A 56,398-nucleotide genomic window follows, 5' to 3' on the forward strand; every position below is an offset into this window, starting at 1 on the left:
ATCCTCAAGCGGCACGTGGTGCTGCGCGATCTGGTCTCGCAAGTGCTCACTTTCGACTACCTGGGCGCGCTGGCCGTGTCCATCGCCTTCCCGCTGCTGCTGGTGCCGCACTTGGGGCTGGTGCGCACCGGGCTGCTGTTTGGCGTGCTCAACGCCGCCGTGGCCGTGTGGGCGCTGTGGCTGTTTCGCGCCCAGCTGCGCCGCTGGCACGCCCACGCGCTGGCCTGCGCGGGCTGCATCGCCGTGTTGCTGGCGGGCATGGCCGGGGCAGACCGCATCACCACCTGGGCCGAGGACAAGCTCTACCAAGACCACGTGCTCTACGCCCAAACCACGCCCTACCAGCGTATCGTGGTGACCAACGCGCCCGGTGAGGGGCGGCTGGGCCTGCGCCTGTTCCTCAACGGCAACTTGCAGTTCGCCCAGCGGGACGAATACCGCTACCACGAGGCGCTGGTGCACCCCATCCTGTCAGCCCTGCCCGGTGCGTGGGGCGCGCCCACACTGCGCGTGGCTGTGCTGGGCGGGGGCGATGGCATGGCCGTGCGCGAGATCCTGCGCTACCCCGGCGTGGCCAGTGTCACGCTGGTGGAGCTGGACCCGGCCATGACGCAGCTCTTTAGCACCGCCCCCGAGCTGGTGGCGCTCAACCACGGCGCGCTGCGCTCACCCAAGGTGCGCGTGGTCAATACCGACGCCTTTGGCTGGCTGCAAGCCAGCAGCGAGGTGTTTGACGCCATCGTGGTGGACTTTCCCGACCCGACCAACTTTGCCATCGGCAAGCTCTACACCAGCGCGTTTTATGCCCTGCTGGACCAGCACCTGAGCGCCAGCGGCTTTGCCGTCATCCAGACCACCAGCCCGCTGGTGGCGCGCAAGAGCTACTGGACCGTGGCGCACACCCTGCAAGCCGTGGGCCTGCGCACCGTGCCCTACCACGCCCACGTGCCCAGCTTTGGCGAGTGGGGCTACCTCATCGCCAGCCGCCGCCCGTGGCCTGCTGCGCAGCGCTTGCCCGAGGGGCTGCGATACCTCACCCCCAGCACCCTGCAAGCCATGCTGGACTTCCCGCCCGACATGGCCGAGCTACCCACCGAAACCAACCGCCTGTCCAACCAAGTGCTGGTGCAAACCTACGAGGAAGAGTGGGGGAGGGTGGCGAAGTGAGGGGGTGGTGTGCGCACGTTAGCCTTTGGGCGCAACGGAGATGTGCTCAACGGTAACGCCTTTGAGCCGAGGGTCTGACTTGACTATGCGAGCCAAAGGGTTGTGCTCGACGCGTAACTGCTTTTCGGATAGCCAGATAACGCGAACGACCGGGTGCGGTGCTTTTCCGTGATTGCTATCTGCGACGAAGATGTTTCCGCCTTCATTGGGAAGAGTGTCGTCTATGGAGAGAATGGAGATTTGTGTTGAAAAATCAGTCGTTGCGCCGCAGTCGCGCTCGAATAGCACGGCCTTAATTCGCCCCCCGGGCGCGGGATACTGCGCAAGAACTGAGTTTGCACAAAGGTCTTGCGTGAAAAAGTCCAGCGCCCAGACGCCTAACACGACGATACCGACGCAGGTTGCAGCAACTACGCCGAGCATCTTGAACAGGCGGGAGATAAGCGCAACCATGAAGAAGGCTAACGAATGAAAGGGACTTCCCCGTCCCAAGCGAGCCGCGTCTCCTGAGGGGTGCGCTGTGCACGGCGTGGATGAATCAGGCAAATCAGTGCTGGTGTGCACCACTGGTAAAGGCAATTTGCAGCATTGGGCCATACTTTTGCCCCTCAAGAGGATCGAACAACAAACAGGGATAGCTTTGTGATGCCTGTTTGAGTGCCAGCATCCCAATAGCCGTTATCAAGAAGAAGCAACTACTCCATCCACGCTTGTGACGAGATTGATCGACCACAGGCCCGTCGGGTTCCCCCCAAACCGATAGACGCCGATAACTCTTGCGGCTCAACAAACTTCGGTTCAGCAGCCGTTTGTAACGATTGGCGCATCAGTGACGCAGATTCCATGTCGGCACGGGACATTCACGATCCCACTTTAGATGCCGGATATACGACTGCAGGCGCTTTACCCAACGGCCCCCACTCGATCAGTTTCTTGCGCTTGTGGGGGAGTCCATATACGTTTTGTTAGACTTTAATTGCTTGTTAAGCCTAATTCAAGCCAAATTAATACAAAATCGCTGGTTAAAATAATCTTATCTTCTAAGGTATTTCGAATTCAAAAAAAGTTCATACAAAAGCTTGCCAAGACCAATATAAAAGTAACAAATTAAAATGGTGATAAATATAACGCCATAAACATTCCCAAAGTTGTAACCAAAATACTCTTCATATAAATTGAAATGTTTTAACAGTTTTATTCCAAAATAAAAGATAAACGCAAAAATGAAAGGGCTGAAAATATACAATTTTACGATGTTTCGCGTAGATTGCATTCTTGCAGTTAATGCAATTATGGTAACGCAAAACGGAAGATAAAAAATCCATCCGTCATATATTAGAAGACCGAGGATAAACGGAACAAATGAAAATAGTGGCGCTACTCCAAGCGGAAGTGAAACAACAGGAGTTATTACTGGTAAGAGTAACAACAGCTGTAAAAAACGCTTCTCAGTAATTGTGACCATTTTGGATTCCGTAAATTCTAACGTTGGCGTTGTCCGGCGGGCAGCAAACGCCGCGCAGCGGCCCTCTGCTGCTGCACGTCCGCGACGAACAACCTGTTGGACGGCATTACTGACTGCATAGCGCGGCAAGTTGAGTGAAGAAATCTATTGCTACATGGATGTCATCTTGAGTCTCTCCATCCCACTCTTCAACTGCTTCCAACTCGGCACGAAGCTTTGCAATGCGAATATGTATTTCAGCCACCTCGGTTGGGCCGCATTTCGCCGCAATTGCGGGCGATCGTGTCTGCGGAATGGACTGGCCTATAGCGAGACCTTCTTTTGCAGTAAGAAGCAGACTTTGTAAGTTGCTCATTTTGACGTTCAACTTTGTTGTAGACGCCGAATCACGGGATATGCCTGTCCGTCCGGCGGATAACATGGTTTGCGATGATTAATTATGACCAGCCATCCTAACGTTTAACCACCTCCCACACCAAGGTGGGCAAATCCCACGCGCCGCCTGCCATGCCACGGCACATGCCGGTGGTGCTGGCGAGGGTTTGTACAAATTGTTTGCCATCCCATGACCATGCGCTGCGGGAAAAGCAGTCGCCTATGCCGCGGCCCTTTTGGTAACCCATGATTTCGCCGTTTTGGTCGTCGCTTCCCTCATCGGTAACGAATGTGGCGGCGTAGGGTGGTTTGTCTTCCATGACCCAGTAGCCGTTGCCCGCGTTGTAGGCGGCTAGCCAGCATTCGGTGCTTACCAGCAGGCGGTGGCTGTCTAAGCGGGTAATGCTCAGTTCGGGCGGACCGTCTTGGGGGCTGCGCTCGTTGAGTTGATCACTGAGGCGGTCGCAGTTGGTGTCGGGGTTGGCTTTGAGCCATGCGCGCAGCACGGGCAGCAGGCGGGGGGCCAGTTTGCTGTCGCTGGCGCGGGCGGGTGCCAGGGGCGGCACCACCAAGCGCGGCGTGGGTTTGGCGGCAGGCACTTCGGTCTCTGGCCGCTGGCCTTTGCGCACCAGCGCGCCGGGCGTGCCCACGCGGCCTTGCACATCGTCCATCTTGAGCAGCACAGCGGCGCTGCCGTTGTCGGACACGCGCCAGACGGTTTTGCCAGACACAAACTCTATGCGTGCCTTGCGGGCCAAGGCTGCCAGCAAAGCGGTGGTTTGGCGTGGCAGCAGGGCAGCGCTTTCGGCCTTGGCATCAAAGGGCACGGCCCCCAAGTCTTTGCCGTTGAGCCGCATGCGTACGTCCTTGCCGAGCAGCCCGTCATCGGGCAGTTCCAGCCGCACCCGCGCCTCCACGGCGGTGCCTGGGCCTGCAGCGCGGGTTAGCAGCAGCGAGGCGGGCGGGCTCTCGTTGTTGTCGTCTTCGGGGTACTCGGTTTGGTAGCCCGCTGCGCGGCAGGTGCCGGTGTTGTCGCAGGCCAGTTCCCAGTCGTCTTTGTCAAAGCCGGGGCCGGGCTGGGGTTCTGCGGCACAGTTGCTTGGCAGGTTCCACAGGACGCACAGGAGCAATGCTATGCGCAGTTGTATAAGCACTTTTATGCTCCGTAAATGCTGCGAGGATGGATTCATAACAGGGAGAGTTTTTACAGACTGTTCCATTGCACCACTTCGCGTACGGTGTGCAAAGCTTTTTCTAGATCGGGGTACGACACTGAACCTAATGCCAAGCGCAGCGCCTGCGGTTCCTGTTGCGTGGTGGCAAATGGAGCTGCGGTGGATACTGCGATGCCCTGTGCAAGCAATTCTGTGGCGATGCGATCGGCCCTAGCCTCACCAGTGAGTGGTAACCAAACGAAGTAAGACTGGGTATGGCTGTCGGTGCTCAGTCCTTGCAGAGCCTGCTTGGCAATTTGCTGCCGCGCCGTGGCATCTTGGCGTTTGCGATTTTGCAGATGCAGCGCTGTTCCGTCATTGAGCCATTGGCACACCAATCCTGTCATGAGACTGGGCACGTTCCACGCTGTCGCATGGATGGCTTTTTCAATAGATCCCAGCCATGGGCGGGGCGCGACCACGTAGCCCACACGCAGTCCGGTGGCTATGTTTTTGGAGAACCCCGCGACATGCACCGTACGTTCTGGTGCGAGCATCACGATCGGGGTAGGGGCTGGGTCGGCTAGGAATGCATAGGCCGCATCCTCAATGAGCAGGAGATCGTGGCGCCGTGCCAACTCCACCAATCGTTCGCGCTGGGTGAGGGACATGACCCGGCCTGTGGGGTTGTGGATGCTTGGCATGCAGTACACCGCACGTATCTTGCGCTGGGTGCAATACCCTGCTAGCGCCTCTATGGTGTCGGACTGGTCGGTGCTTTTGCCCATAGGCAGGGGCAACAGTTCTAGCTGTAAGCTGAGTGCCAGTGTTTTGAAGCCTGAGTAGGTCAAGGCATCCACGGCGACCACATCACCGGGGCGTAGCAAACCAATGGCTGTGCACGCCAAACCGTGCTGAGCACCATTGACCACCAGTACTTGCTCTTTAGGCACCTGCACTTGCTGGCTTTGCAGGTAGCGTGCAATGGCTTCGCGCTCATGCAGTCGTCCAGCGTGGGGCTGGTAACGCAGCACAGCTTGCAGGTCGCCACTGTGCGCCATGCGTCCTAAGGCCTGGCGCAGCAGCTGGGTTTCCTCTCCTAGCAGCGGGTAGTTGAAGCTCAGATCCAGCGCATCGGTCGACAGTGTTTTTTGCCAACTGCCATGTCCTTCGGGTAAGTCAAGGTCGCGTACAAACGTGCCGCGCCCCGTTTCCCCGCTGACCAGCCCCATGGCTTGCAGTTCTGCATACACCCGCGTAGCGGTCACCAAAGCAATGCCTTCGCGCTTGGCCAATGTGCGCAGTGGCGGCAATCGTTTCCCAGCAGGTAGCGTGCCTTGGCGAATTTGCAGTGCGAATTGATCGACCAGTTGTTTGTAGCGTTGGGTGGGCATGGCCAATGTATCCATGACAATTTTTTGATTGTATTGAATAAGATGCTTAGCATGCACTTGTCAAACAACAAAAGGCCCAAACCATGCACATCACCATCCTCACCTTCGACGGCTTTAACGAGCTGGACTCCTTCGTCGCCCTGGGCGTGCTGCGGCGTGCGCGCCACGCCAACTGGCCGGGCGCTGCCGATTGGCGCGTGAGCATTTGCTGCCCGCAGCAGCAGGTGACGTCCATGAACGGCGTCACCGTCCACGCCCAAAGCCTGCTGGAAGAGGCCCGCCACGCCGACGCTGTGCTGGTGGGCAGCGGCCTGCAAACGCGCCAGATCGCGCAAGACGATGCCCTGCTGGCGCGCCTGCAGCTAGACCCCAGCCGCCAGCTGGTGGCCAGCCAGTGCTCGGGCGCTTTGCTGCTGGCCAAGCTGGGCCTGCTGCAGCACGTGCCCGCCTGCACCGACCTGACCACCAAGCCCTGGGTGCAAGAGGCCGGGGTAGAGGTGCTGGCGCAGCCCTTTTTTGCCCGGGGCAATGTGGCTACGGCTGGGGGCTGCTTGTCCGCGCCCTATGTGGCGGCGTGGCTCATCGCCCGCCTGCTGGGCGAGCAGGGCCCCGCAGTGGCCCGCGAGGCCCTGCACTACGTGGCCCCGGTAGGCGAGAAAGACGCTTACGTGGCGCAGGCCATGGCCAACATCGAGCCCTACCTGTAAGGGCGGGTTCAACCGTATATTCAGGGCCATGACCTACATCCCCCCGCACTTTGCCCAAAACGATGCCAGCGCCATGCAGGCTTTGTTGCGCGACTTCCCGCTGGGCACATGGGTGCTGTCCACGGCGGATGGTTTGCAGGCGCACCACATACCGTGGGTGCTGGACACCACGCGTGGCGCGCACGGCACGCTGCTGGGGCATGTGGCGCGGGCCAACACGGTGTGGCAAGAGCTGGGTTTTGAGACGCTGGTGGTGTTCCAAGGCCCATCGGCCTACATATCGCCCAACTGGTACCCCAGCAAGCGCGAGCATGGCCGCGCCGTGCCCACCTACAACTACGACGTGGTGCACATCCACGGCGTAGCACAGGTGGTGGAGGACAAGGCGCAGACGCTGGCCATCATGGAGCGGCTGACCAACACTTTTGAAGCCGCCCAACCCAAGCCGTGGCGCGTAGCCGATGCGCCGTCCGATTACCTAGAGCAGATGCTGGCCGCCATCGTCGCTATCGAAATCCCCATAGACCGCTGGGTAGGCAAGCGCAAAGCCAGCCAAAACCGCAGTCCTGCCGACCGCGCTGGCGTGGTGCAGGGCTTGCGGGAGCAGCCTCATGCCCAGAGCAGTACTGCAGTGACTGCCATGGCCGATCTAGTCCAACACGACGCCCACCAGCCGTGAGCGACGCGGCACCTTCATCGCGGCGGCGGTTTTTGCAGTCATCGCTCACTGTGGGAGCAGCTAGCGCGGCAGGTGTTGGTTTGGCTGGCTGTGACGCCAGCGGTTTGCGTGGCTCGGTGAGCGACTGGTGGCGCGGCCAGTCACAGAGCGTGGAGCACATCGGCGGCGGCTTTGTGGACGACAACTGGCAGCGCGGCCATTGGCTGCGCGACCGCACGCAGGCCGTGCCAGAACCCACTGTGCAGCGGCGTGTGCAGGTGCTCATAGCAGGCGGTGGGGTGGCGGGGCTGGCTGCAGCGCGGGCGCTGCGCCTGCGCGGGGTAGACGACTTTGCCCTGCTGGAGCTGGAAGACAGCGCTGGCGGCAACGCCCGCAGCACCCGCCTGCAGGGGCTGGCCTGCCCCATGGGTGCGCACTACCTGCCAGTGCCCGGCGACAGCGCGCACGAGGTGCAAGACCTGCTGGAAGACCTGGGCCTGCGCCGCCGCGTGGCTGGGCGCTGGGTGCTGGACGAGCGCACCCTGTGCCACAGCCCGCAAGAGCGCCTGTGGATAGGCGGCCAGTGGCAAGACGGCCTGCTGCCCCTGCTGGGCGTGGGCGAGCGCACGCTGGCCCAGTACCGCCAGCTAGCCCTCACCATCGCCCAACTGCGGCGCAGCGTGCGCTGGAGCATGCCTGCAGTAAAAACGCCGCTACAGCCCGTGCAGCAAGCTCTGGCAGCTATTAATTTTGTAGCATGGCTGGATGCCCAAGGGCTGGACGACCCGCACCTGCGCTGGTACCTGAATTACTGCTGCCAAGACGACTACGGCGCGGGTGCGGCCACCGTGTCGGCCTGGGCCGGGCTGCACTACTTTGCCGCCCGCCACGGCTTTGCTGCACCCGGCGTGGAGCGCAGCGCAGAGGACGCCAGCGAAGGCCTCTTCACCTGGCCCGAGGGCAATGCCTGGCTCACGCGCCAACTGGCTGCGCCGCTGGGCGAGCGGCTGCACACCGCGCAGGTGGTGCTGCGCATTGCCCCGCAGCGCCACGGGGTGCAGGTGGATGCGTGGGACTTTGCCCGCCAGCAGGCCGTGCGCTGGACGGCCCAGCAGGTGGTGGTGGCCCTGCCTGCCCACGTGGCCGCGCGCGTGGTGCAGCCCAGCCTGCCGTGGCTGGAGCAGGCGCGTGCACTGGTGCACGCCCCGTGGCTGGTGGCCAACCTGCACCTGCGCAGCGCCCTGCACGACAAACCCGGCGCTGCCCCCAGTTGGGACAACGTGCTCTACGGCCAGCCCAATCTGGGCTATGTGGACGCCCAGCACCAAAGCCTGCACCCGGTGCCCGGCGCTACGGTGCTGACGTACTACCGTGCGCTGATGGATACGCCATGGAACGAAACCGTCCCCGCTGCGGGCACTCTGCCCCCCGCCCAAGCCGCACTGCAGGCCCGCCGCCACCTGCTGCAAACGCCGTGGGCCGACTGGCGCAGCCGCATCGTGGCCGAACTGGCCGCCGCCCACCACGACTTGCCCGCCAAAGCGACCGAGCTGCGCATCACCCGCCACGGCCACGCCATGGCCGTGCCGTTGCCGCAAAAAAGTGGGCAAATCGGCCTCTACAGCACATACAGCAAGCTGGGGGTGCTATCAAAAAGAGAGCAAACAACCGCTCTGCACACGCCCCGCGTGCGCGCCCAGTACGCGCTGGCTACCGACCGCCTGCTGTTTGCGCACAGCGATTGGGCGGGCTACAGCGTGTTTGAAGAGGCCTTTACCTTGGGGCACTGGGCAGGCTCGCTGGCCTGATGGCGCACTGGCTGCGCAGCGCCGCCAGTGCAACAATGCTTGCAGGCCCAGTTGTTGGCTTGTCACACAGGAGGATTGCCCCATGCCATGCTTTATTGACCGTGCAGCGGCCCGTGGGGTGGCGCTGCGGCTGGCCACCGTTGCCATGATGGCCGTCACCGCGTCTGTGGCCATGGCCAGCCCAGTGCAAGAGTCCACGCTGGATGCGTTTTTCCGCGTCACCCGCCAGCAAGAAGACTTGCAGGCCATAGCCGCCCAAGTGGGCAACATGACCGACTTGGCCCTGCGCCAAAGCCTGCAAGGCCAAACCCTCAACGAAGCGCAGTTGCAAGCGCTGGCCAAAATGCGCCAGCGCACCATGGCGGTGCTGGGCGAGCAGCTCGCGTGGGAGCGTTTGCGGCCCGAGGTATCGGTTTTCTACAAAAATACCTTCAGCGACGAAGAGCTGCGCGCCATCACCGCCTTTTACGAAACGCCCGCTGGGCAAGCCCTGTTGCTGAAAATGCCGCAAGTGCTGCAGCAAAGCCGCCAAGCCGGGCAGCGCGCGGCGGTGATGATCAAGCCCCAGCTCGACAAAATCCGCCAAGAAGCGGCCGAAGAGCTCAAGGCAGCGCAGCGTAACGGTTTGTAGCGCAGCCGCTGCGTGGCCTGTTTTCTGCTTGCCGTACGCAGCCGTGTTGGACGGTGGTTTTCTCTCTTACACAACGAAAGGATATGACATGAACACAGTGTGGATGCGTGTATGCGCCATGGGCTTGGTGCTCGGCACAATCATGGGCGGTGCCCATGCCCAAAGTGCGGCTCCAGCAGCCGATGCCAAGGCATCGCGTTTGGATGCCGTTATCAAAGCAGGCCGCATTCGCGTCTGCTCGCCCGGCGACTACAAGCCCTTTAGCCTGCAGCGCCCCGATGGCGGTTTTGAAGGACTGGACCTAGACCTGATCGGCGCTGCCGCCAAAGCGCTGGGCGTAGAGGTGGAGATGGTCAAAACCACCTGGAGCACGCTGCTCAAAGACACAGCCGAGAAGTGCGATGTGGGCATTGGCGGTATCTCCGTCTCGCTGGAGCGGCAAAAGCAGGCTTACTTCACCAGCGCCTACATGGTCAACGGCAAAGCGCCCATTACCCGCTGTGAAAACGTCAAGCGCTTCCAAACCGTGGCCGACATCGACAAACCCGGCGTCACCGTCATCGAGAACCCCGGTGGCAGCAACGAGCGCTTTGCCCGCGCCAACTTCAAGCAGGCCAAGATCGTCATCTTCAACGACAACGTGACCATCTTTGACGAAATCCTCAAAGGCAATGCCGATGTGATGATTTCCGAATCCGTCGAAACCGTGGTGCAACAGTCTCTGCGCCCCGGCCTGTGCGCGGTCAACCCCGACAAACCGCTGCAGTACGGCGAGATGGCATGGCTGCTGCCCCGTGGCGACGAGGTGTTCAAGGCCTGGATGGACCAGTGGCTGCACTTGGCCAAAGCCACTGGCGAGTACGACCGCATAGTGGGTCGCTGGATTAAGTAAAAAAGGCCATACTCACGCCTCTGTACCTAGGAGACGTTGCCATGCCTGCTTACCGTTTTCCCACCCCACCTGCTAGCGACATTACCCCGCGTGAGGCTTGGCAAAACCGCCGCCAGTGGCTGCAAAGCGCCGCCACAGCCGCTGCAGCGGGTACGGCCTTGGCAGGTGGCTTGGGCCAAGGGCTGGCGCAGGCCCAAAGCTTCACACCTACCGCTGGGCCGGGTCGTTTGGCCAAGCTGCCCGGCCAGCGCAGCAGCGTGGCAGGGGCCTATGTGGTGGACAAGCCCACCAGCTACAAAGACGTCACCAACTACAACAACTTCTACGAGTTCTCCACCGACAAGGCTTCGCCCGCCGGCATGGCTGGCAGCCTCAAAACCCGCCCGTGGACGGTGGTGGTGGATGGTGCCGTGCGCAAGCCGCGCACCTTGGGCATAGAGGAGTTGCTCAAGCTCAGCCCCATGGAAGAGCGCATTTACCGCCTGCGCTGCGTGGAGGGGTGGTCCATGGTCATCCCGTGGGTGGGCTACTCGCTGGCCGACTTGCTCAAGCAGGTGGAGCCGCTGGGCAATGCCAAGTACGTGGAATTCACCACCCTGGCCGATAAGGCGCAAATGCCCGGTGTGGCCCATGACGTGCTGAACTGGCCCTACACCGAAGGCCTGCGCTTGGACGAGGCCATGCACCCGCTCACGCTGCTGGCTTTTGGTTTGTATGGCGAAGTCATGCCCAACCAAAACGGCGCTCCGCTGCGCCTGGTGGTGCCGTGGAAATACGGGTTCAAGAGCGCCAAGTCACTGGTGCGCATCCGCCTGACCGAGAAGCAACCCATCAACAGTTGGCAAGCTGCCAACCCGGTCGAGTACGGCTTTTATTCCAACGTGAACCCCGGCGTAGACCACCCCCGCTGGAGCCAAGCGACCGAACGCCGCATAGGCGACGATGGCGGCCTGTTCGCCAAACGCCGCCCCACCCAACTGTTCAACGGCTACGAAGCGCAGGTGGGGCAGTTGTATGCGGGGATGGATTTGCGGAAGTTTTATTGAGGCGTGCTGCGAGGCAGAACACACGTCTGCATTGACCTTACGATGCAGCCCAATTGCTATTGGGAGGTAAGACCGTGAGAGTCACATCGCTGCGCATGCAAAACTTTCGTTCGTTTGAAGATTCGGGTGAGGTTCCGCTCAAGCAAATCAACGTGCTGATTGGGGCCAACAACGCGGGGAAGTCCTCGGTGATCAGGGCTCTTCATATTGTGCAAGATGGTGCCGGGGGTTATGGGGCTGATGTGCGTAGTGATGCATCGCAAGCCGATGTGGTTTTGCAATTCGATAGTACCGGTGGAGTGCCCTCGGGGTGGCCCACGCCTGATCCACGTCTTACTGCAGAAATATTCAAATCTGGTCAAGAAAATGTAAACATTTTCGGTTCGCAGCATGTGTTCATGGCTCGAAAAATTCCCAGTGCTGAACCAGATCACTTTATCGTTCCGTACCTTTCAAAACGTAAGGTGTACGCTTACACAGAACAGATCAATGAAGCCCAGCTAAAGCAAATTGATACGAATATGACGACGCTGACGGCGAAGTTGGATCGGATATCAAATAAAAACTTCCCTGCTCATGACTTTTATGCAAAGGCATGTCATGAAATATTGGGATTTGAAGTAACTTGTGGAGCATCGCCTAATGGGAAGAAACCAGGCGTATATCTTCCAGACTATTCATTTCTGCCATTGGAGCAAATGGGGGAGGGTGTCGCGAATTTAGTATTTTTCCTTTGCACGCTGGTGGTTTCCAAAAACAAACTTTTCTTGATTGAAGAGTTGGAAAACGACCTCCATCCAGCCGCGCTAAAAGCCCTGCTGGATTTGATTTTGGAGAGTTCAAAAGACAACCAGTTCGTGATTTCCACACACTCCAACATCGTCGTCACGCATTTGTGCTCACACCCAGATAGCCAGTTGCTCAAGGTGACTGCGGAGCGGGGCAAGTTGCCCACAACCTCAAGCATTGCTGTCATACCCGATGAGCGCGCAGCCCGCATGGAGGTGTTGCGCGAATTGGGCTATGCCTTCTCGGACTTTGATTTGTGGGAGGGGTGGTTGCTGCTGGAGGAGTCATCTGCAGAAACCATCATCAAAGACTACTTGATTCCATGGTTTGCCCCAGCGCTAAAGCGTGTGCGTACGGTATCTGCAGCAGGTGTGGGCAACGTAGAACCTATCTACAAAGACTTGCATCGTTTGGTGCTCTTTACGCATTTGGAATCGACGCGAAAAACCTTAACGTGGGTGCGTGTCGATGGCGATGATGCGGGCCAACAAGCGCTGGAGAAATTGGGCAAAACGTTCAGCTTGAGTGGCGACCAAATTAAGGCATTCGATCAGCCTCAGTTCGAGAATTACTACCCACACCTTTTCGCTGCACGGGCACAGCAAGTGCTTGCAATCACCGATGGAAAAGCCAAGAAAGATGAGAAAGAGGATTTACTGAAGCAGGTATGTGGCTGGTTGGATAAAGATGCAGAACGCGGTAAATCCGCTTTGGAAGAGTCTGCCCGAACGGTGATCGAAGATTTGAAAGCAATCGTGCGCCAATTCAAAGAATCAGCCATTTGCAGAAAAACTTATGGTGATTGACGGTGCAATATGGCTAGATGCTCATTCAACCTGACGCTGTAGTCCATCAGATGTGACGTATTTATGGTTCTGGCCATGGTTATACACAGTTCGGCGTTATACGGTGAAGACATGTACTGCTCATGAACGATGCTTGGTACTGCTTCAGCAAGTTCCTTTCCTTCTTGCGGGCGAGAGGCAAAGTGGTTTGTAAATATTGTATTTACGAAAGTAATTTGCTCTTGATTGCGCTCTTCCCACGATGCAAATTCTTTTGACAATGCCTGCGCTTTTTCTGGGGCGATGCTGGTGCAGTGTTGAAATGTCTCTTTGACCAAGAAATAGTGCATGTATGACTCCAAAAGAACCGACTCTCGATTTGTTGGGTCAAGAGGGGGTTGTGCCCAAGCCACCAAAGGGGTCAAGCAGAGCAGGAGATGTGTAAAGCGCATTTCATTCAATAAGGGACGAACGTTCACAAGAGCCAGCCGTAATTTAGGTGAACCATTAACTCGCATGCAGTGAAAAGAACGCCACCGCTTGCTTCAGTTCTGCGGCTTGCTGCTCCAGTGATTTAGACGCGGCGGCGGCTTGCTCTACGAGGGCGGCATTTTGCTGGGTGACTCCGTCCATCTGTGTTACGGCATGGTTCACTTGCGCAATGCCATCTGCCTGCTCGCGGCTGGCGGTGCTGATGTCGCTGACCAGCGACTGGGCGCCGTGCACGCTTTGCACCACTTTTTGCATGGTGCTGCCTGCTTGGTTGACCAATTGGCTGCCAGCTTCTACCTTGGCCACGGAGTCGTCGATGAGCTGCTTGATTTCCTTGGCAGCCGATGCCGAACGTTGGGCCAGTGTGCGCACTTCGGCAGCCACCACGGCAAAGCCGCGGCCTTGTTCACCAGCGCGGGCTGCTTCCACGGCGGCGTTCAGGGCCAAGATGTTGGTTTGGAAGGCTATGCCGTCGATCACATCAATGATGTCTACGATCTTGTGTGAGGACTGGTTGATATTGGCCATGTTCGTGATGAGTTGCTCCATCAATTGCCCTCCTTGTTGGGCAATTGATGCAGTGGATTTCACCAAGTCGTTGGCTTGGACAGCATTGTCAGAGTTGGCTCGCACGCCAGCCGTCAGTTGGCCAACTGAGGCGGCCATCTCGCCCAAAGCGCTGGCTTGGTTCTCGGTGCGGGCGGACAGGTCTTGGTTGCCGGCAGCAATCTCGCCGGAGGCTATAGCTACGCCGTCAGCGCCATGGCGCACGGTAGAGACTACGCCGTGCAAGCGCTCGGTCATGGTTTGCAGCGAGGCGAGCAACTGGCCCAATTCATCGCGCCCCATGGGCTCAATGCGGGTGGTAAGGTCACCTGAAGACACACGTTGAGAAATAGCCAGCGCGGTGTTGACGGGGCGGGTGATGCTGCGGGTCAGAACGATTGCGAATGCAACGCCGCAAAGCAAAATCAGCACTTCCAGAAAAAATATCTGCTTCTGGCTTGACACGGTATCCATCTGGATTTGGGCCGATATTTCGTCGATGCGGTTTTTCTCAAAATCCAGCAAAGCGCGCATCGCGTCTTGGGTGCTTTGGGCAACCCCCGCGTAGTGCTGCTGATAAAGCGCTTCGACTTTGGCTTTGTCGCCCAACTTTTTGGCGGCGTAAATCTCATCGCGTACGGCCAAGTACTGCTTGCGCGCACTGTTGATGTTGCTCAGCAGTTTTTTCTCTTCATCGCTGGTCAGCAGTTTTTCCACATCAGCGCTGATATTGGCGGATTGTTTGCTTGAAGCGGCTGCTTCTTGGGCCAAAAAGGCTTCGAGTTCGGGGTCATTGCTTTTGACGACGGAAGTGGTCCGCTGCAAGGCCATGAGCAGCAGGGTATTCCACTGTGACACTACACGCTCCGCTTTGAGCGGGAGATCCATCATTTGCTGCGTGTGCCGTCTTGCCGTGTCCAAACGCCAAATACCCACTGCGGCCACGACAATCGAAAACACCAGCACGATCGCAAAACCCATACCCAAGCGCGACCCAATGCGCACATCATTCATCATTCCAGCAACCCTTCTTTTCCTGTGCTGACCCAAGATGCCAGCGGGACAATCTTCCAACCTATATCGGTTTACGGAGCGAGAAACTTCATCAAGTTTTGTAAAACAGGGGGCGTTTGGACACATGTCCAACGCTTGCTAGCGATAACTTGATCCACCTCTTAAGCAAGCCCCAGCGTTCGGCCTGACCTACCGCTTCAAGAAATAAGCAACCTAGCGTAGCCATTTCGTTTTTGGCGGGGTTGGTGAAACGCAGGTGTCTGTGCCCCCACTGCAGTACCAGCTAGCGCTGCTACATTGCTTCTTGCCAACCATCGCGCAGCCCACCATGTCTACTTTCATCAAAACCCACCTCTACCCCTTGGCCCTGCGCTGGTGGTTCAAGCCCCTGCTGGCGCTGCTCTTGTGCTGGCCTGCGGCGGCCTTGGTGTGTGGGGCGGTGCTGGACACACTGGGGGCCAATCCGGCCGAGGCGCTGATACGCGGCTTGGGGGACTGGGCTTTGCGTTGGCTGTGGCTGGCCCTGGCCATTACGCCACTGCGCCAGGCTTTGCAATGGCCTGCGCTGGCGCGTTTGCGCCGCATGACGGGTTTGTTTGCAGCGGGTTACGCCACGCTGCATGTGCTGGCCTATGTGTGGCTGGATCAGGGCTGGGATTGGCTGGCCGTGTGGGCCGATGTGGGCAAGCGCCCCTTCATTTTGGTGGGGGCGCTGGCTTTGGTCTTGCTGCTGCCGCTGGTGGCTACCAGCTTTGATGCTGCCATTCGCGCACTGGGTGGGCAGCGCTGGCGCTTGCTGCACCGCACGGTGTACGCGGTGGGGCTGCTGGTGCTGCTGCACTTTTGGTGGATGCGCTCGGGCAAGAACCGCTACACCGAAGTGCTGGTGTATGCGGGCATACTGGCGGGTCTGTACGGCTGGCGTTTGCTGCACCGCGTGCGGCGCGGCAGCTAGTTGCTGATGGATTGATAACCACTACTGAAACGGAGACTTTTCATGCTTTTGCTCTCGCTCATCGCTACCGCGGCTATCGGTGTTTTGCACCTGTACATCATGGTGCTGGAGATGTTTTTCTGGACCAAGCCTTTGGGCATGAAGAGCTTTGGCCTCAAGCCGGACTTTGCCCAAGCATCGCGGGCACTGGCGGCCAACCAAGGGCTGTACAACGGCTTTTTGGCCGCTGGCTTGCTCTGGGGTGTGGCCCAAGGCATGACGGGCTTTGCCGTGCAGGTGTTTTTCTTGGGCTGCGTAGTGGTTGCTGGCGTGTTTGGTGCCCTGACTGCCAGCCGCAAAATTTTGTTTGTGCAAGCCGTGCCCGGTGCCATTGCGCTGGGGCTGGTGTTCATGGCGCGCATGGGCGCTGGCTACGCCTAAGCCAGCCGCTTGGCGTGGCGGTCTAAAATCCGGGGTTGTTTTTCGCATCGCAACCCTATCTCTTCTCACGAAAGCCACCTGTCTATGGCCACCACATCCCCCATCCCCACACCCCAAGCTACCCAAATGGCCAACGCTATCCGCGCATTGGCCATGGACGCTGTGCAGCAAGCCAACTCTGGCCACCCCGGTGCGCCCATGGGCATGGCGGACATGGCAGTAGCCTTGTGGGGCGAGCACCTGCGCCACAACCCCAGCAACCCCCAGTGGGCCAACCGTGACCGCTTCGTGCTGTCCAACGGCCACGCCTCCATGCTGATTTACGCGCTCTTGCACCTGACTGGTTACAAGCTGCCCATCAGCGAACTGAAGAACTTCCGCCAACTGCACAGCAAGACGGCTGGCCACCCCGAAGTGGGCATCACCCCCGGCGTGGAAACCACCACTGGCCCGTTGGGCCAAGGCATTACCAATGCCGTGGGCATGGCGCTGGCCGAGAAGCTGCTGGCTTCTGAGTTCAACCGCGAAGGCCACACCATCGTCGACCACAACACCTACGTGTTCTTGGGCGATGGTTGCTTGATGGAAGGCATCAGCCACGAAGCCGCCTCGCTGGCTGGCGCATGGAAGCTGAACAAGCTGGTTGCCCTGTACGACGACAACGGCATCTCCATCGACGGCCAAGTGGCTCCCTGGTTCCCTGACAACACCGCCCAGCGCTTTGCCGCTTATGGCTGGAACGTGGTCGGCCCCGTAGACGGCCACGACGCCGCTGCTGTGAGCGCCGCCATTGCCCAAGCCAAGGCCAGCACCGACAAGCCCACGCTGGTGATCTGCAAGACCGCTATCGGCAAAGGCAGCCCCAACCGCGCCAACACCGCCAAGGCCCACGGCGAGCCACTGGGCGCGGAAGAAATCAAGCTGACCCGCGAATCCATCGGCTGGTCGCACGAACCGTTTGTCATTCCCAAGGACGTGTACGCCGCGTGGGACGCCAAGGAGCAAGGCAAGGCCACCGAGGCCGAGTGGAACACCCGCTTTGCTGCTTACAAGGCTGTCTTCCCTGAGCTGGCCAAAGAATTCGTGCGCCGCATGAAGGGCGATTTGCCCAAAAACTTTGTGCAAACCGCGGTAGACGCTGTGCTGTCCGCCCACGAGAAAGCCGAGACCGTGGCCAGCCGCAAGGCCAGCCAGATCGCGCTGGAACACTTCACCGCCAAGTTGCCCGAGTTGCTGGGTGGCTCTGCCGACTTGACCGGCTCCAACCTGACCAACACCAAGAGCACGCCCAACCTGCGTTTTGACGCAAGCGGCGCTGTGGTCAAGACCGAAGCTGCGAACGGTGACAAAATTGGTGGCCGCCACATCAACTACGGCGTGCGCGAGTTCGGTATGGCCGCCATCATGAACGGCGTGGCCTTGCACGGTGGTTACATCCCCTACGCTGGTACTTTCCTTACTTTCAGCGACTACAGCCGCAACGCTATCCGCATGGCCGCGCTGATGAAGCAGCGTGTTATTCACGTGTTCACGCACGACTCCATTGGTCTGGGCGAAGATGGCCCCACCCACCAGTCGGTCGAGCACGCAGCGTCCTTGCGCCTCATCCCCAACCTGGACGTATGGCGCCCCGGTGACACCGCAGAAACCGCCGTGGCCTGGGCCGTGGCCCTGCAAAACCAAAACAAGCCCACCGCCCTGCTGCTGAGTCGCCAAAACCTGCCTTACGCCCCCAAGGGCGACTCCGCTGTCGCACCCGATGCCAGCGGTATCGACTGCATCAGCAAAGGCGCGTACGTGCTGGCTGAGCCAGCGGACGTGGGCATCAAGAAGAAAGCCCAAGCGGTGCTGATCGCTACCGGCTCTGAAGTGCAACTGGCCTTGGCCGCCCAAAAAGTGCTGGCCGAGCGTGGCTTGGCTGTGCGCGTGGTGTCTATGCCCAGCACCACCACCTTTGACCTGCAAAGCGTGGAGTACAAGAGCACCGTGCTGCCCGCAGGTACCCCCCGCGTGGCCGTGGAAATGGGCTCTACCGGCCTGTGGTGGAAGTACGGCGTGGCCGCTGTGGTGGGCTTGGACACCTACGGTGAATCCGCCCCCGCCCCGGTGCTGTTCAAGCACTTTGGCTTCACCCCCGAGAACGTGGCCGACACCGTGCAAGTGGTGGTGGGCAAATAAGGTTTGCAACTGTTTAACAGAAGAGGAAACAAGCAATGGCAATCAAAGTAGGTATCAACGGTTTTGGCCGCATTGGCCGCATGGTGTTCCGCGCTGCAGTGCAGAACTTTGCCAACGACATCGAAATCGTCGGCATCAACGACCTGCTCGAGCCTGACTACTTGGCTTACATGCTCAAGTACGACAGCGTGCACGGCCAGTTCAAGGGCGAGGTGAGCGTGGACGGCAATACCTTGGTCGTGAACGGCAAGAAAATCCGCCTGACTGCTGTGAAGAACCCTGCCGAACTGAAGTGGGACGAAGTCGGCGCTGAAGTGGTGATCGAATCCACTGGCCTGTTCTTGACCAAAGAAACCGCCGAGGCCCACCTCAAGGCCGGTGCCAAGAAGGTCATCCTGTCTGCTCCTTCCAAGGACGACACCCCCATGTTCGTCTACGGCGTGAACCACAAGAGCTACGCTGGCCAAACCATCGTCTCCAACGCGTCTTGCACCACCAACTGCTTGGCCCCCTTGGCCAAGGTCATCAACGACAAGTTTGGTATCAAGCGCGGCTTGATGACCACGGTGCACGCTGCCACCGCCACCCAAAAGACCGTGGACGGTCCTTCCAACAAAGACTGGCGCGGTGGCCGCGGCATTCTGGAAAACATCATTCCCAGCAGCACTGGCGCAGCCAAGGCCGTGGGCGTGGTCATTCCAGAGCTGAACAAGAAGCTGACCGGCATGTCTTTCCGCGTGCCCACCAGCGATGTGTCCGTGGTGGATCTGACCGTAGAACTGGACAAGGCCACCACTTACGCAGAAATCTGCGCCGCAGTAAAGGCCGCTTCTGAAGGCGAACTCAAGGGCGTGCTGGGCTACACCGAAGACAAGGTGGTCTCCACCGACTTCCGTGGCGAACCCCGCACTTCCGTGTTCGACGCCGAAGCCGGCATCATGCTGGACTCCACCTTCGTCAAGCTCGTGTCTTGGTACGACAACGAGTGGGGCTACTCCAACAAGTGCTTGGAAATGGCCCGCGTGGTAGCAAGCAAGTAAGTCTGTAAGCGTTGCGCGCTATGATGGCGCGCATCTGTCTTAAAAAGCCCACGTGTCACCGTGGGCTTTTCCATTGCTCACTGCCATGCCTCAGCTTGATCACGTATTGCCTGACGTTGCAGCCCCGGATATTGCGCTGCGCGTTCGGGCCGATCAGTTGCGTTTGTTGTTCAGGCAATCGTTTCCGGCCGTCTATACCAGCGTGGTGATTGCGTTGATCACCTGTTTCATGCTCTGGTCTGAGGTGCAGCATGAACGGCTGCTGTTGTGGCTAGGCGTGGTGGCTTTAAACGCCTCCATGCGTTACGCCTTGTTCAGCCGTTATTGGAAAAAAAAGCCCCAAGGTGCGCAAATTTTGGCTTGGGAGCTGCCTTATGCCATCACTTTGTTTGTCACATCGTCTTTGTGGGGCTTGGGCATGCTGTGGTTTGTGACGGAAAGTTCGCTCACCTACCGATTGGTGGAATTCATCTTCTTGCTGGGCATGGCTGCAGGGGCGTTTTCACACTATACGGCGCGCCGCTACATGGTGCTGGGAGCCATGGCTGGGGTGCTCTTGCCAGCCACAGCTTGGTTTTTGTTCATGGGTGACCGCATTGAAGTCAGCCTAGGGCTGGCCGCATTGATGTTCATGGCCATCTTGACCAAAACCGCTTCGTCCATGTCCATGGCACAAACCGAGAACTTCATGCTCACCTATGGCTTGGAAGCGGCTCGTCGCAAGGCCGAGCAGTTGGCTCACACCGACGAGCTGACAGGTTTGAGAAACCGCCGCGCTTTTATGGAGCAAGCCCAAGCACAGGTCGCGCTGTGTCAGCGCCAAGGCATGCCGCTGTGTGTGCTGATGATCGACGCAGACCACTTCAAGCAAATCAACGACCGCCACGGTCACGCCGTGGGCGATGCGGTGTTGCGCCACTTGGCCACCCTATTCCAGTCCCAACGCCGTCAGTCAGACCTGTGTGGCCGTTTGGGCGGAGAAGAATTTGCCATGTTGCTACCCAACACCGCGCACGAACAAGCCTTGGCTTTGGCCCAGCGTCTGTGCCAAACCTGTGTAGCCCAACCCTTGCTGGTGCATGGGGAGCAGGTGCACTGCTCCATCAGCATTGGTTTGTCCAGCCAAGGCTATGCGCTGGATCAACTGCTCAGCAGTGCTGACCAAGCGCTGTACGAGGCCAAGGCATCAGGTCGCAACCGGGTGGTCAGCGCGTCCATTCAGTCGTCTTAGCCCCAAAAAAACTCTATGTCCAGCGGTGTTCTTTACGGCCTGTCGGCCTATGTCATGTGGGGCTTGTTCCCTTTGTTTTTCAAGCAACTCCAGGCCGCCAGTGCCCTAGAGGTGGTGCTGCACCGCATGGTGTGGTCGCTGGTGTTTGTGGTGCTGGTGCTCGGTGTTATGCGCCGCTGGAGCTGGCTGGCCGATGTGCGCCGCAGCCCCGCGCTGCTGGGCAAATTCGCCGTCTCTGCCGCGCTGCTGGCGGCCAACTGGCTCATCTACATCTGGGCCGTGAACAACGACCACGTGCTGGACGCCAGTTTGGGCTACTTCATCTTGCCGCTGGTCAATGTGGCGCTGGGCTACGGCTTCCTGCACGAACGCCCGCGCAAAGCCCAGTGGGCGGCCTTTGCCGTAGCTGCTTGTGGCGTGCTGTGGCTGGCTTTGCAGTCGGGCCACATGCCGTGGATTGCCTTGCTGCTGGCCTTGTCGTTTGGCTTTTATGGCCTCATGCGCAAGGTGGCCGTGCTGGGCGCGCTCGAAGGCATGTCGCTAGAAACCATGCTGCTGGCACCCATTGCGCTGGTGGTGTTGCTGTGGGGCACATCCAGCGGAACCATGCCCGCGCACGACGCGCACACGTGGCTCTTCTTCGTGCTCAGTGGCCCCGTTACAGCCATCCCGCTGCTGCTGTTCGCCGCCGGGGCGCGCCGCACCCAACTGTCCACCATGGGTATCTTGCAATACGCCTCGCCCACCATCTTGGCCTTGCTGGGCGTGTTCGTGTACGGCGAACCCTTCGCCGGCCCCCGCGCCGTGGGCTTTTCGCTCATCTGGCTGGCGCTGCTGCTCTACAGCGCAGAGGGGCTCTGGTTCTCGCGCAAGGCCGCTGCCAACGCTGCCGCTGCATGAACCGCCACATGCGCTGGCGTGTCGGTTAGCGCAGGGCGCTGGTTTTTGGCTTGCAGGTAGTGGTGGCTGTACACGTCCAAGTAGGCTCCCAGCATGCTGGCGGCCAGGGCATCGCCGCCTTGCTCTAGGCACATGGCGGCTACCTCGGCGGTGCAAAAGTGGTCGTCGCGGCGCGAGCGGCGCAGCCGATAGCGCGACACCTGCTCTGGCTCCAAGCTCAGTATGGGCAGCTTGTCCAAGTAGGGGCTTTTGCGGAACATCTTGCGCGCCTCGGCCCAGGTGGCGTCCAGCAGCACAAACAGCAGGCGTTTGCCGCTGGCCACACCACCACTACTGCCATCCGCATCATCACCATCGGCCACTGGCTGCGGCGCATGGGTCATGACGCGCTCTGCCGGGGCAAATTCGCCCGGAAACACCAGCACCGGCAGCCACTGCGGGTCGGCCAGCAGGGCCAGCAGGGCAGGGTCTACCTCGGTGCGCGCCCAGCCAAAGGCAAAGGTGTCTGGCACCACATCGGCTATCAGCCAGCCCGTGTTGCTGGGCTTGAGCGCCTCTATGTCGGCCATCAGCAGGCACACCCCTGCGCGCGTGGGCACGCGGGGTTCTAGGTGGCACATGCAGTGGCTCAGTATCAGCCTGCAGCCCGCGCAGTGCGGCTGCTGCGAGCCGCCCCGGGCGCGAAACGGCTTCACGCTGCGCGCTATGCGCGCCGTGCGCAGCCGGGCTACGGCGTGGGGTGGCTTCATGCCTTGGGCGGGCGGTGCAGGGCGCAGATTTTGTTGCCCGATGGGTCGCGCAGATAGGCTATGTACAGCTTGCCAGAGGGGCCTTCGCGCCAGCCGGGTGGGTCTTCGCATGTCACGCCGCCGTTGGCTATGCCTGCTGCGTGGAATGCGTCTGCCTGCTCGGGCGACGCTGCGGCAAAGCCAATGGTGCTGCCGTTGCCATGCGTGGCGGGCTCACCGTTGATGGGGGCGGTGATGCCAAACAAACCAGCAGGGCTGCGGTAGAAGTAGCGCTTGATGCTGAAGACGACGTTTTCCACACCGGGGGCAATGCCCAGCGCGCCCAAAGTAGCGTCGTAAAACTGGCGGGACTGGGCTAAGTCATTAGCACCCAAGATAACGTGGCTGAACATGCTCGCTCCTGTGGAGGGGGAAGGGAATAAACGGGGGGCAATGGTAGCTGAAAAATAGCACTTTTGTGCTACATTGATTGGCCCATGACTGGAGAGCTGCCATGTCCACCACCACCACCATCCGCATAGAAGATGCGCTCAAAACCCGCCTCGCTGCTGCTGCTCAGCACACGGGCAAGTCGGCCCACGCCTTCATTGTGGAGGCGCTGGCAGAGCGTGTGCAGCAGGTCGAGCTGGACGCCAGCTTTCACGCACTGGCGCAGGAGCGCTGGGCCCGCATCCGCTCCACCGGTCAAACCGTGGCTTGGGACGATGCCAAGGCCTATCTGACAGATCGCGCCAACGGCAAACAGCACCGCAAACCCACAGCACGATAGCCAGCCCGATAGCCACGCCATGACGCGCATTGAGCTAGCGCCAGAAGTCTTGGACGATTTCGACCGTTTCTTTGATTACATCGAGCAGCACGATCCCAGCTCAGCCCCACAGCGCATAGGTGCCATCGTGGACGCCATACAAATACTGAGCCATAGCCCCCATATAGGCCGCCCTGTAGCGGGTGGCATGCGCGAACTGGTGATCGGCCAAGGTGCACACGGCTATGTCGCGCTGTACCACTACGTGGCAGCGCTGGATACCGTCTTTGTACTGGCGGTGCGCAGCCAGCGGGAAGATGGGTTCAAACGGGAGGGGTGAACGCCAGCGTGGTCAGGCCAAAGGCGGCCTCGTAGAACTGGAGCGTAGCGGGTACGTCTGCGGCGTAGAGGATGGTGTAGCCGAGTTGGACGGCATGGAAGGCAAGCACACCAACACCGCGCTGCGCGACATCAACGACCTGCTGGTGCGCGGCGTGCTGGTCTGGCTGGAGGGGGCAGGTCAGTAGTAACGAGACCAGCGGCTGACAAAATCCAATCCCATGTCAATAGATGTTCGAATAAGTCATATTGCACCACTCAGTGGATCCTATCGGGTAGGTTAGAAATAATATTGCTCATACGTTGCGTTGCATTTTTTTCCTCAACCAACTTACGTGCATCTACACGCCAAGAATCTGACACCACATAGCCTTGTTCTGATCCATTGTGACTCAGTTCCAAACTTAAAACTCCCTCCTTAGTCAAAAGCTCTAAGTAGGAGGCCAAAGAAAATTTCCCAATAACAGTGACATTTTTATATACATCCTTGCTTTTCCACAAAAAGCGATTTGATCTAAATCCTACTTTCAATATCTTGTAAAGATTATCTCGGATGACTTCATACCCAGATTCATCCGCCATTTCCTTTGCATTGAACGCGATAGAAAGATTAGGACTGAATATGCAACCCTCTCCGAAAAGGGACCTTTCAAGTTTCTCAGGCTGCGACTTCTCATCAAAAATTACAGTAGATGAAGTAAATACCGCCCGTTCAGGGGCATAGTCACAACTCTGTAAACTCGAAAAATTCTCAATGTAACCATTTTCAACAGTGATGTCTATGAAGCTGAGAGGATAGAAGCGACCGTATATTGAAAAATAGGTCCATAGCCTTCCTTCAAAATAGGTATTTAAGCTGGCTGTGCGGTCAGCCTTGTCAACGTCAGGATTTAGTGCCCAGTACAAGAATGCACTCATCGCCTTACGCCAAGGCAATTTAGACTCAGGTTCTTTGCGGCCGTACCGAATAAGCTCTTGGAACCACCTAACAGTCGCGGGAGAGGCCCGGTGATCAGCTGAGGGCAATACAGACTCAACTTCGTCGTAAAGTGGCCCCTCTCCAGAGTGAAATTCGGCCATAAATTCAATGGTGGGAGATTGAGAGAACTGCCCCTCTTTAATTTTCCGAGCCAAAAGGCGGGATTTAAAAAAATAAGTCAGAGAATCGTACTTAAAAGAAATTGCCTTCCCCTCCCATCGCAGAAATGGATTTCGCAGAAAATTCGCTGAGTTGATATTCTGCGCATCACTATCGCATGCATTGATGTATCCAATGAGGGCCGCTTCTGTGACTGTGTGCTGAGGTGCCCGAATAATTTCAATTAGAATATCAAAAAAATCGTCCGGGCCAATCTTTCCAAGAGACTGCTTGGCAATCTCTCTATCTACAATTTTCTTAACCAACGCATCTAGCGGTTTTGCGCTCGCAAAGAACTTTGCAGTATCCTGAGCGTGCACAGACGACATTGCAGACGAGGATTGCGCTTCCAACAAGTAGTCGCATATTAGTGATGCGTAGAGCGGTATTGTTGTGTGTTTTTCGGGTTCACCCGCCACATTGAATGAACGCAAAAGCGTATTTGCCTCGCTAATGCTTTCTTTAGGAAGACGCTCAAGCAAATAGCGGTCTGTGTCTTGACTAGAGAATCCTCGAAGCCGGCAAATAGAGGTTTGTTTAATGCGTCTAAACCTCTCAACGTCGTAATCTCTTACCGTCAAAATTACTAGGACTTTTCTGAAGCAGTCCTCAAGCTCCGACAGGGAGTGCATGAACTTATCAAAGCTTAGTGACGTGCCCAAATGTGATTCAAGCTCATCGAAACCGTCAATTAGCAGGATGAAGTTGCCACATGCTAAATTGATCTCAAAGTTATGACTTTCGAGGGAATAAGCTTCATCCATTAGTCCATTTGCCACCGCTAGTTGATATAGATCACTCACTGAGTCGATGACTGTCGAATTTGAAGTTTCCCGAAAATCAGTGGCAGACAGAAGGATGACGCGCTTTCTTTCATGATCATTTATGTAGGCAGCAATATCATCGCAAAACGTCGTTTTGCCTATACCTGCCGGACCAATAACTACGTGAACAGGACTATGCTCATGGGGCTTGTTTAGGACTGTTTTGACGTATTCCTCTGCACTCAAGGGAGCACCAAGTGGCGCGTCAATCTCACCGATTAGATCCAGAGACTGTTTGATGAAATAAGAAGTTTTCTCTATTGGGGAAATATCATCCCTGAATGCTTGAGGAAGACAAGACTCCCATACAAAATCGTCAAAATACTTTACATGAACCTTCCTTCCCTTAGAGTCGAATGATGTATTTTTAACCAAATCAATTACCGACTTTTTCCGATCTATTTCTCCTCCATCAGGTCGGTATGCTCTCGGCGTAATGATTTCCAAGGAGTCTGGAAAACCAGATCCAATTGAAGTATTGAATTCGTTCAAGGTTTTTTCAATAGCTGTTCTGGACCGAATAAACATCATGCCTTTGAAAAATCCACCACCAAGATCGACAGTTACATAGTCATATACAAGACGATTTGCGTGATCTGTTCGCTTGATCTTTGTTTCGACTTTGTGCTTTGGAAAGCAAAGTCGAACTACTTCCTCAGCTCGCGGGTTCTCAAACTTGGCTCGACCTAGCGTCCGTGCTGGGATTCGTTCCTCCATTGACTTTGGCAATGGAGGTGCATCAAGATCACTCTCGCCAAAAAAGGCAATTCTTAGTACTTTTACGAGTGCATCAAAGGCTGCCGCTTGGCCCTCAGCTTCAGATATCTTGCTACCGGACCCATCGTGTGAATACGTGTTACCTACATTTTGCAAGTACTTAATTTCAGTTTTGAACATGCCGGCATCGCGGCTGTTTTCATCGCCTTCAACAAGCTTTGATGCATCAGCTATTAGCTTATCGAGAAGTCCTGTTGGCTGCATTCCATGCCCCACGATGATCGCTTTACAAACTGCCTCAGCAGTGAGTCGGTATTTGTTGGCAACAGCAGTCAAAGGGCTGCGAATATTCGCGTCGATTTCCGATAGATGCTGTCCCAACCGCGAAACGATATCTTGATAATTTTCCATTTTTTTTAAGTCCCCGATTTGCAAATGTTGAGTGTTAATTTCTATTGGTTTAAGAAGAATCTGAAGAGTTATTTGACCTGCCCCTGTCCAAACTTCCCCTCGTCTTGAACGCCCATCATCAATCTCTGCGTAGCCCTAGTCCCCGCCACATAAAACACCCGCGCCGCTTCCTTCTCGTCCTGCCCGGGTGCAGGCATATGCCCCACGCCGGGTAGCGCCACCACGGGGAACTCCAGCCCCTTGCTCACCTTCATGGTCATCACCTGTATGGCGTTGGCACCGGGTTGGTAGTCGCCGCTTTGTTTGCGCACGCGGTGCGGCAGGTGGCGGTGGGCCAATGCTTCGGCGCATACATCCATGGTCTTCCAGTCCGCGCACAGCACGGCCATGTCGCCCCAGGCAAATCCTTCCTTGTGCGCGCTGGCAAGGTGGTCGGCTATGGCATATGCCTCATCGCGCAGGGTGGGCAGTTTGATGACTATGGGCTCTTGCCCTTCGCGCCCGCAGCTCATGGGCTGCAGCAGGGGCACGCCGTCGTCGTCTTTGTCGTCGGGGGTCAGCAGGTCAGCCGCCACCAGGCTGGCGGTGTTCAATATCTGTTTGGTGTTGCGGTAGTTGATCTTCAGTATGGTGGTGCGCCCCTGCGCCTGTATGCCCACGCTCTTGAAGCTGAACTGTTTAGAGCGCGCGCGTTCGTAAATGCTTTGCGCATCGTCATACAGCACCAGCAGGCTATTGGTGCTGGGGTCCACCATCTGCGTGATGAGTTTGAGCCATTCGGGCGCGAAATCGTGCCCCTCGTCTATGAGGATGGCTTGGTACTGCCCGCGTGGGATGAAATCCATGTCCACCCCGCGAATGACGCGCTCCACCATCTCGGCCATCAGCGCGTCGGTGCGCTGGTTGTTGGCGGGCAGGTCTTGCCCGTAGGCCAAGCTGCGAGCCAGTTGCTCCTGCTGCAAGTCCATCACGCGCATGATGTCGGGCAGCTTGCCTTGGTGGGGGCCGCTCTCTTGCACCAGTTGCGGGTCGCGCTCCAGCGCGTTGACCACCTGTATGGCGCAGTGGCGGGCTTGGGCCAGTGGGTTGATGACGACCTTGGGCTGGCCGTAGCCGTCCAAAATGGTCCAGTACTGGCGGGTGGCGTCTGTGATGGCGTCGAGCTTTTGCTCTAGCCGTTCGGCCAAACGGTGTTCGCCAGTTGAGTCGAACGCTGCGCTACCTATGGCTGGTATGAGAGTCGCCATCCCCCGAACACTTCCTCTGCAAAATATACGAATTGCCGTACATCATGCAGCAAAAAAGTGTGTCCACGAACGTCTATTGCTTCTTTTTTAACGTTAAGGTAAATGTCAGCAAACTCAGCCCCCAGCTGGCAGCGCCGCCCAAAGCCAGCAGCAGGGTGCTGCCCCACAGCAGTGGGGCTATTGCGCCTGCGGCCACGGCCATGGTAATGGTTTGGATGCTGCCTTGGCAACTGGCGGCCAGTCCGCGCCGGTCGGGGAACATGTCCAGCGCGCGCAGGCTCAGTGTGGGCATGGCCAAGCTCAGTGCCAGGGTGAACAGGGTGAGCTGCGGGATGCGGGTGGCCACGCTGTCGGGCAGCCACAGATTGCAGGCTAGGTTGACCAGTACGGCCACTGCCCCCAAGCCGTAGGCGATGCTCAGGGTGGTTTGGGGGCTGATGCGCCCAGCTAGGCGGCCCGAGATGAAAGCCCCCAAGATCATGCCGCCCACCAGTGGAATGAATAGCCAACCAAACTCAGTGGCCTGCAGGTGCAGGTGCTGCATGAGGAAGACGGGCGCAGACATGATGTACAAAAAGAAGCCGCCAAAAAACAGCGATATGGACAGCGACAGCAGCACAAAACGGGCGTTGCCCAGCACCTGCAAGTAGGCGTGCCACAGGCTCACGGGATGCAGGGACTGGCGTTTTTCGGGTGGCAGGGTTTCAGGTAGGTAGCGCCACACCATGTAGATAAGTGCCGCAGCCAGCACGGCCAAGAACACAAAAATGGAGCGCCAGCCCCAGTGCGCAGCCAGTGCACCGCCCAAAATGGGCGCTACACCCGGAGCCACAGCAAACACCATGGTCACGTGGGACATGAGGCGTTGGGCGGCAGGGCCGCTGAGCAAGTCGCGCAAAATGGCGCGGCCCACAATCACCCCGGCCCCAGCCGACAGGCCTTGCAGCGCACGGCCTATCCATAGCAGTTCGATGCGGTGGCTCAAGGTGCACAGCAGCGAAGCGAGCAAGTACAGCCCCAAGCCCACCAAGATAACGCGCTTGCGGCCCAGCGCGTCCGATAGTGCGCCGTGCCAGAGCATCATGAACGAGAAGGGCACCATGTAGGCCGTGAGGGATTGCTGCACATCCAGCACAGAGGCGTGCAAATCCCCCTCGATGAGTGGAAAGGCAGGCAGGTAGGTGTCTATAGAAAACGGACCGACAGCATTGAGCGCAGCCAGCATAAAAGCCAGCAAGGCGTAGGGAATAGGCATAACGCGATTATTAGCTGGCATTGTGCGCAGGGGCGGCAGGTGTCTATCATGCGCAGCATGAATTTGCCCAATCACCAACTTTCTATGACTGTGCTCATGTCACCTGACATGGCCAACTTCTCTGGCAATGTGCACGGCGGCGCCATCCTGAAACTGCTGGACCAAGTGGCCTATGCCTGCGCCAGCCGCTATGCCTCGCGCTACGTGGTCACGCTCAGTGTGGATCGGGTGCTGTTTTTGCAGGCCATCCATGTGGGCGAGTTGGTCACCTTCTTGGCCAGTGTGAACTACACCGGCAAGTCGTCCATGGAGGTGGGTATCAAGGTGATTGCCGAGAACATCCGCACGCAAGAGGTACGGCATGTGAATAGCTGCTTTTTCACCATGGTGGCGGTGGATGAAAATGGCAAGCCTGCCGCAGTGCCGCCGCTGGAGCCGTCTACGCCTGATGAAGTGCGCCGCTTTGCTGCTGCGCAGATGCGTAAACAATTGCGCCAGGAGTTGGAGCAAAAATTTGCACAAACGACACGTGGCAAACAGGTCAACTAGCTCCCATTGTCATACACGCTCTGCATAATTTCGCCTATGTCTTCCAAACCTCCAATCCATTCTGCCCCGGATGCAAGCCGCAAGCCACTGCGTCCATTGCCTAATTTGATTTTTGCCAGCCGTTGGCTGCAGTTGCCTCTGTATTTGGGGCTGATTGCTGCGCAAGGTGTGTACGTATTCCACTTTTGGGTGGAGCTGGTGCATTTGCTGGAGGCGGCTTTTGGCAGCCAAACTGCGCTGCAGGCCCTCATCAGCAGCATTGGTTACAAGTCCGATGTGGCCATTACCTCGCTCAACGAGACCATCATCATGCTGGTGGTGTTGGCGCTCATTGACGTGGTGATGATCTCCAACCTGCTCATCATGGTCATTGTGGGTGGCTATGAAACCTTTGTGAGCCGCATGGACCTGGATGGCCACCCCGACCAGCCCGAGTGGCTGAGCCACGTGAATGCCTCGGTGCTGAAGGTGAAGTTGGCCACGGCCATTATTGGCATCAGCTCCATCCACTTGCTCAAAACCTTTATCAATGCCGCCAACTACGACGTGAAGGTGCTGATGTGGCAAACGGTGATTCACATCACCTTTTTGCTGAGCGCACTGGCCATTGCGTACACCGACAAGTTGTTGCAGGCGTCTCACCACGAGCACTGATTGCAAAATTTAGATTACCCCACCCTTCGCATCATGGCGGCGCTGCTCACAGCGCTGACGACTGCCCTGCTGCTGGTAGGGGCGGTGGCCCAGCGTTCGGTGCGTGAACTGCGCTTGTGGGCATTGGGCAATGTGCTGGTTTTCATAGGCTACGCCATTACCAGCGCCACCATGTTGCCGCTGTGGGCGCAAGGTGTACTGGGCTATGGTGTGTACATGCTGGGCCTGTTGCAGGTGTGGCGCGGTACTTCGCTTTTTGTGCGCCGTGCGTGGCGCTGGCAATCAGGCGCACTGGTGCTGGGTACTTTGCTGGCTGGATGCCTGTACTTTGCCTATGCCAATCCGTGGCTGGAGGGGCGGCAAATGTGCTCTTTACTGCTCAGTGCCGGGGTGCTGGGCCAGTGTGCATGGCTGTTGCTCAAGCAAGAGCAGAAAAGCCCCGGACAAATGCTGTGGATTGCCGGGGGCGGCTATGCCGTTATGTCGGTGGTGCTGTTGGCAGAGGTCATCATCCGCCTGGAGTTTGCTTGGGGAGAGGGTTGGGCGGTGGGCTACTGGTTTGATATTTCGCCCGGCTTGCTCACAGCCCTTGTGATGCCGGTGACGCAGGTGGTGGTGGCTTATGGCATGCTGCTCATGCTGCTCAATCGCCAGCTTGTCCGCTTGTCCAACCAAGTACACATCGACATGCTCACTGGCATGCCTAACCGGGCTGGTTTGTTGGCTTTTGCCGATCGTTTGCTGCCCCGTGCGGTGTTGGAGCAGTTGCCTGTGGCTGTGCTGGTTATCGATGTAGACCACTTCAAGAAAGTGAACGACACCTATGGTCATTTGGCGGGCGATGATGTGCTGGAGGCGGTGGGTGCACGCTTGCGCCAAACCTTGCGCCCGGGTGATTGTCTGTGCCGCTTTGGTGGCGAGGAGTTCGTGGCCATGCTGCCCGGCATGACACCGTATGCCGCGCTGGAAGTGGCCCAGCGCCTGTGTAGCAATATGGCGTCTTTGCCTGTCACGGTAGAGGGCAAGCCCTTGCGCATCACCGTCAGCGTGGGTTGCGCCAACAGCCAGCACTATGGCTACGACCTCGATGCCCTTATCGCCGCAGCAGACAGCGCCATGTACGAGGCCAAAAACAGCGGTCGCAATCGGGCGCTGTCAGCCAGTCTGCAGTAGGGGGCTAAATTGAGGCCGGGGTGGGCGTTAAGAAGCGGGGCTTGATGACCAAGCCCATCAGCAAACTCACCACCAAGCCTGCGGGCAGGGACTTGACCACAGCCTGCGCCCAAATAGCAGCGAAACCTGCACCCGCGCCGTGGGTGCTCATTGTCACAGCGGCGGACACAATGGACTCCATGATGCAAGCGGCAATCACTGCCGTGAGCAGTTGGCGTGGCAGCAAGCGCATGGCGGGCATCAGTTTGATGATCAGCTTGTCCAGCAAGCCCAAAATACCCAGTGCCACGAACATCACGGGGATAGTGGTGATGAAGCCTTTGAGCCAACGCAGAGCGAAATCACCCTCTAAGCCCGTATTGATGAAGGTGATGAGACCGCTCAGTAGCAAAGCGATGGTGGGTAGTATGCAGACCATGGCCAGCAGCGGGTGCACAGGCTTGCGGGCAGGGATGGTGGCTTGTGTCACAGGATTCCTTTTTGAATACAAACGACCCTGTATTTTTGCATAAAATAGTTGCTAATGTCAACCAAAAAAACCAATCCACAGCTGCAAACGATGCGTGCATTGTTCACGCTGTTTGAGGTGCTGCGCCAGCACATGAGCACTCTTATGCAAGGCAGCGGCATCGCTCTGACCCCTGTGCACATGCGTGCTTTGGAGCTGTGTTTGGAGACCGAGAACTGCCACCAGCAGTTGCTGGTTCAGCATATGCGGCGCGACAAGGGGCAAATGGCGCGCATCGTTCAAGAGTTGGAACGACAGGGCTTTGTGCGGCGCTTACCGCATCCGGCCGATGCGCGCAAATACACCATCGAAGTCACGCAAAGTGGGCAGCAAGCGTGCACAGAGTTTCGGACTTTGGCTGCGCAAATGGCAGCACGCTTGTTCGCAGGGCAAAGTCCGCAAGAGACGCAGCAGTTGCTGCAAACCGTGCAGGAGCTTTACGCGCAAATGCACAGCGCCGAGGGCGGTAGCCAGACTGCGGGCGAGTAAAGCGCTGCCAGTGTCAGGAGTGCAGGGTGTTGCTGGGCACGTGATCCAAGTCGGGCCGTTTGGCAGGATCCACGTGTGTCATGAGGTTGAGCACGCGGTGGCGCTGCAGCACGGCAGCACGGGCGGCTACGGCGATGTTGTGGCCTTCTTCCACCGTCAGGCGGGCATCCACTTCGATATGGGCATCGGCCACGATGAGATCACCCATCTTGCGCGTGTGCACATCGTGCACGCCCAGCACGCCGGGGGTGGCAAGCAGGGTGGAGCGAATGGCTTGCACCTCTTGCTCGTCCACGGCGCGATCCATGAGGTCGTGCAGGGCATCCCAGCCAAAGCGCCAGCCCATCTTGGCCACCATCAGGCCGACGATGAGCGCGGCAATAGGGTCTAGCAAGCCAAAGCCCAGCAGGTTGCCGCACAAACCCAGTGAGACAACCAGCGAAGACGCGGCATCGGAGCGGGCATGCCATGCATTGGCCACCAACATGCTGGATTTGACGCGTGTGGCCACGGCCAGCATGTAGCGGAACAGCAATTCCTTGGCGACCAATGCGCCCAAAGCCACCCACAGGGCTGCGGCATGGGCTGGGGGAATGCCGTCAGGTGCCTCAAGTTTGAGCACCGCTGACCACACCATGCCTACCCCAACGGATAACAACAGCACCCCCAGCGCCAGCGAGGCGGCATTCTCAAAGCGGTGGTGGCCATAGGGGTGGTCTTCATCCGCATCTTTTTGGCTGAAGTGGTTGGCCACCAGCACCACGAAGTCCGACACCAAGTCCGACAGGGAGTGGATGCCATCGGCCACCAGCGCTTGCGAATGCGACAGCACGCCCACCACGATTTGCACTACGGTCAGCACGGTGTTCACGGCCACGCTCACCCATGTGCTGCGACTGGCCGCTTTGGCCCGCTCTTGCGGACTGTGGGCCGCGTGTTCGGATTCGTCGTCTAGGGGGGTGATGGTCATACTGAATGTACAAAAAGCACTCCACCCACTATAGCCGCTGTGCGATGAAAACTATGGGACTGGCTCTAGCATAGTCGCGCCAACTCGGACAAGGTGGATTTTGCGATTTTCCCTGTGGGTGTCATTGGGAATTCGTCCATTACGCTGATTTGTAGAAAGCCGATGTCACGCGAAAGCAAAGTTTGCAGCCGTAGCTTTGTTTGTTCCAAGTCAAAGGTTTCTTTGGAAAACCCGGGCTTTAGGGTGATGTAGGCCATCGGCATGCAGCGCTCAGAGGCGGTGGTCGCGGCGTTAACCAGTGCTGCTTGTCTAACGCCATCTTGCAAACACAGCCCTTCTTCTATATCTCGTGAAAACCATGTTTGTTCATTCACCACGAATTGTTCAGACTCTCGCCCTCGCATGGTGATGAATCCCTCCTCATCCATCAGGCCAAGATCGCCTGTGTGCAGGGAGCCTGAATGGAGTGCTTTGGCCGTGGCTTCTTCTTTTCCCCAGTAGCCCCACATGAATCCACCAGTGAGCGTAATTTGCCCAACTTGGTTTGGGGCAAGGGGGGTTCCCTGAGGCGATGTGATTCGGACTTCTTTGTCCGGTAACGGTGGGCCAACGCGCTGAAGTTTGCTGTCGTTGGGCTCCAGCTCGGGATAACCCAAGGCCATGAATCCGCCCAATTCACTCTGACCGAAACTCTCTACCAGCGGTAGTTTGAGTGTGTCGCGCCACGCCCGTTTCAAGGCCACGGGTACGGGGCCGCCACCGGATAAGCCTAAGCGCAGATTTCTGGGTGGGCATCCGCGGATGGCGCTTGCTTCGAGAATATCTTGCAGTATGGTCGGGTTGCCAACGAGATGGCTTGCATTGGCCAAGTCCAATGCCTCCCAACCACTTTCTGCAGTCCAAAAGCGCATGACATGCACACTGGCCCCTACGCTGAGTGGTGGAAGTAGGTTGGCTACCAACTGGTAAGAGCTTGACAGCGCCGTAGGCCCAAATGAAACGTCCGATGAACGCAAACGCAGTCGCTCACCAATGCAACGACTGGCGCGCACCGTTGGTTCATGCATCAGGCAAGCCCCTTTGGGTTTGCCAGTAGTGCCCGAGGTGTAAGAAAGATGCGCAATCGCTTGTTCATCGGCGGGATCGGGGGGGGCGGGGAGTTGTGCTTGCAGCAACTCTGGCAGGGATAGGGCGTTGGCACCTGGGCCATCCATGCAGATCAAGTGGGAAATGCAGGACGCCTGTGCCGCTGCTGTGTGCACTTCATGGGCCAGGTCATGGGTGTAAATCACGACTTTGGGGGTGTGGTCGGAGAAATAGTAGTCAAGTTGCTCGGCGAACTTCACATTCACCAGCGCACTGATCGCGCCAATGCGCCAAGCACCCAGCATGGCAATGAGGTAATCCATGCCGTTGTGAGCAACGATGGTGACACGATCGCCTTTGCGCACACCCAGAGAGTGCAAGGCACCTGCCATGTGTTCCATGGCCTGTGCTGCTTGCCCGTAATTGAGAGTTTTCTTGCGATCTACCCAAGTGAATGCAGCATGCTCGGGTTGTCGTTCGGCGGCATTGAGTAAGAGACTGTGCATCAACATAATGATTGCCCTTTGTGTTTCTGCTTATTGCGGTACTTTGCCCACAACGCCTGCAACGTAAAACTTCATGTTGTTGATATCAGCCTCCGACATGGTTTTGCCTTTGGCAACGATGACTTTGCCCTCGTTGTCCATCACTGGGCCGTCAAACGGGGCGAACTTGCCAGCCTTCAATGCCGTTTCGAGTTTGCGTATCTCGGATTGAATGGTGGCTGGAACGACTGCATTCATGGGGGCAATGCTGATGTAGTTCTGCGCATAAGAACCCATGGTGTTGGAGCTTTTCCATTTGCCTGCAAGCACGTCACCTACCACTTGTGTGTAGTACGGCCCCCAGTTGTGTACAACGGCAGAGAGCTGGCCTTTGGGGGCAAGTTTGTGCATGTCCGATTGGTAGCCAAACGAGTATTTGCCACGGGCTTCAGCCTCCAAAACCACGGCAGGTGAATTGGTGTGGTTTGACAAGACATCGGCATTGAGGTTGATCAAGCTGGCCGCGGCCTGTTTTTCTGCACTTGGATCAAACCAAGAGTTGGTCCACACAACACGCACTTGTGCATTGGGATTGACGCTGCGCATGCCCAGGGTGAATGCATTGATTCCCTGTAACACCTCGGGGATAGGGAATGCCGCAACGTAACCCGCAATGCCAGTTTTGGACATGCGACCAGCCAGTACGCCGAGTAAATACCGGGCTTCGTAAAACTTCGCGCTGTAACTCGATACATTGGCTGCTTGTTTGTAGCCAGTGCCGTTGGCAAATACGACATTGGGGAATTCAGATGCAACCCGCAGCGTAGGCTCCATGTAGCCAAAACTGGGGGTGAAAATGACTTGATTCCCGTTCTGTGCCAACCCACGAATGACGCGCTCTGCATCGGGGCCCTCGGCCACGTTCTCTACAAACTCCACTTGAACTTTTCCGGGAAATGCTTTTTCCATTTCCTTGATGCCGAGGTGGTGCTGGTAGTTCCAGCCGACATCTGAGATGGGGGTGTTGTAGAGGATGCCGACGCGCAGCGGTGTTTGCGCATGAGCCCACGTGGAGCCTAGGGCGAGTGTGCTGGCTGCTAGCACGCACAGGAGGGAGCGACGTTCCCAATTGGGGTGGTGTGAGGGGGTCATCTGGAGGCCTTTCTATGCATCGGTGGGGTGATGCTTCATTAGAAAGGTTGAGCCCTGCGGTGCCAATGGCACGCCTATCTATAGTGCATATAGGCAGCTACTAATAGTCCACCTAGACTTGCTGCATGTATATCTCGGCAAAGATGCGTTTGATGATGGAGCGCAGCCATTGTCCGTACGCAGATTTGTGCATCCGCTCTTGCCAGAGCATATAGAAGGTCATGCTTCCCAACTCGGGCGGGGCTTGCAGTAAATGAAAGCCGTGCTGCTGCGCCATGTCGTTTGCAAACGCCGCAGCGGTTGTGAACATCAGGTCACTACGACTCAGGATGTGGGGCACGAGCGAAAACTCGGTGATGGAAATGGCGATGTGCCGCCGCACCCCAATCTCTGCAAGCCGGGCGCTGATGGGGCTGATGGAGATGCTTGAAGAGGGGGTGGGCGACAGATGATTTTGCTGAAGATACTCTTGAAGCGTGATACCAGTGCGTTGCGCAAGCGGGTGTTCGGGGCGCACCAGGCAGACGATTGGGGATTGAAAAAGTCGTGCGTAATGCATATTGGCCGGGGGCGTTGGCCAATTGCCAAGAGCTACATCCACATTGCCTGTGTTGAGGTCTTCGAGAAGGCGACTCTCTGACACCATGGGGTGTAAGTCCAACGCCATCCGAGGGGCTTCTTTCTGCAAAAGCTCTACCAAGCGTGGCACAAAGTAAGGCCCCAATGCGTTGGCAGCAAAAATGGAAATTTTGCGCCTCGAATGCAGTGCATCAAATTCTTGCTGGGGGCGAATGATGTCATGCAGCTCACCCAGAATGAGGGTCACCTTGTTGAGTATTTCGGTGCCACGGTCAGTGCGCATCATGCGTGAGCCACTGCGTACCAACAAAGGATCACCCACTAAGTCACGCCAGCGTTTGAGAGACTGACTGGCCGTTGGTTGTGAGATGTCCAGCAGCTTGGCGGCGCGCGAAACATTGCATTCGGTGAGTAGCACGCACAGTATGCGCAGCATGCGGGCGTCCACGTCATGCAATGGCAGATCGTGGACGTTGGTTGGCATACGCGGGATCTTTCTTATGCCAGCAATCAACCCAAATGCTTGCCCGCAATGCCTGCCAGCTCAAACATGCTGATCTGTGCTTTGCCGAACAGTGGCAGCAGCTTGGCGTCGGCGTTGATGGCGCGTTTGTCCTTGGCGTCTTGCAGGCCGTTGGCCTTGATGTAGTCCCACAGCTTTTTCATTACCTCGGTGCGGGCTACTGGGGCGTCGCCAATCACCGCAGCCAGCGCTGCGCTGGGCTGCTTGCCACTGGCGGCGGTGGTTTTGCGCGGGGCCTTGGGGGTGGCTGCTTTTTGGGTGGTCTTTTTGGCTGTAGAGCCCGTGGATGTTGCTGTAGCAGCTATCTTTTTTGTAGCAGTTTTGCCAGCCGATTTGGCGGCAGTAGGGCTGGCCGCGCGGCGGTTGGGGAATTTGCTGGGTGCGAACTCGAAGTTCACCTTGCCCGCAGCGCCGTCCCACACCAGCATGGCCTTGAAGGCGCGGCGCGTGCGGCTGGAGACAAAACCTTCCAGCATGTCGGTCTTGCCCTCTGCCAGCAGCTTGGTCATTTGTTCGCGGCTCACGGGTTGCTGCAAGATGACTTGCCCGCTCTTGAAGGTGCAACTGGGTGTGGCCTGCTCCTGTGTGGGCACCGAGTGGGCGCAGACATAGTTTTTGCCATGCTCGTACACGCCTGCGCCGCACACCGGGCAAGCGCCCAGCGACTCTTGGGCGCTGAAGTCGATCAACTCGCCGGTTTCCTCGTCTTGCGCTGCGTCGCCAAAGTCGAACTCCAGCTTGAAGTTGCCGTTCTCGCTATCGGGTTTGAGCACCAACTCGGCCACAAAGGGCCAACCCGCCTTGGAGCGGAAGCCGTCCAGCGGGCCGATGCGTTTGTCGCGCAAGAAGGTTTCCACCTCAGCCAGCTCAAAGGTGCGGCCACCGGGGATTTTGGTGAACGAGAAGCCGCAGCCATCGCTCTGTCCGTCAGCGCCGGTGCAGCCAAAGCGGCGGTAGTTTTCTTTCACCACACCGCCGCAGTGCGGGCAGGGCGCTTGCAGGGTGGCGTAGTCGCCGGGCACGGTGTCGCGGTCGTATTCCTTGGCTTTTTTCACCAAGCGCTCGGTCATGTCGGCGATCTCGGCCATAAAGGCTTGGCGCGAGAGCTGGCCTTTTTCCATTTGTGCCAGTTTGTATTCCCACTCGCCCGTCAGCTCGGCCTTGGAGAGTTCTTCCACGCCCAGGCCGCGCAGCAGCGTCATGAGTTGGAAGGCCTTGGCCGTGGGGATGAGGTCGCGCCCTTCGCGCAGCAGGTATTTCTCGGCCAGCAGGCCTTCGATGATCGCCGCACGCGTGGCTGGAGTGCCCAAGCCCTTCTCTTGCATGGCTTCGCGCAGCTCGTCGTCTTCGACCGACTTGCCCGCACCTTCCATGGCCGAGAGCAGTGTGGCTTCGTTGTAGCGGGCTGGCGGCTTGGTTTTGAGCGCTTTGGGCTCTATGGGGTTGCCACGCACCTGCTCGCCTGCGGCCACGGCCACCAGGTTTTGGCCCTTCTCGCCGTCTTTGGCGTCTTCCACTTCCGAGGCGGCTTCCTTGCCGTAGATGGCCAGCCAGCCCGGTTTGACCAGCACCTTGCCTTCGGTCTTGAAGTGCAGCGTGCCGATTTGCGGCACGGCCACTTCGGTGATGCGGGTGGTCACCATGTATTCCGCGCTGGGGAAGAACACGGCCATAAAGCGGCGCGTCACCAGGTCGTAAATCTTTTGCTCGGCATCTGACAGGCCGGACGGCGCTTGCAGCGTGGGGATGATGGCAAAGTGATCACTGACCTTGCTGTTGTCGAACACGCGGCGTGTGGCCTTGATGTAGTTGGCTTCGATGGCCGTGCGGGCGTGTGGGGCCAGGTGGTGCATGCCGCTGCCCGCGAGCATGGCAAAGGTCTTGTGGGCCACGCCCACGTAGTCTTCGGGCAGGAAGCGCGAGTCGGTACGCGGGTAGGTCAGCGCCTTGTGGCGTTCGTACAGGCTTTGCGCCAAGGCCAGCGTGGTCTTGGCGCTGAAGCCAAACTTGCCGTTGGCCTCGCGCTGCAGGCTGGTCAGGTCAAACAGCAGGGGGCTGGCTTGGGTGGTGGGTTTGCTCTCTTCGCGCACGCTGGCGGGCTTGTCCACGCAGGCGCTGGCAATGGCTTGCGCGCGCTGCGCATCCCACACGCGGTCGGCTTTTTTCTCGGCGTCGTCGGGGTCTTTTTTCCACTGCGGGTCAAACCACTTGGCAGGGTAGCTGCCGGCAGCGGCGTGGAAGGTGGCGTGCACTTCCCAAAACGGGCGGCTGATGAATTTGCGGATCAGTTCCTCGCGCTCCACCACCACCGACAGTGTGGGCGTTTGCACCCGACCCACGGTGGTGAGGAAGAAGCCGCCGTCGCGTGAGTTGAAGGCGGTCATGGCGCGCGTGCCGTTGATGCCCACCAACCAGTCGGCTTCGGAGCGGCAGCGTGCGGCGTCGGCCAGCGGGCGCATGTCGGCGTCGCTGCGCAGGTTGTCAAAACCATCGCGAATGGCTTGCGGCGTCATGCTCTGCAGCCACAGGCGCTGCACGGGTTTGCCCAAAGGCTTGGCACCACCGGCGTATTGCTCGATGAGGCGGAAGATCAGCTCCCCTTCGCGGCCCGCGTCACAGGCGTTGATGAGGGCACCCACGTCCTTGCGCTTGGACAGCTTCACCACCGCCGACAAGCGCGACTTGGTCTTGTCCACGGGCTTGAGCTCGAACTCAGGGGGGATGACGGGCAGGTGCGCAAAGCTCCACTTGCCGCGTTTCACGTCATAGGCCTCGGGTGCTTGGATCTCGACCAAGTGGCCTACGGCGCTGGTGACGACGTAGCGTTCGCCCTCGAAGTAATCGTCGTGCTTGTCGAACTTGCCCTCAGAGGGCGTCAAGGCGCGCACGATGTCCTGCGCGACCGATGGCTTTTCGGCAATGACCAAAGTTTTGGCGGCTATAGCACTGGCTGCGTTTGTCATCTGACTACAATTTCCTCTCTCGTGCGCGTATGCGCGCACCTACGCGGACGCACACGCGCCCGCACTGTCTTCACCTTACCAAATTTTTCGCCGTGGCCAAGACTCCTGCTAAGACGCCTGCTGATACGACAGCCAAGGCCCCCGTGTTGTCCAACCCCATGCCACGCGGTCGCCGCGTGCAAGTGCGCCGCTCTGGCGTGCATGGCAAGGGTGTTTTTGCCCTGCAAGACATTGCCGAGGGCGAAGTCATCATGGAGTACACGGGCGAGATCATCAGCTGGGAGGAGGCCCAAGCGCGCCACCCACACAACCCCGACGATCCCAACCACACGTTTTACTTCCACATCGATGACAGCCGCGTGATCGATGGTCGCCTGCACGGCAACTCGGCCAAGTGGATCAACCACTCGTGCGATGGCAACTGCGAGGCCGAGGAGGATGGCGGTCGGGTCTTCATCCGTGCGCTGCGCCACATCGCTGCAGGCGAAGAGTTGAATTACGACTACGGTCTCATCATCGATTTGCCCTACACCCAAAAGCTCAAGGCCGAGTTTCCCTGCTGGTGTGGCTCGGCCAACTGCCGCGGCACTTTGCTGGCACCCAAGCCGCGAAAGCCAAGAAATCCAAGCCCATCGCGCAAAAAAACGGCGGGCCGCTAGCCATGTCGGCCGCTGCCAACGCCATGCAATTGGTGTGGCCCGCTGATGCCATTTGGCAGGCCATGCAACCCTACCAAGACTACTGGCCTAGTGGCGTGGGGGTGGAGGTGTGGCCGCAGATCGATTCGACCAACACCGAACTGATGCGCCGCGCCCGCGCAGGCCAGACCGATGCGGTACTCATCGCAGCCGAGCAGCAAACGGCAGGGCGCGGTCGCCTAGGCCGTCAGTGGCACACTGCCACACAGGCTGCAGGGTCTAGCCTTACCTTTAGCCTGGGCGTGACTTTGCCGCTGGCCGATTGGTCGGGCTTGTCTTTGGTGACGGGCTTGCTGGTGGCCCAAGCGCTAGACCCCGATGGGGCGCAGCAAGTGCAGATCAAGTGGCCCAACGATTTGTGGCGCCAAGGCCGCAAGCTGGTGGGCATACTCATTGAAGCGGCAGGCAGCACCACGCAGGGCAGCGCACCGCGCTATGCCGTGATCGGTATTGGCATCAACGTCGTGCCCGTGCAAGCGGCCGATTTGCGCACCCCGCCAACAGCCGTGCAAGACTGGAATCCGCACGCCACGGCCCCCCAGTTGCTGCTGCAAGTGGCACCTAGGCTGGTGCAGGGCTTGCAGCGCTTTGTGCGCGAGGGTTGGCCTGCCTTTGCGGCAGACTATGCGCAGCGCTGTTGCCTCACCGGGCGGCAGGTACAGTGCAGCGATGGTTTGCAGGGGATGGCGCTGGGGGTGGATGCACAGGGCCGTCTGCGTGTGCAAACCGCCCAAGGCGAGGTGCAGGTGCACAGTGGTGAAATCAGCGTGCGGCCTGTGCAGTAAGCAGGGCGCATCTCAAACAGAAAGGGGAGGGCATGGCGCGCGTTTTGGTGGTGGTGCTGTTGCTGGCCAATGGCCTGTATGGCGTATGGGCCAGTGGTTGGCTGTTGCCGTGGGGCTGGGGCCCGGCGCAGCAGACAGAGCCTGAGCGCTTGGTGCAGCAAATCAAACCCGAAGCTGTGCGTCTGTTGCCCAAGAAGGAATTGGCCACCGAAAAAGAGCTGGCCACCGAAGAGGCCAATGCCACCCATTGTTGGATGGCGGGGCCTTTTAGCGGTGATGAATTGGCCGCCTTGCGCGGTGCTTTGTCGGTGGCTTTGCCTGCCAAGCTGTGGAAGCTCGATGTGCGCAACGACCCGGTGCGCTGGGCTGTGTATATGGGCAAGTACGACAGTGACGAGCAGCAAGACCGTAAGCTGGCGGAGTTGAAAAAAATGGACATCACGGCCACAGCCGCTACCGATGCCGACTGGCAACCCGGCCTGTATTTGGGTGTGTTTGGCAATGAGGGCGATGCCAACAAGGCCTTGCAAAAATTCATCCCCAAAGGCGTGCGCACGGCCAAGGTCGTGCAGCTCAGCGAGGGGGGGGAAAATGCCCGCTTGGTGCTCAGTGCGGTGACCAATGAGCAAAAGGCCAAGGTCGATGCGCAGGCTCAGGTGCTGGCGGGCAAGGCGCTAGAGCGCTGCCCTTAAGCCGTGGTCGGTCGCTGAACCCCGCTGGTGGGGCTGGCGCTTCAGGCTTGCCCCATAAAACGCACGGTAAAGCAAGCGCCGTGGCGGGTGGCGTTGTTGCTGGCATCCATCAGCGTGATGGTGGCTTGGTGCTGGCGCGCTATCTCTTGCACGATGGACAAGCCCAGTCCAGAGCCATCCACCTCATTGCCCAGCGCTCGGTAGAAGGGTTGGAACACCAGTTCGCGCTCTGCAGGAGCAATGCCGGGGCCGTTGTCTTCCACTTGCACGGCAAGGGCTTGGCTAAAGGGATCCACCAGTACACGGGCGGTAATGATGCCCGGTTGCTCGGCGCTGCTGGGGGTGTAGTTGACGGCGTTGTCCACCAAGTTGCGCACCATTTCCTTGAGCAGCACCGGATTGCCTTGAATGCACACATGCGGCGATTGGGGTTGGGCCCCTTCGTAACCGAGGTCTATGCCTTTGTCCATGGCACGTGGCAGGCAGTCGCGCACCACATCCATGACCAGTGCTGCCATGTCGCAGCTTTGGTGCTTGGTTTGGCTGCTGCTCTCGGCCCGCGCCAATGCCAATAGTTGGTTCACCGTGTGCGTGGCACGCATGCTGGAGCGGCGGATTTGCCGCAGCGACTGTTTCAGGTCTTCGGCGCTGGCGTCTTGGCGCTGCGCCAAGTCGGCCTGCATGCGCAACCCAGCCAGCGGGGTTTTGAGCTGGTGCGCGGCATCGGCCAAGAAGCGTTTTTGCGTGACAATGGAGTCTTGCAAGCGTTTGAGCAAGTCGTTCACTGACGCCACCAGTGGGTGCAGTTCGGTGGGCACCGCTTGCACATCCAGTGGACTGAGGTCGTCGGGGTTGCGGGCGCGGATGCGCTCTTCCAGTCGGTGCAGGGGTTTGATGGCCTGTACCAGCGCCAGCCACACCAGTAGCACGGCCAGTGGCAAGGTGACGAGCTGGGGCAGCATCACACCCTTGACGATTTCCACGGCCAGCAAGTCGCGTTGGTTGAGGGTTTCGGCCACTTGCACCAAGGCCACATCGCTACCGGGCAGGGGAACCCACATAGCGGCCACACGGTAGGTGTCACCTTGGAAGTCCTCATCGCGCAACTGCAGCACGCCAGTGGCCAACTTGTCGGGGTCGGCAGGCAGGGGAAATAGAGCCTCTCCAGCCAAGGTTTGGTGGCGACTGCTATAAATTTGATAGCGCAACAAGCCCTCACTGTCTGCTTGCAGCAGATCTTTTGCCAGTTGGGGCATAGGGGCGGTGGGGTGCTGTTGCTGCCAGTCTTGTTGCTGTGTCCAATGCGCCAGCACTTGCACGCCATGGCGCAGGGTGCGGTCTTGTGGCTTGCTGGCTATGCCATGTGCCACCAGCCAGATGAGCGCTAAGCTGATAGGCCAAATAAGCAGCAGGGGGGTGAGCATCCAGTCCAGGATTTCACCGAACAGGCTGCGTTGGCCTCGTTGGAAGAATTTCACGCTGGGCCTCCTGCTGGGGTGGTGATAGCGCGTTTATTCGCTGATTTTTTCGAGGCAATAACCCAGCCCGCGCACGGTGGCTATGCGGATGGGGCCTTTCTCGATCTTTTTGCGCAGGCGATGGATGTAGACCTCGATGGCGTTGTTGCTCACTTCCTCGCCCCACTCGCACAGGCGCTCGACCAACTGGTCTTTGCTGACCAAGCGCCCGGCGCGTTGCAGCAGCACTTCCAGCAGGCCCAGTTCGCGGGCCGATAGTTCGACCATCTTGCCGTCAATGGTGGCCACGCGCCCTGCTTGGTCGTAGTGCAAGGGGCCGTGGCGGATGGTGGAGGTGGTGGCACCCATGCCGCGGCGTACCAAAGCCCGCACACGCGCCTCCAACTCTTGCAGGCTAAAGGGTTTGGCCATGTAGTCGTCGGCCCCGTAGTCCAAGCCTTTGACGCGCTCTTCCACGCTGTCGGCGGCGGTCAGTATCAGCACCGGCAGGCTGGAGCCACGGGCGCGCAGGCGTTTGAGCACTTCCAGCCCATGCAGCTTGGGCAGGCCCAGGTCCAGGATGAGCAAGTCGAATTCAGAGTTGGTCATGAGCGCAGCATCGGCTTCGCTACCGCTGGCCACGTGGTCAACAGCCGCACCCGCATTGCGCAGGGCACGCAAAAGGCCGTCGGCCAGTACCTGATCGTCTTCAGCAATGAGTATGCGCATGCGTGTGTCTCCGGCTACGGGGGCTGTTTCGAGCATTCTAGGAGCAGCAGTAAGCCTCCAATCCCAGTGATAGCACGGTAGCCACCTGTTCCCCCACCGATTGGGTCAATTCTGCTTCGGTTTGTTGCACCGCATCTTGGTAGGCCTGCAGCCAGGACAGCCCTAGCGGCGTGAAGGCGATGCGCTTGGCGCGCGCGTCCAGCGGGTCGTCTTGGCGCTGCACCATGCCCCACGCCTCGCACTGGCGCACCAAGCCCAGCATGGCTTGTTTGGTCATGCCCGCTTGGCGGGCCAACTCGGTCAGGCGCATACCGCTGGGGGCCAAATGGCGGGTGATATGGACGTGCGCGGCTCCGAGCTGCTGGCGCAGTACCAGGTTGGACAGCGCCAAGGGTGTGCCTGGGTGGTGGGCCAGCAGTTCCAGCACCCGTGCATCAAAGCGCTGGTGGGCCAAGCGCAGCCAGTGGCCGATGTGGGCGTGGCGCCAGTCAGGCACGTTGGAGGGGCTGGGTGTGGTGGCCATGGTGCAAATGGTAATGCAAACTGACTAAAAATATGCTTTTGCAGTTTTTACTACCGCGCTAAGATACTGTTCAAGCATCCAGCTGTTGTTTTAAACAGTCTGCGATTCAAACCCTGCATTTACCGGAGAAACGTCATGGATACACCCGTCAAAGGTCTGGCTGCCAACAGTGAAAAAGCCAAAGCCCTGCAAGCTGCGTTGTCGCAAATCGAGAAGCAATTTGGCAAAGGCACCATCATGCGTTTGGGAGAGGGCGAGCAGATCGAAGACATCCAAGTGGTGTCCACTGGCTCGCTGGGCTTGGACATTGCGCTGGGCGTAGGCGGTTTGCCCCGTGGCCGTGTGGTTGAAATCTACGGCCCTGAATCCTCCGGTAAAACGACGCTAACCTTGCAAGTGATTGCCCAGATGCAAAAGCAAGGTGGCCAATGCGCGTTTGTGGATGCCGAACACGCGCTGGACGTGCAATACGCCCAAAAGCTGGGTGTGAACTTGCAAGAGCTGCTCATCAGCCAGCCCGATACCGGTGAGCAAGCACTGGAGATCGTGGACAGCTTGGTGCGCTCTGGTGCGGTAGACCTCATCATCGTGGACTCGGTGGCAGCGCTCACCCCCAAGGCCGAACTGGAAGGCGAAATGGGCGACAGCCTGCCTGGTTTGCAAGCCCGTCTCATGAGCCAAGCGCTGCGCAAGCTCACCGCCCATATCAAGAAGACCAACTGCATGGTCATCTTCATCAACCAGATCCGCATGAAGATCGGCGTCATGTTTGGCAGTCCAGAGACCACCACCGGCGGTAACGCGCTCAAGTTCTACGCCTCGGTGCGTTTGGATATTCGCCGCACTGGCACCATCAAAAAAGGCGAGGAAGCCATCGGCAACGAAACCAAGGTCAAGGTGGTCAAGAATAAGGTGTCACCCCCGTTCAAAACGGCGGACTTTGACATCCTCTACGGTGAGGGCATCTCGCGCGAAGGCGAGATCATCGATATGGGTGTGAACGCTGGCATTTTGGAAAAGTCTGGGGCTTGGTACGCCTACAACGGCGAGAAGATAGGCCAAGGCCGGGACAACGCCCGCGAGTTCCTGCGTGAGAACGCTGACTTGTCGATTGAGATCGAAAACAAGGTGCGTGCGTCGCTGGGGATTCCATTGTTGCCCGTGAACGCATCCGCTGGCAGCGCTCCGGCTGCAGCACCTGCTAAGGCCAAGGGCAAGAAGGGCGATGCAGCAGCCGAATAAGCCACAGCCCGAGCCGCGCAAGCCGGGCTTATCTCTGACAGGGCGGGCGCTGGCTTTGCTCAGCCGCCGCGAGCATTCGCGCCCCGAGCTGGAGCGCAAACTGGCCAGCTATGCCGAAAGCCCAGAGCAATTGGCGAGCGTGCTCGATGCCTTGCAGGCCAAGGGCTTTATCAGCGAGGCGCGGGTGGTGGAGTCCCTGCTCAACCGCCGCGCCAGCCGCTTGGGGGCAGCGCGCATACGCCAAGAGCTGCAAGCCAAAGGTGTGGGCAGCCAAGCCGTGCAAGAGGCGATGGAGCAGTTGGCCGACTCTGAACTGGAACGTGCCCGTGCCGTGTGGCGCAAAAAGTTTGCAGAGCCCGCTACAACACCACATGACAAGGCCAAACAAATGCGCTTTTTGCTAGGGCGTGGATTTGCGCCAACAGTCGTTCGGCAAATTTTGAATCCTGCGGATTAGTGCTTGACAGGTAAGACACCATGCTGATGATGGGCTCCTTTGACGAAGGAGTGCCTGATGGTTTTACCTTTTTCGCTGGCGTCACGCAGTGCCACCGCTTGTACGCGCCGTTCTTGTTTGACTGGCTTAGCCGGTGCGGCTCTTTCATCGATGGGTCTACCCGCCAGCGCCGCGTCAACGACGGCTGCTCCTGTCAATAAACTGGCAAACAAACTGCATATCGTCATCCCCGCCAATCCAGGCGGAGGATGGGATCAGTTTGGCCATCGTCTTGGCGAGGCTCTGCGTGCAGCCGACTATGTATCGAATTTGGAATACGAGAATATTCCGGGCAAAGGCGGCGTCATTGGTTTGGCGCATTACGCGCAGCATTACAGTGCAGATCCGGACGTGTTGCTGATAGGCGGCAGCGTGATGGAGGGTGCAATAGCCTTGCATAAGCCTGCGGTGAATCTCAAAAGTGTGCAGCCTCTTGCGCGCCTTGCTAGCGATTACATGGTCGTATTGGTCAAACCCGACTCGCCCATGCAAAGTCCCGAAGATGCTATAGCTACTCTACGGCGTGATGGGGCCAAGGTCGTCATCGCTGGTGGTTCAGCAGGTGGTATTGATCATATTTACGCAGGCTTTTTGCTGCGTACTGCAGGATTGGATGCTTCACAAATGAGCTATCTACCGTTTGCAGGTGGAAAAGAGATCGTAGATGCCGTGCTATCGGGCAAAGCCACGCTGGCAGTCTCGGGTTTCAGTGAGAGCAAAGACCTTATCAGTTCAGGCAAGTTGCGTGCATTGGGCATCTCGTCACCCAAGCCTTTCTGGGGATTGCTACCCATGAAAAAGGCCGGCGTTGCCATTGACATCGCAAATTGGCGAGGGGTGTTTACGGGATCTCAAGTCTCCGCGCAGCGCAAGCTGCAAATGGTGGAGGCACTCAAAGCCACTACTGCCATGCCAGTATGGCAAAACATGGTTCAACAAAATGGCTGGCAATCGTCATGGTCCAGTGGCGCGGACTTTGAGGCTATATTGGACATTGAGGCGGGTTTATACGATTTGATGGTATCGGTGATGCGCCTCAAACCTTGAGCATCAAGCGCAGGTTTTGCACCGCCGCGCCGCTCGCACCTTTGCCCAAATTGTCCAAACGAGCGATCAGCACTGCATGGGCAAACCCGTCGGCTGCAGCATCGTTGGCAAACACGCGCAACTCCAGTTGGTTGGTGTTGGCCAGTGCCACTGCATCCAATTTATTGTCCGCAGTAGCAGGCAAAACCTTGACCCATTCGCTGCCCGCATAGTGCGCTGCCAGTGCAGCGTGCAGTTGCTGGGCTGTCGGTTTGCCGGGCAGACTGTCCAAGTCCAGAGGCAATTGCACCAGCATGCCCTGAGCAAAGTTGCCCACAGCGGGAATGAACAAGGGGCGGCGGTTCAGCCCGGTGTAGTGCATGATTTCTGGAATGTGTTTGTGCTTCAAGCCCAAAGCGTAGGCTTCATAGGGGGCGGCAGTGCCCGCTTCGTAAGCCTCAATCATCGGACGCCCGCCACCGCTGTAGCCGCTGACTGATGGCAAATAGACTGTGAAGTCGGCAGGTATCAGATGCGCATCGATCAAGGGGCGCAACAGGGCGATAGCACCCGTGGCGTAGCAGCCGGGGTTGGCCACACGGCGGGCTTGGCGTACTCGTTCAGCTTGGTCTGCACACAGTTCGGGAAAACCATAGACCCAGCCATCGCTCACGCGGTGGGCGGTGGAGGCATCGATGATGCGTGGGCCAGGTTTGCCGCTTTCTTGCTCCAAAGCATCGATCATGGCGACCGATTCGCGGGCGGCATCGTCGTGCAGGCACAGGATGACCAAGTCGGCTTGGGCCATGATGGCTTTTTTGGCCGCAGGGTCTTTGCGCTTATCGGGGGCTATGCTCAGCAGTTCGATAGCTGTTAGCTGTTGCAGGCGTTCACGGATTTGCAGGCCAGTGGTGCCTGCTTCGCCGTCAATGAAAACGGTTGGCATGGTCAAAAAAAGGAGCGTTGGGTCGAGGGAATGGCGGGTTGTATGACAAGTGCAAGACCTTGTGCATCGCAACATGATACAGTCGCGGGGCTTTGACGAGTGCCAGCGCGGGTGTGCTGGCGAAGTTTTGAACTGTCCCAGAGAGAGACGTCATGAAGATTCACGAGTACCAAGGCAAGGAAATCTTGCGTCAGTTCGGGGTGCCTGTTCCACGCGGCATTCCGGCTTTTACCGTTCAAGAAGCGGTGGAAGCAGCCCAAAAACTAGGCGGCCCAGTATGGGTTGTGAAGGCCCAAATCCACGCCGGTGGCCGTGGCAAGGGCGGTGGTGTGAAGGTTGCCAAGAGCTTGGACGATGTGAAAGCACGTGCCAGCGATATCTTGGGTATGCAGCTCAAGACCCACCAAACTGGCCCAGAAGGTCAAAAAGTGCGTCGTCTCTACATCGAAGACGGTGCAGACATCCAAAAGGAATACTACCTGTCTTGTGTGACCGATCGCGGCACGCAAAAGGTGGCATTCATTGCTTCCAGCGAAGGTGGCATGGACATTGAAGAAGTGGCGCACTCTTCCCCTGAGAAGATCATCACTTTGTTCGTTGATCCAGCCACTGGCCTGACCCAAGCCCAAGGCGAAGAGTTGGCCAAGGGCGTGGGCATGCCTGCTGACTCTGTGGCCCAGTTCATCGACGTGTGCCAAAAGCTCTACAAGTGCTACATGGAAACCGATGCGTCCTTGGTGGAAATCAACCCCCTGAACCGCGACAGCAAGGGCAATATCATCGCTTTGGACGCCAAGTTCAACTTTGACTCCAACGCCTTGTTCCGCCACCCCGAAATCGTGGCGTACCGCGACTTGGACGAAGAAGATCCTGCTGAAATCGAAGCTTCCAAGTTCGATTTGGCCTACATCTCTTTGGACGGCAATATCGGTTGCTTGGTGAACGGCGCTGGCTTGGCCATGGCCACCATGGACACCATCAAGCTGTTCGGCGGCGAGCCAGCCAACTTCCTCGATGTGGGCGGCGGTGCTACCCCCGAGAAGGTGACCGAAGCCTTCAAGATCATGCTCAAGAACAAGAACGTGAAGGCCATTTTGGTCAACATCTTCGGCGGCATCATGAAGTGCGACACCATTGCCACGGGCGTGATCACCGCTTGCAAGGCTGTGAACCTGTCTGTGCCACTGGTTGTGCGCATGAAGGGTACCAACGAAGAACTGGGCAAGAAGATGCTGGCCGAGAGTGGTTTGCCCATCATCAGTGCCGACACCATGGCCGAAGCGGCGCAAAAAGTGGTTGCTGCGGTCAAGTAAAGGCGGAGAACAAACATGTCTATCTTTATCAATAAAGACACCAAGGTCATCACCCAAGGTATCACTGGCAAGACTGGCCAGTTCCACACCGAAAAGTGCATTGAGTACGCAAACGGCAAGAACTGCTTTGTGGCTGGTGTGAACCCCAAGAAGGCCGGCGAAAAGATTTTCGATGTGCCAATTTACGCCTCTGTGAAGGAAGCTTCGCAAGCCACAGGCGCTACCGTGTCTGTGATCTACGTGCCACCAGCAGGTGCTGCTGCTGCTATCTGGGAAGCCGTGGAAGCGGACTTGGACTTGGCGATTTGCATCACCGAAGGCATTCCAGTGCGCGACATGCTCGAAGTGCGCAACAAAATGAAGGCCAAGGAAGCGGCTGGTGGCAAGAAAACCTTGCTGCTCGGCCCCAACTGCCCTGGCCTGATCACGCCTGACGAAATCAAGATCGGCATCATGCCCGGCCACATCCACAAGAAGGGTCGCGTTGGTGTGGTGAGCCGTTCCGGTACGCTCACCTATGAAGCCGTGGCCCAGTTGTCCGAATTGGGCATTGGCCAGTCTTCTGCGGTCGGTATCGGCGGCGACCCGATCAACGGTCTGAAGCACATTGATGTGATGAAGGCTTTCAACGACGATCCCGACACCGATGCCGTGATCATGATTGGTGAAATCGGTGGTCCCGATGAAGCCGATGCAGCCCGTTGGGTTAAATCCAACATGAAGAAACCTGTGGTGGGCTTCATCGCTGGCGTGACAGCACCTCCCGGAAAACGCATGGGCCACGCTGGTGCGCTCATCTCCGGTGGTGCAGACACAGCTGATGCCAAACTCGCCATCATGGAAGAGTGTGGCTTCAAGGTGACCCGCAACCCATCTGAAATGGGCAAGTTGCTCAAGGCATTGCTCTGATTCGATCAGCGTAAGCCATAAGCACAATCGAGAGTTTGCCGTTTACACTGAGCGGCAAACTCTTTTTTTATTTACGCTGTAACAAAAGGTATTTCGCCAAGGAGTCGATGTGGTACGTACAAGCACACGAAAGAATCACTTTCGCCGCTGGGAAGTTTTCCTGGTGTGTAGCTTGGCCGTGGTGTGGTTGTTTACCAAATGGGCAACCCCTTGGTGGGACAGCATGGAGCGTCGGCTGTATGACGCTGTGACCACAGCGCAATCTACACAAGCATCGGAACGGATTGCAATCATCGCGATAGATGAGGCCAGTATCGTCAGTTTAGGGCGTTGGCCATGGGCCAGAGATGTGCACGCCCGCTTGATTGATATGTTGGCAGCAGCGCATGCTAAAACGGTCGTCCTTAGCATGCCATTGCTGGAGCCGCAGGTGGACCCGGGGTTGAATGCCATACTCAAAATGCGTTTTGTGCTGGACACCATGCCAAGTGGAGCCAATTCCCCTCTAGCACCTCTGGTAGATGAAGCGATGCAGGCTTTGGATGGAGATGCCAAGTTGGCTGCCAGTATCCAGCAAGCAGGCAATGTTTTGTTGGCGCAAACATTCGAATGGGGACCTGCTGGTGCACAGGTGGAAGTTGCACCGTCCAGTTTTGCCGCCAAAAGTGCGGTGGCTGGCAATGTGGCGGGCGTGCAATCTGCACGGCGTGGGGTTTGGCCGATGGAAGCGTTTGCCAACCACGCAGCGTTCATAGGGCATAGCGCATTGGCAGCAGACCCCGATGGAGTATTGCGCCGTGAGCAACTCTTGGTGCAATACGGCGGCCGGTTGTACCCGTCACTGGCACTGGCTACAGCAGCACATAGCCTGAGCTTGTCCGCAGCGCAAATACGTTGGCAAGACAACGATGGCATACGCTTAGGTCGCATTCATTTGCGTACCAACCGTGATGCCAGTCTTTGGATGCAGTTTTACAAGAGTAGTAGCCAACACCCTGCTTTTGCGGTTGATTCGTTTGTAGATGTCCTTACAGGCAAGATTCCTGCATCGAAGTACAAAGACAAGGTTGTGTTGATTGGGGTGACGACTGGACAGGCATCGCAGCAATTCTCCATACCGGGTGCATTGGCATATCCGGTGGAAGGTTTGGCGCAAGCTGTAGCGGACATTCTGAGCGAAAGCTACTACGTGCAAATGCCTTACGGGAACATTCTGAGCATTGCCTTGTTCGGTTTGCTGGTGGGTGGCCTGTTGCTTATGGCCCTATGGGAGTCCCGTTATACATACATCTTCTGCATTGCTTTGACCATCACCTTGGTGGGGGCAGAGGTGATTTTGCTAACCCAAGCGCGCATGTGGTTGGAGTTGTTATGGCCGGCGTGCTTCATGGCTGTGGGGGGCAGCTTGCTGTGGGCATGGCAAGTGCAGCAACAAAGACGCCCCTCCTTGCAAGCAGGACAGGATGCGAATGAAGCCTTGCGTTCGATGGGCTTGTCGCTGCAGACTCAGGGGCAACTGGATTTGGCGTTTGATCAGTTCAAACGCGTGCATCCGACGGCCGTGTTGTTGGATAACTTGTATGCCCTTGCTTCGGATTTCGAACGCAAGCGCCAATTCAACAAGGCGGCAGATGTCTATCGACACCTGTTGGACATGGATTCGACCTATAAAGATGCGCGTATCAAGTTGCAGCGTGTGCAACAGATTGCTGATAACGTGGTTTTAGGTGCTGCAAACACTGGCAAAAACGGCGTGTTGCTGCAGTCTGATAGCGCGATAGAAAAGCCCACGCTTGGCCGCTACACTGTGGAGCGAGAGTTGGGGAAGGGGTCTATGGGGGTCGTGTATGTTGGGCACGATATCAAAATTGGCCGCGCAGTTGCCATCAAAACGATGGCACTGAGTCAAGAGTTTGCACAAGAGGATTTGGCCGAGGCACGCAAGCGATTTTTCCGTGAAGCCGAGATGGCGGGTTGCTTGCAACACCAAAACATCGTCACGATTTTCGATGCCGGCGAGGAGCACGATCTGGCCTATATAGCAATGGAGCTACTCGAAGGGCACGATCTGACGCCGCATTGCAAACCAGCGAATTTGTTGACCGTTGAAACCGTTCTCTCTATCGTTTCTCGCGTGGCAGATGCCTTGGATTACGCCCATGACCGACGTGTACTGCACCGGGATATCAAACCAGCCAACGTGATGTACGACGCCAAGACCGATATGGTGAAGGTGACAGACTTTGGCATTGCCCGTATCACGGATGCAACCAAGACACGCACGGCGTTGGTGCTTGGGACGCCCAGCTACATGTCACCTGAGCAATTGGCTGGCCGCAACATGGATGGTCGTTCTGATCAATACTCCTTGGCGGTCATGCTGTTTCAGTTGCTCACAGGCGTACTGCCATTCAGAGCAGATACTATGACTGAGTTGATGTACAAAATATCCAATGCACAAGCCCCTGATTTGCGTTCACTGCGGGAGGAGTTGCCCAGAGAGCTGGCACAGCTTGTGCAAAAGGCGATGGATAAAAATCCACACAAACGTTTTGCACGTTGCTCAGATATGGCCAAGCAGTTGAGGCTAATACTCGCTGCAATGCAGGCTAGGCAGTCAGATAAGCACGATGAGGATATGCATGGGAGCAGTTTTCAAGAGACCGTTTTTCAGCCTGAGTGGGGGGAGACCGGTAGGCAAGCTTTGTGACACAGGCGTGGCGTATGCAGTTTGAGTTTGTGACACGAACCGACACCGGTTTGCTGCGTAAAAACAACGAGGACGCCATTTCAGTGGATGCCGCGGCGGGTGTTGCCGTGTTGGCCGATGGTATGGGGGGATACAACGCAGGAGAAATTGCCAGCAATATGGCGGCGACTTTTATCTGCCGTGAACTCACAGCTTGGATGCAGACTCGCTCCGATCCTGTCGTCAGCGCCGATGTGGCCCGCGCAGTACGCTTGGCTATTGCCAATGCCAATACGGCAGTCCTGAATTCGGCACTGAGTAATCCGAATTTCGCTGGCATGGGTACCACCTTGGTGGTGTGGGTGTGGCACGGTACGGGGTGCACTATCGGCCATATTGGTGATTCTCGGTGCTATCTCTGGCGCGCAGGTTCTTTGCGGCGCTTGACTAAAGACCATTCTTTGTTGCAAGAGCACATCGATGCTGGATTGATGACCCCACTGGAAGCTGAAACAGCCACCATACGCAACTTGGTCACGCGTGCTTTAGGCGTGGCAGAAGAGGTGGATATTGAGCTGGCACACTGCCAACCTGAAATTGGCGATGTTTATTTGCTCTGTTCGGATGGTTTGACCGATATGGTGTCTGATCTGCAAATAGCTAGAATTCTTGAAACCGATGCTGATTTGGCTCAAAAAGCCACAAGCTTGGTTGCAATAGCGAATGCAGAGGGTGGACGCGATAACATATCTGTACTTTTGGCGCAGAGCAATGCACTAACGCAAAGTCAGGGCATCATTGCTAGACTTTGGCGCAAATAAATGAAACCCACAAATAAGGAGTAGGTCAATGCCGAAAATGATCGTGTCGATCGATGAGGTAGTGATCAAGGAAGTCCAGCTCGTCAAGGACAGGACAACTATTGGTAGGCGTCCTTATAACGATGTCGTGATAGACAACTTGGCTGTCAGTGGTGAGCATGCTGTTGTTCAGTTTGCTGGCAATGATGTGTACATCGAGGATCTCAATAGCACCAATGGAACCTATGTCAACGGCAAAGCCGTGAAGCGCCAACAGCTTGCCCATGGTGACAGCATTGAAATTGGTAAATACAAAATCAAGTTTGCGGGCGAATTGGGTCAGGCCGTTGCCGCAGTTGAAAAGCCCCCGGCGGCTAAGAATAGTGGTTTTGCACAACTCAATGCCAATCCAAGCACTGGTTTTGGAACCATTTCTGCTACCGAAGCGGCAGCATCACTGCAAGCAAGTATCAAGGTTCTTTCCGGCGTAGCCAGTGGGCGTGAGGTGTTGCTATCTAAAGTCGTCACTACGATTGGAAAACCGGGCGTGGCGGTGGCGGCTATTACGCGCAGGCAGCAAGGCTATGTAGTACACCATGTGGAAGGTTCGGGGAATCCCACTCTCAATGGTGCCCCATTGGGCCCGGATCCTGTTGCATTGCAAAACGGCGATGTGGTGGAGTTGGCTGGTACCAAAATGCAATTCATTCAAGGTTGAGGAAGTAATTCGGGAATGAGGATATTGGCGTGAACACTTCGGACTTTTCCTCGTCGCATTCGAATAGCGAAGAGGCTTTCCTAGCTTCCCAAAAGTTACCCTCTAAAAAGCGCGGCCTCACTTTCGAGGCCCTCTTTTTTCGCCAACTACAACAGGTCACGACGCGCATACACGACACGGAGAACATTGAGCAAATCATGCTCGATGCCAGCGCCGATGTTTGCAAATTGCTCAACGCCGATCGCCTGACACTCTACGCTGTCAGTGAAGATGGCGTGTCGATCATTTCTAAAATCAAAACGGGTTTGAATACGAGCCGAGAGCTCAAACTGCCTATCAGTCCCCAAAGCATGGCTGGCTATGTAGCATTCAGTCGTAAGTTGCTCAACGTAGCCGATGTGTATGACGATGAGGAGTTAAAACGCATACATCCCAGCTTGTCTTTCTTGAAAGAGGTCGATCGCCGTTCGGGCTATAGAACCAAGCAAATGCTGGTAGCACCGATTCACGAAGGCACCACCTTGTATGGTGTTCTTCAGGTCATCAACAACAAGAGCGATGAACCATTCGGTGAGATCGAAGTGGACGGAGTTAATCGCTTGTGCAAAACATTGGCCACTGCGATACGCCAGCGCCAAAAACGGGTGTCCGAAGAGACCGCACGGCGCGGGAGCAAATACGACACCTTAGTAGGTGATGGGCTACTCACTCATAACGAGTTAGAACTGTGCATCCAAGAAGCGCGCGACAGTGCAACAACGGTTGAGCAACTGCTGCTTGATCGCTTTGGCATCAAGTTGCATGCTATTGGCATATCGCTCTCACGCTTTTTCCAAGTTCCCTACGAGTCGTTCAGTGCGAGTCGGATCCGTGCAGAAGTGTTGCATGGTGCGCTCAAGCGCGAATTCGTGGAAGAACAAGGCTGGATTCCCTTGGAGGAGTCGCCAGATGGTTTGATCATCATGTGCACCGACCCCGAGGCTGTGCGCGCAGCACGCATGGTACCGCAGGTCTTTTCCCGGGTCAGTAAATTTGTCTACCATGTAACCACTGAGACAGAGTTTTTGCAGACCTTGGATCAGTTGTTTGGTGCCAGTGCAACCACAGGCTCCATTGACAAAATGCTGGCCGACATGGACACGGCTCCACTGGGGGATGACGTCAATGAT

55 protein-coding genes (2 of these 55 running past the window's edge) are annotated in these 56,398 nt (G+C 57.7%); 33 read left to right on the forward strand and 22 right to left on the reverse strand.

All coding sequences use genetic code 11. The features are described 5' to 3' along the window. A protein-coding gene (locus tag KIK84_RS08480) for a polyamine aminopropyltransferase (protein WP_349815917.1) crosses the window boundary here: on the forward strand, positions 1-1,167 show its 3' portion. 369 nt of this gene lie to the left of the window's left edge; only the last 1,167 of its 1,536 coding nucleotides appear in the window; its start codon lies off the left edge, out of view; the stop codon is at positions 1,165-1,167. A gap of 18 nt (positions 1,168-1,185) precedes the next feature. On the opposite strand, the gene KIK84_RS08485 is transcribed toward KIK84_RS08480, so the two are convergent. From KIK84_RS08485 to KIK84_RS08505, 5 genes are all read right to left on the reverse strand, one after another. Beyond that, positions 1,186-1,620 (reverse strand): hypothetical protein, encoded by a 435-nt coding sequence (locus KIK84_RS08485; RefSeq protein ID WP_214122630.1) that lies wholly within the window; start codon positions 1,618-1,620, stop codon positions 1,186-1,188. Between the two features lie 580 nt (positions 1,621-2,200). Next, positions 2,201-2,761: a hypothetical protein gene (locus tag KIK84_RS08490; RefSeq protein ID WP_214122631.1), complete on the reverse strand. Its 561-nt coding sequence runs from the start codon at positions 2,759-2,761 to the stop codon at positions 2,201-2,203. After that, the gene (locus tag KIK84_RS08495) at positions 2,739-2,987 is read right to left on the reverse strand and encodes a hypothetical protein (protein ID WP_214122632.1); all 249 of its coding nucleotides are present in this window, start codon (positions 2,985-2,987) and stop codon (positions 2,739-2,741) included. The genes KIK84_RS08490 and KIK84_RS08495 overlap by 23 nt, the downstream gene beginning before the upstream one ends. A 97-nt stretch (positions 2,988-3,084) precedes the next feature. Beyond that, the gene (locus KIK84_RS08500) at positions 3,085-4,161 is read right to left on the reverse strand and encodes a DUF1176 domain-containing protein (RefSeq protein WP_214122633.1); all 1,077 of its coding nucleotides are present in this window, start codon (positions 4,159-4,161) and stop codon (positions 3,085-3,087) included. A 50-nt stretch (positions 4,162-4,211) separates the two neighbouring features. Further along, positions 4,212-5,555: an aminotransferase-like domain-containing protein gene (locus KIK84_RS08505; protein ID WP_214122634.1), complete on the reverse strand. Its 1,344-nt coding sequence runs from the start codon at positions 5,553-5,555 to the stop codon at positions 4,212-4,214. Between the two features lie 83 nt (positions 5,556-5,638). Here KIK84_RS08505 and KIK84_RS08510 point away from each other — a divergent pair, with 83 nt between their 5' ends. The 7 genes from KIK84_RS08510 to KIK84_RS08540 all read left to right on the forward strand — a co-directional run bounded on the left by KIK84_RS08510 (position 5,639) and on the right by KIK84_RS08540 (position 12,892). After that, a complete protein-coding gene (locus KIK84_RS08510; RefSeq protein ID WP_214122635.1) occupies positions 5,639-6,262 on the forward strand; it encodes a DJ-1/PfpI family protein in 624 nt (207 codons plus the stop codon). A gap of 28 nt (positions 6,263-6,290) precedes the next feature. Further along, positions 6,291-6,941, forward strand: a complete 651-nt coding sequence (locus KIK84_RS08515) for an FMN-binding negative transcriptional regulator (protein ID WP_214122636.1) — start codon at positions 6,291-6,293, stop codon at positions 6,939-6,941. Then, positions 6,938-8,728, forward strand: a complete 1,791-nt coding sequence (locus KIK84_RS08520; RefSeq protein WP_349815918.1) for an FAD-dependent oxidoreductase — start codon at positions 6,938-6,940, stop codon at positions 8,726-8,728. The genes KIK84_RS08515 and KIK84_RS08520 overlap by 4 nt, the downstream gene beginning before the upstream one ends. Before the next feature lie 82 nt (positions 8,729-8,810). Then, complete coding sequence (locus KIK84_RS08525; RefSeq protein ID WP_214122637.1) at positions 8,811-9,359, forward strand: DUF2059 domain-containing protein; 549 nt, start codon at positions 8,811-8,813, stop codon at positions 9,357-9,359. 88 nt (positions 9,360-9,447) lie between these two features. Continuing rightward, complete coding sequence (locus tag KIK84_RS08530; protein WP_250207860.1) at positions 9,448-10,251, forward strand: transporter substrate-binding domain-containing protein; 804 nt, start codon at positions 9,448-9,450, stop codon at positions 10,249-10,251. 41 nt (positions 10,252-10,292) lie between these two features. Next, on the forward strand, positions 10,293-11,297 hold the full coding sequence (msrP, locus tag KIK84_RS08535) for a protein-methionine-sulfoxide reductase catalytic subunit MsrP (protein WP_214122638.1): 1,005 nt from the start codon (positions 10,293-10,295) through the stop codon (positions 11,295-11,297). 74 nt (positions 11,298-11,371) lie between these two features. Next, positions 11,372-12,892, forward strand: a complete 1,521-nt coding sequence (locus KIK84_RS08540; RefSeq protein WP_502757547.1) for an ATP-dependent nuclease — start codon at positions 11,372-11,374, stop codon at positions 12,890-12,892. On the opposite strand, the gene KIK84_RS08545 is transcribed toward KIK84_RS08540, so the two are convergent. Both KIK84_RS08545 and KIK84_RS08550 read right to left on the reverse strand, forming a co-directional pair. Next, on the reverse strand, positions 12,880-13,221 hold the full coding sequence (locus KIK84_RS08545) for a hypothetical protein (RefSeq protein ID WP_214122640.1): 342 nt from the start codon (positions 13,219-13,221) through the stop codon (positions 12,880-12,882). The genes KIK84_RS08540 and KIK84_RS08545 overlap by 13 nt on opposite strands. A gap of 157 nt (positions 13,222-13,378) precedes the next feature. Continuing rightward, positions 13,379-14,926, reverse strand: a complete 1,548-nt coding sequence (locus KIK84_RS08550; RefSeq protein WP_214122641.1) for a methyl-accepting chemotaxis protein — start codon at positions 14,924-14,926, stop codon at positions 13,379-13,381. A gap of 325 nt (positions 14,927-15,251) precedes the next feature. Here KIK84_RS08550 and msrQ point away from each other — a divergent pair, with 325 nt between their 5' ends. The 6 genes from msrQ (at position 15,252) to rarD (ending at position 21,647) form a co-directional block, all read left to right on the forward strand. Next, positions 15,252-15,878 carry a protein-methionine-sulfoxide reductase heme-binding subunit MsrQ gene (gene msrQ / locus KIK84_RS08555; RefSeq protein ID WP_214122642.1) on the forward strand — a complete coding sequence of 209 codons (627 nt, stop codon included), beginning with the start codon at positions 15,252-15,254 and terminating at the stop codon, positions 15,876-15,878. Between the two features lie 42 nt (positions 15,879-15,920). Beyond that, positions 15,921-16,298: a DUF1304 domain-containing protein gene (locus KIK84_RS08560; RefSeq protein ID WP_214122643.1), complete on the forward strand. Its 378-nt coding sequence runs from the start codon at positions 15,921-15,923 to the stop codon at positions 16,296-16,298. Positions 16,299-16,382: 84 nt separating this feature from the next. Then, positions 16,383-18,476, forward strand: a complete 2,094-nt coding sequence (tkt, locus tag KIK84_RS08565; protein ID WP_214122644.1) for a transketolase — start codon at positions 16,383-16,385, stop codon at positions 18,474-18,476. 35 nt (positions 18,477-18,511) lie between these two features. Next, positions 18,512-19,516, forward strand: a complete 1,005-nt coding sequence (gap, locus tag KIK84_RS08570) for a type I glyceraldehyde-3-phosphate dehydrogenase (RefSeq protein WP_214122645.1) — start codon at positions 18,512-18,514, stop codon at positions 19,514-19,516. An 85-nt stretch (positions 19,517-19,601) separates the two neighbouring features. After that, positions 19,602-20,747 carry a GGDEF domain-containing protein gene (locus KIK84_RS16810; RefSeq protein ID WP_214122646.1) on the forward strand — a complete coding sequence of 382 codons (1,146 nt, stop codon included), beginning with the start codon at positions 19,602-19,604 and terminating at the stop codon, positions 20,745-20,747. A gap of 15 nt (positions 20,748-20,762) precedes the next feature. Further along, positions 20,763-21,647: an EamA family transporter RarD gene (rarD, locus tag KIK84_RS08580; RefSeq protein ID WP_214122647.1), complete on the forward strand. Its 885-nt coding sequence runs from the start codon at positions 20,763-20,765 to the stop codon at positions 21,645-21,647. Here the strand turns inward: rarD and KIK84_RS08585 are convergent. Together KIK84_RS08585 and KIK84_RS08590 are read right to left on the reverse strand one after the other, a co-directional pair. Then, positions 21,587-22,396 carry a tRNA-uridine aminocarboxypropyltransferase gene (locus KIK84_RS08585; RefSeq protein ID WP_214122648.1) on the reverse strand — a complete coding sequence of 270 codons (810 nt, stop codon included), beginning with the start codon at positions 22,394-22,396 and terminating at the stop codon, positions 21,587-21,589. The genes rarD and KIK84_RS08585 overlap by 61 nt on opposite strands. Beyond that, on the reverse strand, positions 22,393-22,788 hold the full coding sequence (locus KIK84_RS08590) for a VOC family protein (protein WP_214122649.1): 396 nt from the start codon (positions 22,786-22,788) through the stop codon (positions 22,393-22,395). The genes KIK84_RS08585 and KIK84_RS08590 overlap by 4 nt, the downstream gene beginning before the upstream one ends. Positions 22,789-22,889: 101 nt before the next feature. On the opposite strand from KIK84_RS08590, the gene KIK84_RS08595 reads away from it, so the two are divergent. From KIK84_RS08595 to KIK84_RS08605, 3 genes are read left to right on the forward strand one after another with little or no spacing between them, the layout of a single operon-like run. Beyond that, the gene (locus tag KIK84_RS08595) at positions 22,890-23,165 is read left to right on the forward strand and encodes a type II toxin -antitoxin system TacA 1-like antitoxin (protein ID WP_214122650.1); all 276 of its coding nucleotides are present in this window, start codon (positions 22,890-22,892) and stop codon (positions 23,163-23,165) included. Between the two features lie 19 nt (positions 23,166-23,184). Continuing rightward, entirely contained in the window at positions 23,185-23,484 is a 300-nt protein-coding gene (locus KIK84_RS08600) for a type II toxin-antitoxin system RelE/ParE family toxin (RefSeq protein ID WP_214122651.1), read from the forward strand. Continuing rightward, positions 23,462-23,671 carry a hypothetical protein gene (locus KIK84_RS08605; RefSeq protein ID WP_214122652.1) on the forward strand — a complete coding sequence of 70 codons (210 nt, stop codon included), beginning with the start codon at positions 23,462-23,464 and terminating at the stop codon, positions 23,669-23,671. Before KIK84_RS08600 ends, KIK84_RS08605 begins: the two co-directional genes overlap by 23 nt. Positions 23,672-23,741: 70 nt before the next feature. Here KIK84_RS08605 and KIK84_RS08610 read toward each other — a convergent pair whose 3' ends face one another. From KIK84_RS08610 to KIK84_RS08620, 3 genes are all read right to left on the reverse strand, one after another. Next, the gene (locus tag KIK84_RS08610) at positions 23,742-26,573 is read right to left on the reverse strand and encodes an NACHT domain-containing protein (RefSeq protein WP_214122653.1); all 2,832 of its coding nucleotides are present in this window, start codon (positions 26,571-26,573) and stop codon (positions 23,742-23,744) included. A gap of 68 nt (positions 26,574-26,641) precedes the next feature. Then, complete coding sequence (locus tag KIK84_RS08615; RefSeq protein ID WP_214122654.1) at positions 26,642-27,820, reverse strand: 3'-5' exonuclease; 1,179 nt, start codon at positions 27,818-27,820, stop codon at positions 26,642-26,644. A gap of 73 nt (positions 27,821-27,893) precedes the next feature. After that, complete coding sequence (locus KIK84_RS08620; RefSeq protein WP_214122655.1) at positions 27,894-29,075, reverse strand: multidrug effflux MFS transporter; 1,182 nt, start codon at positions 29,073-29,075, stop codon at positions 27,894-27,896. A gap of 57 nt (positions 29,076-29,132) precedes the next feature. Between KIK84_RS08620 and KIK84_RS08625 the strand changes: the two genes are divergently transcribed. From KIK84_RS08625 to KIK84_RS08635, 3 genes are read left to right on the forward strand one after another with little or no spacing between them, the layout of a single operon-like run. Continuing rightward, on the forward strand, positions 29,133-29,624 hold the full coding sequence (locus KIK84_RS08625) for an acyl-CoA thioesterase (protein ID WP_214122889.1): 492 nt from the start codon (positions 29,133-29,135) through the stop codon (positions 29,622-29,624). Between the two features lie 36 nt (positions 29,625-29,660). Next, entirely contained in the window at positions 29,661-30,278 is a 618-nt protein-coding gene (locus KIK84_RS08630) for a TIGR00645 family protein (protein ID WP_214122656.1), read from the forward strand. Between the two features lie 33 nt (positions 30,279-30,311). Next, positions 30,312-31,451 carry a GGDEF domain-containing protein gene (locus KIK84_RS08635; protein ID WP_214122657.1) on the forward strand — a complete coding sequence of 380 codons (1,140 nt, stop codon included), beginning with the start codon at positions 30,312-30,314 and terminating at the stop codon, positions 31,449-31,451. 4 nt (positions 31,452-31,455) lie between these two features. Here KIK84_RS08635 and KIK84_RS16815 read toward each other — a convergent pair whose 3' ends face one another. After that, the gene (locus KIK84_RS16815; protein WP_214122658.1) at positions 31,456-31,920 is read right to left on the reverse strand and encodes a DUF2798 domain-containing protein; all 465 of its coding nucleotides are present in this window, start codon (positions 31,918-31,920) and stop codon (positions 31,456-31,458) included. 54 nt (positions 31,921-31,974) lie between these two features. Here KIK84_RS16815 and KIK84_RS08645 point away from each other — a divergent pair, with 54 nt between their 5' ends. Next, complete coding sequence (locus KIK84_RS08645; RefSeq protein ID WP_214122659.1) at positions 31,975-32,448, forward strand: MarR family winged helix-turn-helix transcriptional regulator; 474 nt, start codon at positions 31,975-31,977, stop codon at positions 32,446-32,448. A gap of 13 nt (positions 32,449-32,461) precedes the next feature. Here KIK84_RS08645 and KIK84_RS08650 read toward each other — a convergent pair whose 3' ends face one another. From KIK84_RS08650 to KIK84_RS08670, 5 genes are all read right to left on the reverse strand, one after another. Continuing rightward, positions 32,462-33,418, reverse strand: a complete 957-nt coding sequence (locus KIK84_RS08650) for a cation diffusion facilitator family transporter (RefSeq protein ID WP_214122660.1) — start codon at positions 33,416-33,418, stop codon at positions 32,462-32,464. Positions 33,419-33,483: 65 nt separating this feature from the next. Then, the gene (locus KIK84_RS08655; RefSeq protein ID WP_214122661.1) at positions 33,484-35,016 is read right to left on the reverse strand and encodes a class I adenylate-forming enzyme family protein; all 1,533 of its coding nucleotides are present in this window, start codon (positions 35,014-35,016) and stop codon (positions 33,484-33,486) included. A gap of 24 nt (positions 35,017-35,040) precedes the next feature. Beyond that, positions 35,041-36,141, reverse strand: coding sequence for a BMP family ABC transporter substrate-binding protein (locus KIK84_RS08660; RefSeq protein ID WP_214122662.1), 1,101 nt, complete (start codon positions 36,139-36,141; stop codon positions 35,041-35,043). Between the two features lie 112 nt (positions 36,142-36,253). Then, positions 36,254-37,204 (reverse strand): LysR family transcriptional regulator, encoded by a 951-nt coding sequence (locus tag KIK84_RS08665; RefSeq protein ID WP_214122663.1) that lies wholly within the window; start codon positions 37,202-37,204, stop codon positions 36,254-36,256. A 26-nt stretch (positions 37,205-37,230) separates the two neighbouring features. Then, positions 37,231-40,206, reverse strand: a complete 2,976-nt coding sequence (locus tag KIK84_RS08670; protein WP_214122664.1) for a DNA topoisomerase III — start codon at positions 40,204-40,206, stop codon at positions 37,231-37,233. Between the two features lie 92 nt (positions 40,207-40,298). Here KIK84_RS08670 and KIK84_RS08675 point away from each other — a divergent pair, with 92 nt between their 5' ends. Genes KIK84_RS08675 through KIK84_RS08685 form a run of 3 tightly spaced genes read left to right on the forward strand, consistent with a single transcriptional unit; the run spans position 40,299 to position 42,381 of the window. Next, entirely contained in the window at positions 40,299-40,865 is a 567-nt protein-coding gene (locus tag KIK84_RS08675) for an SET domain-containing protein (protein WP_502757548.1), read from the forward strand. Positions 40,866-40,867: 2 nt separating this feature from the next. Continuing rightward, positions 40,868-41,689, forward strand: coding sequence for a biotin--[acetyl-CoA-carboxylase] ligase (locus KIK84_RS08680; protein WP_214122666.1), 822 nt, complete (start codon positions 40,868-40,870; stop codon positions 41,687-41,689). A 32-nt stretch (positions 41,690-41,721) separates the two neighbouring features. Continuing rightward, positions 41,722-42,381, forward strand: coding sequence for an SPOR domain-containing protein (locus tag KIK84_RS08685; protein ID WP_214122667.1), 660 nt, complete (start codon positions 41,722-41,724; stop codon positions 42,379-42,381). A 41-nt stretch (positions 42,382-42,422) separates the two neighbouring features. Here KIK84_RS08685 and KIK84_RS08690 read toward each other — a convergent pair whose 3' ends face one another. From KIK84_RS08690 to KIK84_RS08700, 3 genes are read right to left on the reverse strand one after another with little or no spacing between them, the layout of a single operon-like run. Further along, positions 42,423-43,859, reverse strand: a complete 1,437-nt coding sequence (locus KIK84_RS08690) for a sensor histidine kinase (protein WP_214122668.1) — start codon at positions 43,857-43,859, stop codon at positions 42,423-42,425. Positions 43,860-43,892: 33 nt separating this feature from the next. Continuing rightward, a complete protein-coding gene (locus KIK84_RS08695) occupies positions 43,893-44,567 on the reverse strand; it encodes a response regulator (RefSeq protein WP_214122669.1) in 675 nt (224 codons plus the stop codon). 37 nt (positions 44,568-44,604) lie between these two features. After that, the gene (locus tag KIK84_RS08700; protein ID WP_214122670.1) at positions 44,605-45,090 is read right to left on the reverse strand and encodes a MarR family winged helix-turn-helix transcriptional regulator; all 486 of its coding nucleotides are present in this window, start codon (positions 45,088-45,090) and stop codon (positions 44,605-44,607) included. Positions 45,091-45,225: 135 nt separating this feature from the next. On the opposite strand from KIK84_RS08700, the gene recA reads away from it, so the two are divergent. From recA to KIK84_RS08715, 3 genes are all read left to right on the forward strand, one after another. After that, the gene (recA, locus tag KIK84_RS08705; protein WP_214122671.1) at positions 45,226-46,332 is read left to right on the forward strand and encodes a recombinase RecA; all 1,107 of its coding nucleotides are present in this window, start codon (positions 45,226-45,228) and stop codon (positions 46,330-46,332) included. Further along, positions 46,316-46,789, forward strand: coding sequence for a recombination regulator RecX (gene recX, locus KIK84_RS08710; RefSeq protein ID WP_214122672.1), 474 nt, complete (start codon positions 46,316-46,318; stop codon positions 46,787-46,789). Before recA ends, recX begins: the two co-directional genes overlap by 17 nt. Positions 46,790-46,906: 117 nt before the next feature. After that, a complete protein-coding gene (locus KIK84_RS08715) occupies positions 46,907-47,875 on the forward strand; it encodes a Bug family tripartite tricarboxylate transporter substrate binding protein (RefSeq protein WP_250207861.1) in 969 nt (322 codons plus the stop codon). On the opposite strand, the gene argC is transcribed toward KIK84_RS08715, so the two are convergent. Then, positions 47,865-48,800: an N-acetyl-gamma-glutamyl-phosphate reductase gene (gene argC / locus KIK84_RS08720; protein ID WP_214122673.1), complete on the reverse strand. Its 936-nt coding sequence runs from the start codon at positions 48,798-48,800 to the stop codon at positions 47,865-47,867. The two genes, KIK84_RS08715 and argC, sit on opposite strands and share 11 nt — an antisense overlap. A gap of 152 nt (positions 48,801-48,952) precedes the next feature. Here argC and sucC point away from each other — a divergent pair, with 152 nt between their 5' ends. The 6 genes from sucC to KIK84_RS08750 form a co-directional block, all read left to right on the forward strand. Next, the gene (sucC, locus tag KIK84_RS08725; protein ID WP_214122674.1) at positions 48,953-50,113 is read left to right on the forward strand and encodes an ADP-forming succinate--CoA ligase subunit beta; all 1,161 of its coding nucleotides are present in this window, start codon (positions 48,953-48,955) and stop codon (positions 50,111-50,113) included. A 15-nt stretch (positions 50,114-50,128) separates the two neighbouring features. Beyond that, complete coding sequence (gene sucD, locus KIK84_RS08730; protein ID WP_214122675.1) at positions 50,129-51,022, forward strand: succinate--CoA ligase subunit alpha; 894 nt, start codon at positions 50,129-50,131, stop codon at positions 51,020-51,022. 181 nt (positions 51,023-51,203) lie between these two features. Then, positions 51,204-53,732 (forward strand): CHASE2 domain-containing serine/threonine-protein kinase, encoded by a 2,529-nt coding sequence (locus KIK84_RS08735; protein WP_349815923.1) that lies wholly within the window; start codon positions 51,204-51,206, stop codon positions 53,730-53,732. Positions 53,733-53,746: 14 nt separating this feature from the next. Next, entirely contained in the window at positions 53,747-54,532 is a 786-nt protein-coding gene (locus KIK84_RS08740) for a Stp1/IreP family PP2C-type Ser/Thr phosphatase (RefSeq protein ID WP_214122677.1), read from the forward strand. Between the two features lie 28 nt (positions 54,533-54,560). Further along, positions 54,561-55,229: an FHA domain-containing protein gene (locus tag KIK84_RS08745; RefSeq protein WP_214122678.1), complete on the forward strand. Its 669-nt coding sequence runs from the start codon at positions 54,561-54,563 to the stop codon at positions 55,227-55,229. 29 nt (positions 55,230-55,258) lie between these two features. Beyond that, on the forward strand, positions 55,259-56,398 hold the 5' end (the start) of the coding sequence (locus KIK84_RS08750) for a GspE/PulE family protein (protein ID WP_349815920.1). Its footprint extends 1,278 nt past the window's final position; only the first 1,140 of its 2,418 coding nucleotides appear in the window; its start codon is at positions 55,259-55,261; its stop codon lies beyond the right edge, outside the window.

Origin of the sequence: Curvibacter sp. CHRR-16 (genome assembly GCF_018474005.1) — a bacterium.
Lineage (GTDB): Bacteria > Pseudomonadota > Gammaproteobacteria > Burkholderiales > Burkholderiaceae_C > Allorhodoferax.

Excerpts from the sequence above, each read along its gene's own strand:
- KIK84_RS08685 (WP_214122667.1), top strand. The coding sequence starts at position 41,722 with ATGGCGCGCGTTTTGGTGGTGGTGCTGTTGCTGGCCAATGGCCTGTAT.
- KIK84_RS08605 (WP_214122652.1), top strand. The coding sequence starts at position 23,462 with ATGGGTTCAAACGGGAGGGGTGAACGCCAGCGTGGTCAGGCCAAAGGC.
- KIK84_RS08545 (WP_214122640.1), bottom strand. The coding sequence starts at position 13,221 with ATGCACTATTTCTTGGTCAAAGAGACATTTCAACACTGCACCAGCATC.
- msrP (WP_214122638.1), top strand. The coding sequence starts at position 10,293 with ATGCCTGCTTACCGTTTTCCCACCCCACCTGCTAGCGACATTACCCCG.
- KIK84_RS08745 (WP_214122678.1), top strand. The coding sequence starts at position 54,561 with ATGCCGAAAATGATCGTGTCGATCGATGAGGTAGTGATCAAGGAAGTC.
- gap (WP_214122645.1), top strand. The coding sequence starts at position 18,512 with ATGGCAATCAAAGTAGGTATCAACGGTTTTGGCCGCATTGGCCGCATG.
- argC (WP_214122673.1), bottom strand. The coding sequence starts at position 48,800 with ATGCCAACCGTTTTCATTGACGGCGAAGCAGGCACCACTGGCCTGCAA.
- KIK84_RS08590 (WP_214122649.1), bottom strand. The coding sequence starts at position 22,788 with ATGTTCAGCCACGTTATCTTGGGTGCTAATGACTTAGCCCAGTCCCGC.
- tkt (WP_214122644.1), top strand. The coding sequence starts at position 16,383 with ATGGCCACCACATCCCCCATCCCCACACCCCAAGCTACCCAAATGGCC.
- KIK84_RS08650 (WP_214122660.1), bottom strand. The coding sequence starts at position 33,418 with ATGACCATCACCCCCCTAGACGACGAATCCGAACACGCGGCCCACAGT.
- KIK84_RS08595 (WP_214122650.1), top strand. The coding sequence starts at position 22,890 with ATGTCCACCACCACCACCATCCGCATAGAAGATGCGCTCAAAACCCGC.
- KIK84_RS08620 (WP_214122655.1), bottom strand. The coding sequence starts at position 29,075 with ATGCCTATTCCCTACGCCTTGCTGGCTTTTATGCTGGCTGCGCTCAAT.
- KIK84_RS08525 (WP_214122637.1), top strand. The coding sequence starts at position 8,811 with ATGCCATGCTTTATTGACCGTGCAGCGGCCCGTGGGGTGGCGCTGCGG.
- rarD (WP_214122647.1), top strand. The coding sequence starts at position 20,763 with ATGTCCAGCGGTGTTCTTTACGGCCTGTCGGCCTATGTCATGTGGGGC.
- KIK84_RS08740 (WP_214122677.1), top strand. The coding sequence starts at position 53,747 with ATGCAGTTTGAGTTTGTGACACGAACCGACACCGGTTTGCTGCGTAAA.
- recX (WP_214122672.1), top strand. The coding sequence starts at position 46,316 with ATGCAGCAGCCGAATAAGCCACAGCCCGAGCCGCGCAAGCCGGGCTTA.
- KIK84_RS08695 (WP_214122669.1), bottom strand. The coding sequence starts at position 44,567 with ATGCGCATACTCATTGCTGAAGACGATCAGGTACTGGCCGACGGCCTT.
- KIK84_RS08530 (WP_250207860.1), top strand. The coding sequence starts at position 9,448 with ATGAACACAGTGTGGATGCGTGTATGCGCCATGGGCTTGGTGCTCGGC.
- KIK84_RS08610 (WP_214122653.1), bottom strand. The coding sequence starts at position 26,573 with ATGGAAAATTATCAAGATATCGTTTCGCGGTTGGGACAGCATCTATCG.
- KIK84_RS08485 (WP_214122630.1), bottom strand. The coding sequence starts at position 1,620 with ATGGTTGCGCTTATCTCCCGCCTGTTCAAGATGCTCGGCGTAGTTGCT.
- KIK84_RS08630 (WP_214122656.1), top strand. The coding sequence starts at position 29,661 with ATGTCTTCCAAACCTCCAATCCATTCTGCCCCGGATGCAAGCCGCAAG.
- KIK84_RS08700 (WP_214122670.1), bottom strand. The coding sequence starts at position 45,090 with ATGGCCACCACACCCAGCCCCTCCAACGTGCCTGACTGGCGCCACGCC.
- KIK84_RS08680 (WP_214122666.1), top strand. The coding sequence starts at position 40,868 with ATGTCGGCCGCTGCCAACGCCATGCAATTGGTGTGGCCCGCTGATGCC.
- KIK84_RS08670 (WP_214122664.1), bottom strand. The coding sequence starts at position 40,206 with ATGACAAACGCAGCCAGTGCTATAGCCGCCAAAACTTTGGTCATTGCC.
- KIK84_RS08495 (WP_214122632.1), bottom strand. The coding sequence starts at position 2,987 with ATGAGCAACTTACAAAGTCTGCTTCTTACTGCAAAAGAAGGTCTCGCT.
- KIK84_RS08660 (WP_214122662.1), bottom strand. The coding sequence starts at position 36,141 with ATGACCCCCTCACACCACCCCAATTGGGAACGTCGCTCCCTCCTGTGC.
- KIK84_RS08635 (WP_214122657.1), top strand. The coding sequence starts at position 30,312 with ATGGCGGCGCTGCTCACAGCGCTGACGACTGCCCTGCTGCTGGTAGGG.
- KIK84_RS16810 (WP_214122646.1), top strand. The coding sequence starts at position 19,602 with ATGCCTCAGCTTGATCACGTATTGCCTGACGTTGCAGCCCCGGATATT.
- KIK84_RS08585 (WP_214122648.1), bottom strand. The coding sequence starts at position 22,396 with ATGAAGCCACCCCACGCCGTAGCCCGGCTGCGCACGGCGCGCATAGCG.
- sucC (WP_214122674.1), top strand. The coding sequence starts at position 48,953 with ATGAAGATTCACGAGTACCAAGGCAAGGAAATCTTGCGTCAGTTCGGG.
- KIK84_RS08550 (WP_214122641.1), bottom strand. The coding sequence starts at position 14,926 with ATGATGAATGATGTGCGCATTGGGTCGCGCTTGGGTATGGGTTTTGCG.
- msrQ (WP_214122642.1), top strand. The coding sequence starts at position 15,252 with ATGTCTACTTTCATCAAAACCCACCTCTACCCCTTGGCCCTGCGCTGG.
- recA (WP_214122671.1), top strand. The coding sequence starts at position 45,226 with ATGGATACACCCGTCAAAGGTCTGGCTGCCAACAGTGAAAAAGCCAAA.
- KIK84_RS08655 (WP_214122661.1), bottom strand. The coding sequence starts at position 35,016 with ATGTTGATGCACAGTCTCTTACTCAATGCCGCCGAACGACAACCCGAG.
- KIK84_RS08615 (WP_214122654.1), bottom strand. The coding sequence starts at position 27,820 with ATGGCGACTCTCATACCAGCCATAGGTAGCGCAGCGTTCGACTCAACT.
- KIK84_RS08600 (WP_214122651.1), top strand. The coding sequence starts at position 23,185 with ATGACGCGCATTGAGCTAGCGCCAGAAGTCTTGGACGATTTCGACCGT.
- KIK84_RS08665 (WP_214122663.1), bottom strand. The coding sequence starts at position 37,204 with ATGCCAACCAACGTCCACGATCTGCCATTGCATGACGTGGACGCCCGC.
- KIK84_RS08505 (WP_214122634.1), bottom strand. The coding sequence starts at position 5,555 with ATGCCCACCCAACGCTACAAACAACTGGTCGATCAATTCGCACTGCAA.
- KIK84_RS08560 (WP_214122643.1), top strand. The coding sequence starts at position 15,921 with ATGCTTTTGCTCTCGCTCATCGCTACCGCGGCTATCGGTGTTTTGCAC.
- KIK84_RS08510 (WP_214122635.1), top strand. The coding sequence starts at position 5,639 with ATGCACATCACCATCCTCACCTTCGACGGCTTTAACGAGCTGGACTCC.
- sucD (WP_214122675.1), top strand. The coding sequence starts at position 50,129 with ATGTCTATCTTTATCAATAAAGACACCAAGGTCATCACCCAAGGTATC.
- KIK84_RS08645 (WP_214122659.1), top strand. The coding sequence starts at position 31,975 with ATGTCAACCAAAAAAACCAATCCACAGCTGCAAACGATGCGTGCATTG.
- KIK84_RS08515 (WP_214122636.1), top strand. The coding sequence starts at position 6,291 with ATGACCTACATCCCCCCGCACTTTGCCCAAAACGATGCCAGCGCCATG.
- KIK84_RS08625 (WP_214122889.1), top strand. The coding sequence starts at position 29,133 with ATGAATTTGCCCAATCACCAACTTTCTATGACTGTGCTCATGTCACCT.